This window comes from Actinacidiphila glaucinigra, from assembly GCF_035918135.1.
GTDB classification, from domain to species: domain Bacteria; phylum Actinomycetota; class Actinomycetes; order Streptomycetales; family Streptomycetaceae; genus Actinacidiphila; species Actinacidiphila glaucinigra.
This window is the reverse complement of record NZ_CP109144.1, coordinates 6006932-6062825: the sequence shown is the minus strand read 5'-3', so window position 1 is coordinate 6062825 and position 55894 is coordinate 6006932. Positions and strand designations below refer to the sequence as shown.

Annotated in this window: 55 protein-coding genes (1 of these 55 only partly in view); 28 read left to right on the top strand and 27 right to left on the bottom strand. The window is 72.9% G+C overall.

Translation table 11 applies throughout. The features are described 5' to 3' along the window. Positions 1-10 precede the first annotated feature (10 nt). Positions 11-679: a DedA family protein gene (locus OIE69_RS27235; protein ID WP_326576424.1), complete on the bottom strand. Its 669-nt coding sequence runs from the start codon at positions 677-679 to the stop codon at positions 11-13. A gap of 521 nt (positions 680-1200) precedes the next feature. Between OIE69_RS27235 and OIE69_RS27230 the strand changes: the two genes are divergently transcribed. The 3 genes from OIE69_RS27230 to OIE69_RS27220 all read left to right on the top strand — a co-directional run bounded on the left by OIE69_RS27230 (position 1201) and on the right by OIE69_RS27220 (position 4862). After that, on the top strand, positions 1201-2622 hold the full coding sequence (locus OIE69_RS27230; RefSeq protein ID WP_326576422.1) for a family 2B encapsulin nanocompartment shell protein: 1422 nt from the start codon (positions 1201-1203) through the stop codon (positions 2620-2622). A gap of 137 nt (positions 2623-2759) precedes the next feature. Then, positions 2760-3527 carry a DUF4097 family beta strand repeat-containing protein gene (locus tag OIE69_RS27225; protein ID WP_326576420.1) on the top strand — a complete coding sequence of 256 codons (768 nt, stop codon included), beginning with the start codon at positions 2760-2762 and terminating at the stop codon, positions 3525-3527. 90 nt (positions 3528-3617) lie between these two features. Next, on the top strand, positions 3618-4862 hold the full coding sequence (locus tag OIE69_RS27220; RefSeq protein WP_326576419.1) for a hypothetical protein: 1245 nt from the start codon (positions 3618-3620) through the stop codon (positions 4860-4862). Positions 4863-4913: 51 nt separating this feature from the next. Here the strand turns inward: OIE69_RS27220 and OIE69_RS27215 are convergent, their stop codons facing one another. The 3 genes from OIE69_RS27215 to OIE69_RS27205 form a co-directional block, all read right to left on the bottom strand. Next, positions 4914-5345 carry a phosphotransferase gene (locus OIE69_RS27215; RefSeq protein WP_326581428.1) on the bottom strand — a complete coding sequence of 144 codons (432 nt, stop codon included), beginning with the start codon at positions 5343-5345 and terminating at the stop codon, positions 4914-4916. A gap of 72 nt (positions 5346-5417) precedes the next feature. Next, a complete protein-coding gene (locus OIE69_RS27210; protein ID WP_018556777.1) occupies positions 5418-5642 on the bottom strand; it encodes an FmdB family zinc ribbon protein in 225 nt (74 codons plus the stop codon). A 20-nt stretch (positions 5643-5662) separates the two neighbouring features. Then, complete coding sequence (locus OIE69_RS27205) at positions 5663-6322, bottom strand: O-methyltransferase (protein WP_326576418.1); 660 nt, start codon at positions 6320-6322, stop codon at positions 5663-5665. A 22-nt stretch (positions 6323-6344) separates the two neighbouring features. Here OIE69_RS27205 and OIE69_RS27200 point away from each other — a divergent pair, with 22 nt between their 5' ends. Further along, complete coding sequence (locus OIE69_RS27200) at positions 6345-6989, top strand: nucleoside/nucleotide kinase family protein (RefSeq protein WP_326576417.1); 645 nt, start codon at positions 6345-6347, stop codon at positions 6987-6989. On the opposite strand, the gene OIE69_RS27195 is transcribed toward OIE69_RS27200, so the two are convergent. Genes OIE69_RS27195 through OIE69_RS27185 form a run of 3 tightly spaced genes read right to left on the bottom strand, consistent with a single transcriptional unit; the run spans position 6970 to position 11410 of the window. Continuing rightward, positions 6970-7797, bottom strand: a complete 828-nt coding sequence (locus OIE69_RS27195) for an HAD family hydrolase (RefSeq protein WP_326576416.1) — start codon at positions 7795-7797, stop codon at positions 6970-6972. The genes OIE69_RS27200 and OIE69_RS27195 overlap by 20 nt on opposite strands. Beyond that, positions 7794-10214 carry a phosphoribosyltransferase gene (locus OIE69_RS27190; RefSeq protein WP_326576414.1) on the bottom strand — a complete coding sequence of 807 codons (2421 nt, stop codon included), beginning with the start codon at positions 10212-10214 and terminating at the stop codon, positions 7794-7796. The genes OIE69_RS27195 and OIE69_RS27190 overlap by 4 nt, the downstream gene beginning before the upstream one ends. A 29-nt stretch (positions 10215-10243) precedes the next feature. Next, positions 10244-11410: an HpcH/HpaI aldolase/citrate lyase family protein gene (locus tag OIE69_RS27185; RefSeq protein ID WP_326576412.1), complete on the bottom strand. Its 1167-nt coding sequence runs from the start codon at positions 11408-11410 to the stop codon at positions 10244-10246. Between the two features lie 228 nt (positions 11411-11638). On the opposite strand from OIE69_RS27185, the gene OIE69_RS27180 reads away from it, so the two are divergent. Beyond that, a complete protein-coding gene (locus OIE69_RS27180; RefSeq protein ID WP_326576410.1) occupies positions 11639-12550 on the top strand; it encodes a TerD family protein in 912 nt (303 codons plus the stop codon). A 22-nt stretch (positions 12551-12572) separates the two neighbouring features. Here OIE69_RS27180 and OIE69_RS27175 read toward each other — a convergent pair whose 3' ends face one another. The 6 genes from OIE69_RS27175 to OIE69_RS27150 form a co-directional block, all read right to left on the bottom strand. Next, positions 12573-13304 (bottom strand): TerD family protein, encoded by a 732-nt coding sequence (locus OIE69_RS27175; protein WP_089221617.1) that lies wholly within the window; start codon positions 13302-13304, stop codon positions 12573-12575. Positions 13305-13391: 87 nt separating this feature from the next. Continuing rightward, complete coding sequence (locus OIE69_RS27170) at positions 13392-14534, bottom strand: DUF475 domain-containing protein (protein ID WP_326576407.1); 1143 nt, start codon at positions 14532-14534, stop codon at positions 13392-13394. Positions 14535-14550: 16 nt separating this feature from the next. Continuing rightward, on the bottom strand, positions 14551-15126 hold the full coding sequence (locus OIE69_RS27165) for a TerD family protein (RefSeq protein ID WP_018556768.1): 576 nt from the start codon (positions 15124-15126) through the stop codon (positions 14551-14553). A 63-nt stretch (positions 15127-15189) separates the two neighbouring features. Further along, the gene (locus OIE69_RS27160; protein ID WP_326576404.1) at positions 15190-15765 is read right to left on the bottom strand and encodes a TerD family protein; all 576 of its coding nucleotides are present in this window, start codon (positions 15763-15765) and stop codon (positions 15190-15192) included. 73 nt (positions 15766-15838) lie between these two features. Further along, positions 15839-16297 carry a peroxiredoxin gene (locus tag OIE69_RS27155; protein WP_326576402.1) on the bottom strand — a complete coding sequence of 153 codons (459 nt, stop codon included), beginning with the start codon at positions 16295-16297 and terminating at the stop codon, positions 15839-15841. 137 nt (positions 16298-16434) lie between these two features. Next, on the bottom strand, positions 16435-16875 hold the full coding sequence (locus tag OIE69_RS27150; RefSeq protein WP_326576400.1) for a DUF3052 domain-containing protein: 441 nt from the start codon (positions 16873-16875) through the stop codon (positions 16435-16437). A 406-nt stretch (positions 16876-17281) separates the two neighbouring features. On the opposite strand from OIE69_RS27150, the gene aceE reads away from it, so the two are divergent. After that, positions 17282-20023 (top strand): pyruvate dehydrogenase (acetyl-transferring), homodimeric type, encoded by a 2742-nt coding sequence (gene aceE / locus OIE69_RS27145; RefSeq protein ID WP_326576398.1) that lies wholly within the window; start codon positions 17282-17284, stop codon positions 20021-20023. 80 nt (positions 20024-20103) lie between these two features. On the opposite strand, the gene OIE69_RS27140 is transcribed toward aceE, so the two are convergent. Next, positions 20104-20481, bottom strand: coding sequence for a peptidase inhibitor family I36 protein (locus OIE69_RS27140; RefSeq protein ID WP_326576396.1), 378 nt, complete (start codon positions 20479-20481; stop codon positions 20104-20106). A 104-nt stretch (positions 20482-20585) separates the two neighbouring features. After that, on the bottom strand, positions 20586-22187 hold the full coding sequence (locus OIE69_RS27135) for an MFS transporter (RefSeq protein ID WP_326576394.1): 1602 nt from the start codon (positions 22185-22187) through the stop codon (positions 20586-20588). Positions 22188-22294: 107 nt separating this feature from the next. On the opposite strand from OIE69_RS27135, the gene OIE69_RS27130 reads away from it, so the two are divergent. From OIE69_RS27130 to OIE69_RS27120, 3 genes are read left to right on the top strand one after another with little or no spacing between them, the layout of a single operon-like run. Further along, positions 22295-22978 (top strand): TetR/AcrR family transcriptional regulator, encoded by a 684-nt coding sequence (locus OIE69_RS27130; protein ID WP_326576392.1) that lies wholly within the window; start codon positions 22295-22297, stop codon positions 22976-22978. Between the two features lie 53 nt (positions 22979-23031). Then, on the top strand, positions 23032-24228 hold the full coding sequence (locus OIE69_RS27125) for an alpha/beta hydrolase (RefSeq protein WP_326576390.1): 1197 nt from the start codon (positions 23032-23034) through the stop codon (positions 24226-24228). 54 nt (positions 24229-24282) lie between these two features. Then, entirely contained in the window at positions 24283-25071 is a 789-nt protein-coding gene (locus OIE69_RS27120) for a DUF4429 domain-containing protein (protein ID WP_326576388.1), read from the top strand. Here the strand turns inward: OIE69_RS27120 and OIE69_RS27115 are convergent. Then, positions 25032-26051 (bottom strand): aldo/keto reductase, encoded by a 1020-nt coding sequence (locus OIE69_RS27115; protein WP_326576386.1) that lies wholly within the window; start codon positions 26049-26051, stop codon positions 25032-25034. The genes OIE69_RS27120 and OIE69_RS27115 overlap by 40 nt on opposite strands. A 5-nt stretch (positions 26052-26056) precedes the next feature. Next, positions 26057-26518 (bottom strand): MerR family transcriptional regulator, encoded by a 462-nt coding sequence (locus OIE69_RS27110; protein ID WP_326576384.1) that lies wholly within the window; start codon positions 26516-26518, stop codon positions 26057-26059. 61 nt (positions 26519-26579) lie between these two features. On the opposite strand from OIE69_RS27110, the gene OIE69_RS27105 reads away from it, so the two are divergent. Further along, positions 26580-27398: a serine hydrolase domain-containing protein gene (locus OIE69_RS27105; RefSeq protein ID WP_326576382.1), complete on the top strand. Its 819-nt coding sequence runs from the start codon at positions 26580-26582 to the stop codon at positions 27396-27398. Here OIE69_RS27105 and OIE69_RS27100 read toward each other — a convergent pair. Then, positions 27370-28092 (bottom strand): cache domain-containing protein, encoded by a 723-nt coding sequence (locus tag OIE69_RS27100; RefSeq protein ID WP_089221604.1) that lies wholly within the window; start codon positions 28090-28092, stop codon positions 27370-27372. The two genes, OIE69_RS27105 and OIE69_RS27100, sit on opposite strands and share 29 nt — an antisense overlap. 46 nt (positions 28093-28138) lie before the next feature. After that, positions 28139-28885 carry a FadR/GntR family transcriptional regulator gene (locus tag OIE69_RS27095; RefSeq protein ID WP_326576379.1) on the bottom strand — a complete coding sequence of 249 codons (747 nt, stop codon included), beginning with the start codon at positions 28883-28885 and terminating at the stop codon, positions 28139-28141. A gap of 107 nt (positions 28886-28992) precedes the next feature. Here OIE69_RS27095 and OIE69_RS27090 point away from each other — a divergent pair, with 107 nt between their 5' ends. The 9 genes from OIE69_RS27090 to fabF all read left to right on the top strand — a co-directional run bounded on the left by OIE69_RS27090 (position 28993) and on the right by fabF (position 37988). Then, positions 28993-30081: an ABC transporter ATP-binding protein gene (locus OIE69_RS27090; RefSeq protein ID WP_326576378.1), complete on the top strand. Its 1089-nt coding sequence runs from the start codon at positions 28993-28995 to the stop codon at positions 30079-30081. Continuing rightward, positions 30072-31271: an ABC transporter substrate-binding protein gene (locus tag OIE69_RS27085; RefSeq protein WP_326576376.1), complete on the top strand. Its 1200-nt coding sequence runs from the start codon at positions 30072-30074 to the stop codon at positions 31269-31271. Before OIE69_RS27090 ends, OIE69_RS27085 begins: the two co-directional genes overlap by 10 nt. Positions 31272-31278: 7 nt before the next feature. Next, positions 31279-32169, top strand: coding sequence for an ABC transporter permease (locus tag OIE69_RS27080; RefSeq protein WP_326576374.1), 891 nt, complete (start codon positions 31279-31281; stop codon positions 32167-32169). A gap of 11 nt (positions 32170-32180) precedes the next feature. After that, the gene (locus tag OIE69_RS27075) at positions 32181-32996 is read left to right on the top strand and encodes an ABC transporter permease (protein ID WP_326576372.1); all 816 of its coding nucleotides are present in this window, start codon (positions 32181-32183) and stop codon (positions 32994-32996) included. Between the two features lie 66 nt (positions 32997-33062). After that, on the top strand, positions 33063-34262 hold the full coding sequence (locus OIE69_RS27070) for a PucR family transcriptional regulator (protein ID WP_326576370.1): 1200 nt from the start codon (positions 33063-33065) through the stop codon (positions 34260-34262). Between the two features lie 101 nt (positions 34263-34363). Then, positions 34364-35299 carry an ACP S-malonyltransferase gene (locus OIE69_RS27065; protein WP_326576368.1) on the top strand — a complete coding sequence of 312 codons (936 nt, stop codon included), beginning with the start codon at positions 34364-34366 and terminating at the stop codon, positions 35297-35299. A 14-nt stretch (positions 35300-35313) separates the two neighbouring features. Then, entirely contained in the window at positions 35314-36345 is a 1032-nt protein-coding gene (locus OIE69_RS27060) for a ketoacyl-ACP synthase III (RefSeq protein WP_326576366.1), read from the top strand. Positions 36346-36418: 73 nt separating this feature from the next. Next, positions 36419-36664, top strand: coding sequence for an acyl carrier protein (locus tag OIE69_RS27055; protein WP_326576364.1), 246 nt, complete (start codon positions 36419-36421; stop codon positions 36662-36664). 64 nt (positions 36665-36728) lie between these two features. Then, entirely contained in the window at positions 36729-37988 is a 1260-nt protein-coding gene (gene fabF, locus OIE69_RS27050; RefSeq protein ID WP_326576362.1) for a beta-ketoacyl-ACP synthase II, read from the top strand. A 67-nt stretch (positions 37989-38055) separates the two neighbouring features. On the opposite strand, the gene OIE69_RS27045 is transcribed toward fabF, so the two are convergent. Further along, positions 38056-39012, bottom strand: coding sequence for a beta-ketoacyl-ACP synthase 3 (locus OIE69_RS27045; protein ID WP_326576360.1), 957 nt, complete (start codon positions 39010-39012; stop codon positions 38056-38058). 62 nt (positions 39013-39074) lie between these two features. Between OIE69_RS27045 and OIE69_RS27040 the strand changes: the two genes are divergently transcribed. The 3 genes from OIE69_RS27040 (at position 39075) to OIE69_RS27030 (ending at position 41237) form a co-directional block, all read left to right on the top strand. After that, positions 39075-39677 (top strand): TetR/AcrR family transcriptional regulator, encoded by a 603-nt coding sequence (locus OIE69_RS27040; RefSeq protein ID WP_326576358.1) that lies wholly within the window; start codon positions 39075-39077, stop codon positions 39675-39677. A 72-nt stretch (positions 39678-39749) separates the two neighbouring features. Then, positions 39750-40472 carry a hypothetical protein gene (locus OIE69_RS27035; RefSeq protein WP_326576356.1) on the top strand — a complete coding sequence of 241 codons (723 nt, stop codon included), beginning with the start codon at positions 39750-39752 and terminating at the stop codon, positions 40470-40472. A 3-nt stretch (positions 40473-40475) separates the two neighbouring features. Next, positions 40476-41237: a bestrophin-like domain gene (locus tag OIE69_RS27030; protein WP_326576354.1), complete on the top strand. Its 762-nt coding sequence runs from the start codon at positions 40476-40478 to the stop codon at positions 41235-41237. On the opposite strand, the gene OIE69_RS27025 is transcribed toward OIE69_RS27030, so the two are convergent. Beyond that, positions 41238-42113 (bottom strand): NAD(P)-dependent oxidoreductase, encoded by an 876-nt coding sequence (locus OIE69_RS27025; RefSeq protein ID WP_326576352.1) that lies wholly within the window; start codon positions 42111-42113, stop codon positions 41238-41240. 99 nt (positions 42114-42212) lie between these two features. Here OIE69_RS27025 and OIE69_RS27020 point away from each other — a divergent pair, with 99 nt between their 5' ends. The 3 genes from OIE69_RS27020 (at position 42213) to OIE69_RS27010 (ending at position 45504) form a co-directional block, all read left to right on the top strand. Next, a complete protein-coding gene (locus OIE69_RS27020; protein WP_089222145.1) occupies positions 42213-42797 on the top strand; it encodes a sigma-70 family RNA polymerase sigma factor in 585 nt (194 codons plus the stop codon). Continuing rightward, positions 42794-43576 carry an anti-sigma factor gene (locus tag OIE69_RS27015; RefSeq protein ID WP_326576350.1) on the top strand — a complete coding sequence of 261 codons (783 nt, stop codon included), beginning with the start codon at positions 42794-42796 and terminating at the stop codon, positions 43574-43576. Before OIE69_RS27020 ends, OIE69_RS27015 begins: the two co-directional genes overlap by 4 nt. Positions 43577-44145: 569 nt before the next feature. Beyond that, positions 44146-45504, top strand: a complete 1359-nt coding sequence (locus OIE69_RS27010; RefSeq protein WP_326576348.1) for a cryptochrome/photolyase family protein — start codon at positions 44146-44148, stop codon at positions 45502-45504. Between the two features lie 268 nt (positions 45505-45772). Here OIE69_RS27010 and OIE69_RS27005 read toward each other — a convergent pair whose 3' ends face one another. Genes OIE69_RS27005 through OIE69_RS26985 form a run of 5 tightly spaced genes read right to left on the bottom strand, consistent with a single transcriptional unit; the run spans position 45773 to position 51180 of the window. After that, positions 45773-46594 (bottom strand): DUF1295 domain-containing protein, encoded by an 822-nt coding sequence (locus OIE69_RS27005; protein ID WP_326576346.1) that lies wholly within the window; start codon positions 46592-46594, stop codon positions 45773-45775. Positions 46595-46599: 5 nt separating this feature from the next. Next, the gene (locus tag OIE69_RS27000) at positions 46600-47886 is read right to left on the bottom strand and encodes a cyclopropane-fatty-acyl-phospholipid synthase family protein (RefSeq protein ID WP_326576344.1); all 1287 of its coding nucleotides are present in this window, start codon (positions 47884-47886) and stop codon (positions 46600-46602) included. After that, positions 47883-49157: a class I SAM-dependent methyltransferase gene (locus tag OIE69_RS26995; RefSeq protein ID WP_326576342.1), complete on the bottom strand. Its 1275-nt coding sequence runs from the start codon at positions 49155-49157 to the stop codon at positions 47883-47885. Before OIE69_RS26995 ends, OIE69_RS27000 begins: the two co-directional genes overlap by 4 nt. A gap of 2 nt (positions 49158-49159) precedes the next feature. Next, positions 49160-49915 carry a DUF1365 domain-containing protein gene (locus OIE69_RS26990; RefSeq protein WP_326576340.1) on the bottom strand — a complete coding sequence of 252 codons (756 nt, stop codon included), beginning with the start codon at positions 49913-49915 and terminating at the stop codon, positions 49160-49162. Further along, a complete protein-coding gene (locus OIE69_RS26985; protein WP_326576338.1) occupies positions 49909-51180 on the bottom strand; it encodes an NAD(P)/FAD-dependent oxidoreductase in 1272 nt (423 codons plus the stop codon). Before OIE69_RS26985 ends, OIE69_RS26990 begins: the two co-directional genes overlap by 7 nt. Positions 51181-51361: 181 nt before the next feature. Here OIE69_RS26985 and OIE69_RS26980 point away from each other — a divergent pair, with 181 nt between their 5' ends. Then, positions 51362-52072 carry a dienelactone hydrolase family protein gene (locus OIE69_RS26980; RefSeq protein ID WP_326576336.1) on the top strand — a complete coding sequence of 237 codons (711 nt, stop codon included), beginning with the start codon at positions 51362-51364 and terminating at the stop codon, positions 52070-52072. A 91-nt stretch (positions 52073-52163) separates the two neighbouring features. Beyond that, on the top strand, positions 52164-53648 hold the full coding sequence (locus OIE69_RS26975) for an SDR family oxidoreductase (protein ID WP_326576334.1): 1485 nt from the start codon (positions 52164-52166) through the stop codon (positions 53646-53648). A 10-nt stretch (positions 53649-53658) separates the two neighbouring features. Here OIE69_RS26975 and OIE69_RS26970 read toward each other — a convergent pair whose 3' ends face one another. Beyond that, on the bottom strand, positions 53659-54141 hold the full coding sequence (locus tag OIE69_RS26970; protein ID WP_089221580.1) for a MarR family winged helix-turn-helix transcriptional regulator: 483 nt from the start codon (positions 54139-54141) through the stop codon (positions 53659-53661). A 102-nt stretch (positions 54142-54243) separates the two neighbouring features. Between OIE69_RS26970 and OIE69_RS26965 the strand changes: the two genes are divergently transcribed. Beyond that, a protein-coding gene (locus OIE69_RS26965) for an MMPL family transporter (protein ID WP_326576331.1) crosses the window boundary here: on the top strand, positions 54244-55894 show its 5' portion. It continues 485 nt past the right edge of the window; 1651 of the gene's 2136 nt are visible here — the first part of the coding sequence; its start codon is at positions 54244-54246; its stop codon lies off the right edge, out of view.

Here is a 55894-nt window from a genome sequence, read left to right as displayed (position 1 = left end):
CCGGTACGGCTCAGAGGGCCTCGGCGACGGCGGCCCGCTCGGGCGTGGCCGAGGCCTGCGCGGGCAGCGTCACCGGGACGACCGTCTGGGCGCGGCGCTCCCGGCGGAAGACGTACGCGGCGAGGGAGCCGGAGCCGACCAGGGCGACGGCGGAGGTGGCGGTGCCGAGCCAGCCGGCGCCGAGCCACTGCCCGCCCGCGTAACCGAGTCCCACGCTGTACGCGGCCCAGGCCAGGCCGGCCAGCGCCGACCAGGGCAGGAACTCGCGGATGCGGCGGTGCGCGGCGCCCGCGCTGAGGCTGACGACGGAGCGGCCGGCCGGGGCGAAGCGGGCGAGCACGACGAGCGCGCCGCCGCCGCGGGACAGGACCGCGCCGAGGATCTCCTGGGCGGTGGAGAGTCGGCGGGAGTGCGCCACGTGCTGGTCGATCCAGTCGCCGCCGCGCCAGGCGAGGCGGTACGCGGCGAGGTCGCCGAGGGTGGAGGCGACGGCCGCGCAGATCAGCAGGGCGAGCACGTCGAGGAGGTCGTTGCCGCCGGCGGCGGTGCCGGCCGTGACGGCCGAGATCAGCAGGACGCCGCTCGGCATCACCGGCAGGAAGACGTCCAGCACGATGGATGCCGCTACCAGGGCGTAGATCCACGGTGAATCGAACAGGGAACCTGCTCCGATGAACACCGCGTCCTCCTCTCCTGGCGAGTGCGCGGCGCCTTCGGGGTGTGAGGCGGTATCGCGCAGAAGCGGTTCTTCTGCGATCCGCTCTCAGCCGTACAGCGTACGCCAGCCATGCTCCTGTGATCCCCTCGGGGCGCGTGACGTTTTCCTCATCTTCGATGGTGAGCATCGGGAATAGCACGCGATTAACCGGGAGGGAGGACAGAACGTCCCCGGAACGAGATGTTCCGCGCAGGCCCGGGTTCACATCATGGACATGCCACGCATTCGGCGTCCCGCAGACCCGGCCCGGAAGTCGCACATGAGTACGCCCGCGGGCCGGCCGGCCCACTCCGGCGGCCCGGAAATCCACGCTCACCCGAATGAGTGAGTGCAGGGCACTCCACCCGGTGGGTAGTTTCCGAGGGGAAAGCGGCCGAAGGCAGGGGGACCACCGCACAACAAACCTCGTTTCAGCGTGAATTGATTGCTCTAACCGCGCCTTTGTGGGCGTGGGCCATCAGGCCGCAAGGGAAGGACCATTCATGACGGTTGAGCCGGGTGTCGCGTCGGAGGCGGCGACGGGTAACGGCCAGTCCCAGCGGAGTCTGGGAACCGCTGCCGCGCGGAATTTGGCGACGACCACCAAATCCGCGCCGCAGATGCAGGGAATCACGTCGCGCTGGCTGCTGCGGGTGCTGCCGTGGGTCGAGGCCGCCGGCGGCGCCTACCGGGTCAACCGGAGGCTCAGCTACTCGGTGGGCGACGGGAGGGTGGACTTCGTCCAGACCGGCTCCGAGGTCCGGGTGATCCCGGCGGAGCTCGGGGAACTGCCGCTGCTGCGCGGCTTCACCGAAGAGGCGGTGCTGGCCTCGCTCGCCGGGCAGTTCGAGCAACGGGAGTACGCGGCCGGTGAGACGATCGTGGCCGCCGGGCAACCGGCCGACCACGTCTTCCTCGTCGCCCACGGCAAGATCAACAAGCTGGCCCCGGCCAAGTGGGACGGCCAGGGCGTGATCGGCAGCATCGCCGACGGCGACCACTTCGGCTCCGAGGGCCTGGCCGGCCCCGACAGCACCTGGGAGTACACCGCCAGGGCGGCCACCCCGGTCACCGCGCTCGCGCTGCCGCGCCAGGCCTTCCAGTCCGTCATGCAGCAGGCCGACGGGCTGCGGGAGCACGTCGCGGGCTTCGTCACCGGAACCCAGCAGGCGCAGAACAAGTACGGCGAGAAGGCCATCGAACTGGCCTCGGGCCACGTCGGGGAACCGGACCTGCCCGGCACCTTCGTGGACTACGACCTCTCCCCGCGCGAATACGAGCTGAGCGTCGCCCAGACCGTGCTGAAGGTCCACACCCGCGTCGCCGATTTGTACAACCAGCCCTACAACCAGGTCGAGCAGCAGGTGAAGCTGACCATCGAGGCACTGCGCGAACGGCAGGAGCACGAACTGGTCAACAACCGGGAGTTCGGGCTCCTGCACAACGCCGACTACCGGCAGCGCATCACCACGCACTCCGGCCCGCCCACCCCCGACGACCTCGACGAACTGATCAGCCGGCGCCGCAACGCCCAGTATCTGCTGGCCCATCCGCGGGCCATCGCGGCCATCGGAAGGGAATTCAACAGCCGCGGTCTGGTGCCGCACAGCATCGACTTCCACGGCCAGCACGTTCCGTCGTGGCGTGGAATCCCGATCCTCCCCTGCAACAAGATTCCGATCTCCCGTGAGAACACCACCTCGATCCTGGTGATGCGCACCGGCCAGGACAACCAGGGTGTGATCGGCCTGCACCAGACGGGAATTCCGGACGAGTACGAGCCCGGACTCTCGGTGCGTTTCATGGGGATCGACGAGAAGGCGATCATCTCCTATCTCGTCAGCACCTACTATTCCGCGGCCGTCCTCGTCCCCGACGCCCTCGGCGTCCTGGAGAACGTGGACATCGCGCGTCCCGGAGCGTAGCCCCGGCGAGCACGCGGCCGCCGCTCCCGGCGGCCGCGTGCTCGCGGAACCCCCGGACGTGGCGGGGGTTTTCCCCACCCCGCTTCCGGTGGGCGGCCTGATTCCGGGCACAACGGGCGCTCCGTAGCGTCCTGGGTATGACGAAGAGCACCCGCACGTTGAGGACATTCGCCGCCGCCGCGGGCGTCGTGGCGCTGATCGGCACGGCGTCCGCCTGCGCGAACGCCTCCGACGACACCGAGCCGGAGCGCAAGAGCTTCGCGCTCGACGGGAGCGAGCTGACCATCGACTCCTCCGACAGCAAGGTCGTGGTGAGGCCGGCCGACGTGGACGAGGTCCGGGTCACCCGGTGGTTCGACGGCTGGGCCGTGTTCGGCGACACCCCGAAGGCCACCTGGTCGATGCACGGCCACACCCTGATCTTCCGCACCAAGTGCCAGGGCGCGGTGCAGAACTGCTCGGTGCGCCACGAGGTGCTGGTGCCGCGCGGGGTCCGCCTGACGGTGGTCAACGGCGACGGCAGCGTGGAGGCGAGCGGCTTCAGCACCCCGCTGAACCTCACCACCGGCGACGGCTCGGTCGTCGTCCGGGACGTGACCGGACCGCTCCGGCTCTCCAGCGGCGACGGCCGGATCGACGCGGGCGGCATCGGCTCCCGCGAGGTCAGCGCCCACACCTCGGACGGCTCGGTGAAGCTGGCCTTCGACAAGGTGCCCGACCTCGTCGAGGCGACGAGCGGCGACGGCCGGGTCAGCGTCGCGCTGCCCCACCAGAGCTACAAGGTCTCCGCGCGCTCGGGCGACGGGCACGTCAGCGTCGACGTGCCCCGCGACGACACCAGCGGCCACGTCGTGACGGTCCGTACGGGCGACGGCTCGGTGAGCGTCACGGAAGCCGGCCGCTGACCGCAACCGCCCGGCCCGTGTATTCGTCCCAGCCAGGTGGGAGACTGGAGCGGACAACCACCGGCGGCGGACCTGCGGGAGAGGGCGACTGTGACGACGGCACGCTCGTGGTGGCGGCGTGGGGACAATCTGCGCGCCGACGCCCAGGCCGCGAAGGACGCCGCCGCCGAGGCGTTCTACGAGCTGGACACGGCCCAGCGCGACCTGGTGATCTCCATAGAGACCATCACCGCGGTCGACAGCTCCCCCGCCGCTCGGCGCGCGAGCGAGGACTTCCGGGCGCTCGGCGAACGCATCGACCAGGTCAGCGCCGCCTACATCGCGGCGGTCGACGCCTACGACCTGGACCGCGACGAGTTGGAGGCCGCCACCGCGGCCCGTGCCCGCACCGAGCTCACCAAGGCGAAGGACGACCTGGTCCGTGCCAGGAAGGACCTGGACGCCTTCGCCCGGGGGCTCGGCCCGCTGCTGGACAAGGCCGAGACCCAGCTCGCCCGTCTCGCCCCGGCCGTGGAACGGGCCCGGCAGGCGCTGCTCGCCGCGTCCAACGCGCTGGACGCCGTACGGGCCTCGGGCCTGCGCGCGGACGACCTCGCGGCCCGGCTGGCCGCCCTCGGCCCGGAGCTGACCAAGCTCAACCAGGGCGCCGGAACGCACGGCGTCCAGGAGACCATCCGGCGCGGCGACGAGGTGCTGCGCACGGCCGAGGCCATCCGCGCCGAGGCCGAGCGGCTGCCCGAGCGGGCCCGTGAGATCGACAAGCGGATCGTGTCGCTGCGCACCCGGACCCAGGCCCTGGCCACCCGCACGGAGGGCGTCGATCCGGTCCTCAGCGAGCTGCGCCGCCGCTTCAGCATGGCGTGCTGGCAGGACCTGCAGCACGTGCCGGAGCGGGCGACGGAGGCCGTGGGCCGCGCGGAGCAGAAGCTCCAGGAGGCCGCGAAGGCCCGGGACGAACAGCGCTGGCCGGACGCGACGGCCCTGCTCGGCACGGTGCGGGCGCTGCTCGACGACGCCGACGGGGCGGTGTCCGCGGCCGGCGACCGGCTGCGGCGGCTCAACGAGGTCAGCAAGGACCCGCAGGGCGAGATCGAGCGGACCCGGTTCGCCGTCCGGGACGCGCAGCGGCTGGCCATGCAGGGCCGCACGACACCGGAGCAGCGGCACGCGCGCCCCCTCGACGAGGCGGTCGCCCGCCTCGACGGCGCCGTCGAAGGCCTCCAGGGACGGCACCCCGACTGGTGGCACTTCCTCACGGAGACGGCGGCGGTGCGCGAGACGGCGGGCCGGGTCGTCGCCGCGATCCGCGAGGACCGCGCCACGGGGCGGGCCTAGCCGCCCCCTGGCGGCCCGCCACCGCCCCACCATCCCCGCCGCCCAAGGGCGTTACCGCGCGGCGCAGGCCGGCGCCGCGCGGATCTCCGCCGCCGGATCGCCCGCGTGGTGGACGCGCTCGCTCGGTTCGATGTTGTCCAGGAACTCCTGGTGGCGGACGGCGTGGAGCAGATGCGCCAGCGGTTCGCCCACGGTGAGCGCCCACCGGAGGTCGGACGCGGGCCGCAGGGCGGACCAGGTGCGGACCCAGGTCTCGGCGGCGGCGTGCCGGCCGGGTTCGTCGAGGAACTCCCGCGGGCGCAGGCCGTCGAGGACGGGATGGCCGTAGTGGCTGTCGGCGAAGTCCACCATCACGACGCGCCGCCCGTCCCAGCGCCAGTCCCCCGGGTGGAAGTCGCCGTGCACGACGGTGTGCGGCAGCCCGCAGGCGTCCAGTTCCGCGACGAGCGCGGGCAGTCGGGCGGCAGGCCCGCGGGCCCGTATCCGCTCCGGCGGGGTGAGTTCCCGCCCGGCGGCGGCGTCCCGCGAACGGTCGTCCGGTGCCGCCGCGGCCCGTCAGCCGCAGCAGCCGCCGCCGCAGCAGCCTCCGCCGCCCGCGGCCGGGCGAGGTGCCGCCGCCCCGGAGGCGGCGGCGGTGCCGCCGACCGCGACCGTCGACAGGAGCTTGACGGTGTCGTCGTGCCCGGCGGGGCACTCCGCCGGCGCGGAGGACTCGGCCATCGGCCGGCTCAGCTCGAACGTGGTGCCGCAGGAGCGGCAGCGGTACTCGTAACGGGGCATGGGCACAGATTAACCACGACTCACAGCCTGCGCGCCAGGGTCAGCCCGTCCGCCACGGTCAGCAGCAGCGCCTCGACGCGCCCGTCGGACGCGACACGGTCGTTGAACGCCCGGATCCCCGCCGTGTCACCCGTGGCGCGCGGGTCCACGACCCGCCCGTGGAAGAGCGTGTTGTCGGCGGCAATGATCCCGCCGGGCCGCATCCGCGGCACCAGCTCCTCCCAGTAGTCGACGTAGCCGCCCTTGTCGGCGTCGAGGTAGACGAGGTCGATCCACGGATCGCGCGGCAGCGCCCGCAGCGTGTCCAGCGCGGGCGCGATCCGCAGGTCCACGCGGTCGGCGACGCCGGCCTTGGCCCAGGCCTCACGGGCGACCGCGGTCCACTCCTCGGAGATGTCGCAGGCGATGAGCCGTCCGTCCGCGGGCAGCGCCTGCGCCATGGACAGCGCGGAGAATCCGGTGAAGGTGCCGACCTCGACGACCTGCCGCGCCCCGGTCAGCCGGACCAGGAAGGCCAGCAGCGGGCCCTGCTCGCGTGCCGACTGCATGGCCGCCGCGGCGCCGAAGCGGGCGCGCGTGATCTCCACCAGCTCCTCCCGGACCGGGTCCAGGGGCGGGTTGTGGTCGAGGACATACGCATACAGTTCGGGCGTGAGCTGCGGGTTCTTGGTCTCGGGCACGGCTGCTCCTTAAGGTGGCGGCATGTACGTGGATGACGTCCTCGCCCTGGTGCCCAGCATGCCAGGCAGGCGGGTGCTGCTGGGGTTGGCGGGCGCGCCCGCGGCGGGCAAGTCGACCCTGGCCCGGGCGATGGTGGAGGGGGTCGACGCGCGCCTCGGCGCGGGCACGGCGGCGTACGTGCCGATGGACGGCTTCCACCTCTCCAACGCCCAGTTGGACCGGCTCGGGCTGCGCGGCCGCAAGGGCGCGCCGGAGACCTTCGACGTGGACGGCTACGTCCATCTGCTGCGGCGGCTGCGCTCCCGGCAGGCCGGCACCGTCTACGCGCCGGACTTCGACCGGGACCTGGACGAGCCGGTCGCGGCGGGGATCGCCGTGCCGCCGCAGGCCCGGCTGGTGGTGACGGAGGGGAACTACCTGGCCGACGACGCCGCCGGCTGGCACGAGGTCAGGGACCTGCTGGACGAGCTGTGGTTCGTCGAGGCCGATCCCGCGGTCCGCGAGGAGCGGCTGCTGGCACGGCATGTGACGGGCGGTCGCACGGAGGCGGAGGCCCGGGCCTTCATCGATGCCAGCGAACGGCCGAACGCGCTGCGCGTCGAGACGACGCGCAGCGCGTGCACGCGGGTGGTGCGGCCGGACGGGGTCAGCGGCGCGCCACGCTGAGCATCCGGCGCAGGATCTCCTCCCCCGCCGCGACGCCCGGCAGGGTCAGGGCGTCGACGTGCGGCGCGCCCCAGCCGGTGTCGGCGAGTTCGCCGTGGCCGGGGCGCCAGGCGGTGTGGGCGGCGAGCAGCAGCTCCGCGTCCAGGAGGGAGTCGCCGGCGGCGAGCACGTGGTCGGCGCCGGTGCGGCGGACGACCTCGGCCAGGGCCGCGGACTTGGTGAGCGGCTTGGGCACGGCGTAGACCTTGCGGCCCTGCAGCGACACCGTCCAGCCGCGCTCGTCCGCCCATTCGGCGAGGTCCTTCACCCAGAGCTCGGGCAGCAGCGACCGCTCCACGACCAGGTAGACGAACAGGTCCTCGGCGACGCGCTCCTTGCGCAGCCAGGACTCGTCGGCGGTGCGCGCCATGTACGCGCGGACCTCGTCCAGCGGCGCGCAGCCCTCGGCGAGGCGGCGGCGCATCTCGGCGTTCCACTCGTGGTCGGTGTGGCCCTTGACCAGGATGTGCCCGCCGTTGGCGCAGATCGCGTACCGCGGGACCGGGCCCGGCAGGTTGATGCGCCGGTACTGCTTGCGGGTGCGGGTCGTGGCGGGGACGAACTCGGCGGCGGCCGCGAGCCTCTGGATCAGCGCCGCGGCGGTCTCGGTCATGAAGGACAGCGGCCGTCCCTCGTGCACCTCGACGCACAGCAGCCGCGGCGCCTCCTCGTCGGCCATGGACAGGGCCAGGGCCGACGGCGAGTAGATGAGGGTGCGGTCCAGGTCGCTGGCGACGAGTGACTTCACGATCTCCGGGCGCTGCTTCACTTGGCCTCCACCGCCTTGCCGTCCGTGCCGGTCGCGCCCCGGGTGAAGCGCGGGTGGATCAGCCCGACGCACGAGTACGGCAGGTCGTCCACCTCCTCCACCGGGACGCCGCGCTGCTCGGCGAGCAGCCGGATGTGCGCCAGGTCGCCTCCCACGCCGCGCCGGGCGAGCACCCGCCACGGCACGCGGCGCAGCAGGACCCGGGTGGTCTCGCCGACGCCCGGCTTGACCAGGTTGACGTCCCCGATCCCGTACTCCTCGCTGATCCGCTCGACCGCGGCCCAGCCCTCCCAGGTGGGCGTGCGGTCACCGGCCTGGAGTTCCTTGACGTCCTGGGCGACCTCGTCGGCCACGGCGCCGAAGCGGGCCGAGACCTCGTCCAGGAAGAGGCCGGAGACGTCGGCGCCGGCCAGCTCGCGGTAGAACTTGGCGCCGTGGAACTCGTCGGGGCCGATGAGGTCGGCGCGCAGCACGGTGCGCGAGACCAGGCCGGAGACGGTGGAGTTCAGGCATGCGGACGGGATGAGGAAGTCGTCGCGCGTGCCGAAGGTGCGGACGCACGACCCGGGGTCGGCCAGCACCGCGATCTCCGGATCGAAGCCCCCGAACGGGGCCACGGCGTCGGCCAGTTCGCGGGTGATGGCGCCCTTGCCCGTCCAGCCGTCCACGAACACCGCCCGTGCGGGGTCGTGGTGTTCGGCCAGCCAGCGCAGGGCGGTGGTGTCGATGCCCCGGCCGCGGACGATGGACACGGCGTAGTGCGGCAGGTCCAGGCCGTGCGCGTGCCGGGCCCAGCGGCGCATCAGCACACCGACCGGGGTGCCCGCGCGGGCCAGCGACACCAGGACGGCCTCCGGGCCGCGTTCGGCGAGCACCAGCTCGGTCACGGCGCCGACGGCGCGGGCGATCCGGCCGGCGGAGTCCGCCAGCGCGTTCCGGAACAGCTCCTGGTACTCCGCGCTGGGCTGGTACTCCACGGGCAGCGACTCCGCGTAGTGCGCCCCGCCGCTCTGGATGGCCTCCTCGCGCTCCTCGGTGGGCGCCTCCAGCTCGACGTCGGAGAGGTCCTTCAGCAGCCAGCCGACCTCGTCGGGCGCGTACGAGGAGAACGCGGGCCCGCGCAGCGGCTCCGGGAGCGTCGGGGCGGGCGGGCGGGGTTCGTACGAGGGCACCACGGCCAGCAGGAGCCTTTCGGTGTGGCCGGCGAGCTGCGCGAGCAGCCCTCCGGGAGCGTGCAGGGCAGGCGTGTCGCCCGCGCTGTCCACGACGGCGACGACGGCGTCGAAGCCCGCGCCCGCCACGTTGTACGCGTGGCGCTCGCCGGGCCCGTCGGCCGGGTCGTCGTGGTCGGGGAAGGTGATCCGGGTACGTATCGCGTACCCCGGGTCGTCCACGGCCAGGACCGGCGAACGGGTCGTCGTGGAGAAGCGCACCTCCACGGCGGGCAGGGCGTCCTGGAGGGACTGCGCCAGCCGCAGCGGGGCGTACATCAGCTCCTCGTTGCCGAGGACGAGGACGCGGGGCGCCGGGCCGGCACCGACGGCGCCCAGGCCCTCCGCCAGACGTGCCGCCATCGCGGGCAGCGCCGCCTCCAGCCGCGCGCGGTGCGCGGGCGTGAAGCCGTGCCGGCCGCCGTCGGGCAGCCCGGCGGGCCAGTCCAGGTGCACCCGGTGCGGCGCCGCGGCAGCGGCCGGGTGCGCGGGTGCGGCGGCGCCGTGCGCGGCGACCAGCGCCTGGCCCCGCTCCAGCACCCCGTCCGGCAGGCCGACGGTGCCCGAGGCCAGGGCGACGACGTCGACGCCCGCGCCGAGGTCCGCCGTGAACCGGGCGAGCTGTGCGCGGTCGGCCTCCGAGCGCATGTCGACCAGGGCGACCACGACGTACCGGCGTCGCGGGTGGCGGGCGTGCAGCGCCCGCACCGTGTTGAGCACCGTCCGGCCGGTCGAGAACTCGTCGTCCACCAGCACCAGCGGCCCGTCCCCGGCCAGCAGGCCGGCGTCCTCGGGCAGCAGCAGGTGCGAGGTCGCGTGGCTGTGCTCCTCCTCGAAGCCGCCGACCGCCTCCACCCCGGGCACGGGGCGCCGCGTGGAGTGCAGGTACGGGGCGATGCCGACGCCGTCGGCCACGGCGTGCCCGAGGCCGGTCGCGGTCTCGGCGTAGCCGAGCACCACGGCCCGGGCCGCCTCCTCCTCGCCCAGCAGCTCCCGCACGCGCACGCCGAGCCCGTACCCGGCGTCGTAGACGACCTGCGGGCGCTGCGGCACGTGCTTGCCCAGCACATTGGAGACCAGCAGGTGCGCCCGCTTGGGGTTGCGGCGCAGGGCGAGGCCGAGCAGACCGCTCAGGCCGTCTCCCCGCAGGGTGACACCGAGCCGGTCGGCGACCCACTGCCCGGACCAGACGCGCTCCACTGCCATGCCTTCGGCACTCTCCCTCTCGTAGCCGGTCACGACGGCACGCACGCGGAGAGCAGCTCGACGAAGCCGATCTCCTCCCGCGCCACGCCGAAGACCTCGGCGCGCCGCACGGTGCGCTCGGCCCAGGCGCGGTGCGGCTTCACCTCGTTCATCTTGTTGGTGTAGGCCGAGCGCAGCACGCCCCCGCCGCTGCGGTCCTCGTGGAGTATGTCGGCCGCGTCGCTCCACTCCTCGTGGGAGACGACGCTGAGCGCGTGCACGGGCTGGACGTGCGAGGGGTGGATGCAGGTCTTGCCCTGCAGGCCGTTCGTCCGGTCCAGTTCGATCTCGCGCAGCAGCCCGTCCATGTCCCGCTGGATCAGGGCCTCGCGCAGGTCGACGGCCGCGGGGACGAAGGGGCTCTGCCGCAGCAGTGGCTTGAACATGCGCTCGGAGTGCTTGAAGTACTCCCAGACCGGTCCGGTGATGGTGAAGCCGGTGCCGTCGGCGCGCCCGAGGACGTTGACCACGTCGGCGATGATCGAGGCGACGATGCGGACGTCGTAGGCGGTCATGTCGGGCGAGCGGCGCAGCCCGTAGGCGGAGCAGAAGTCGGTGACGCCGAGCCGCAGCGCGAGGACGCGGTCGCGGTACTTGTCGACGGTGCGGGAGATGCCGTACAGCGTCTCGGTGCGGGTCTCGAGGTGGAGCAGCTGCGGGGACTCCAGGACGGGCATGGCGAACAGCCGCCGCCCGCAGTCCGCCTCGGCGGCGGCGAGTGCCTCCAGGAAGGGGACCCCGGACTCCTCGGTGAACTTGGGGAGCACGAACCCGGAGAGCAGGGACACGTCGTCGCCGAGCCGGCGCACGAGGTCGGTGATCTGGCCGGGGGTGCGGACGCGGATGAAGAGCAGCGGGGGGTCGCCGTCGGGGATCCGGTGTGACAGTTCGCCGAACTGGCGGACCAGGTTCTCCTCCGCGGTCTCGACCTCGCGGTCGTCGATGGAGTCCTCCAGGCACAGCACCATCGAGACGACCCCGCGCGCGGCCTGCTTGAGCACGTCGTCGGCGAGCCGCGAGCGGGTGGCCGGGCAGTAGAGGGTGGCGCCGAGGGCGACGGCCAGCGTGCCGGCCGGTGAGGCCGCGGTGAACTCCGCGGGCTCCCGGTGGAAGAGCTCGTTCCGTACGTCCGGTGCGAGGTGCCCGAAGTGGCGCATGCGTTCCCCCGTGGCAGGTGGTGGTTGGAGAGGTGGGAAGCGTCCCCCGACGCCGTGTGGCCGATTATCGTACGTGCGAGCCCCCTGCGGACGTTCCCGGCGTACGTGAAAATCAGGTAACCCCCTCGGGTCCGGTACATGTCGGCCTGTCCGCATCCCTCCCCTCCGGCACACCCGTCACACGCCCCGCGTTGTGGACGCGGCCCCCGGGAGGGCAGGATTACGCGCATGACGCAGGCGATGGTGAAGGGCTCCAACATCCCGGTGACGGCCTCGGCGGTGCGGGCGGTGCTCCGCTGGAGCCCGGGGGCGGGTGTGCCGGACGTGGACGCCTCGGCGCTGCTGCTGGGCGCGGACGGCCGGGTGCGCTCGGACGAGGACTTCATCTTCTACAACCAGCCCCGGCACCCCGGGGGCGCCGCCCGGCACCTGCCCAAGCGCAGCGAGCCGGCCGGGCTGACGGACGCGGTCGAGGTGGACCTGACCGCACTCGAGGCGGGCGTGGAGCGGGTGGTCGTCGCGGCCTCCTCGGACGGCGGCCCCTTCGCCCTGGTCTCCGACCTGACGGTGCTGCTCTACGACACGGCCGCGGGCGCCGACGCCGAGCCGCTGGCGCTCTTCGACGTCGTCCCGGACACCGGCGACGAGTCGGCGCTGATCTGCGGCGAGCTGTACCGCAGGGCGGGCGGCTGGAAGTTCCGTGCGCTGGGGCAGGGCTACGCCTCGGGGCTGGAGGCGCTGGCCACCGAGTTCGGCATCACCGTGGAGGAGGGCGACCTCGACGAGGCGCCGCCGCCGCGGCCGGAGGGCGAGGCCTCGGTGCCGCAGCCCGTGCCGCCGACCGTCGCGGTGACCGGCGAGCCGGACGCGTACACCCTGCAGGCCCCGGCGCCGGTGCCCCCGCAGCCCACCGCGCCGCCCGCCTACGGCTACCCGCAGGAACCGCAGCCGACGGTGGCCGCCCCGGCGTACGGCTACCCGCAGGAACCGCAGCCCACCGTGGCCGCCCCCGGCTACGGCTACCCGCCGCAGCAGCCCGCCGCGACCGCTGCGGCCCCTGCTCCCGCGTACGGCTACCCGCAGCCGGTGCAGGGGTTCCGGCTGCCGCCGATGGGCCCGCAGTTCCAGGAACGCCGCTAGGCCGTGGCACGGGGCCGCGCGGTCAGACCTTGGTCTTGTAGCCGCGGCCCCACTGCAGGCCCCAGCCGTAGAGCCGGTCGAGTTCGGCCTGGAAGCCGTAGACGTACTTCACCTCGCGGCGCACGGTCAGGTCGCCCTTCTTGTTCTCGATGAGCACCACCGCGCAGGAGCGGGCCTGCGGCTCGCGCTCGTCGAGCAGGATCTCGATCCGCGGGCCCGAGCTGGGGAAGATCTCCACCTTGGCGTGGGTGCGGTCGAAGGCCGGCGTGCCGTCGTAGATGTACACGAAGACGAGCATGCGCTTGAACTCTTCGTGCTTGTCGAGGTTGATGTAGAGCGTCTCGCCGGACGAGCCGCCGAAGCGGTCGTCGCCGGTCATCTGGATGTACGGCGGGGCGTCGAGGTCGCCGAGGAAGTTGCCGAGCGGCTGCACGACGCCCTTGGTGCCGTCGGTCAGCTCGTACATGCACGCCAGGTCGAGGTCGACGTTGACCATCGCGGGGCCGGCGGCCTGCACGGGCTCCGGTTTGAACAGGTGCATCTGGCGGCTCAGCCAGGAGCCGCTGCGCTGGTTCCAGCCGCCGGTGTCGGAGGTGCGCATCTGCCAGGACAGGTTGATGCGCAGGTTGCCGACGGCCGCGCCCTGCTTGGACAGCGAGACGACCTGGTGCCGCCGGGTGAGTTCGATGGTGTGCGCGTTCGCCATGTCGAACTGCGTGTTGATGCCGCCGCTCGGCCGCAGGAAGTTCCACATGTCCGTCCGTCCCTCCCCAGGACGCAGGCCGCCCCCCGCCGGGTCGGCGAGGGGCGGCGTGAGCCGTTTGCCGTGACGAGACGGGGGTCAGACCCCGCTCGTCACCTCCGCTTTGTCGTCCCGCTGCTCGGAGCTTTCCCCGAGACGGCGGTTTCGCACCACCGACGACCAGTAGGAGGCGCCGATCAGGACGACGCCGATGAGGCCGGTGATGACCTCGTTGATCTCGAACCGGATGGTGACCAGGAGGATGACCGCCAGCGCGCCGATCGCGTAGTGCGCGCCGTGCTCCAGGTAGACGTAGTCGTCCAGGGTGCCCTTGCGGACCAGGAAGACGGTGAGCGACCGGATGTACATCGCACCGATGCCGAGGCCGAGGGCGATGATGAAGATGTCGTTGGAGATCGCGAACGCGCCGATGACGCCGTCGAAGGAGAACGACGCGTCGATGACCTCGAGGTAGAGGAAGAGGAAGAACGCCGCCTTGCCCGCCAGGCCCACGGCCGAGGCGCCGCTGCCGGCCGGCTTGCCGCCCGAGCTCAACTCCTCGAGCTCCTCGTCGGCCTCCTCGGCCTCGTCCTCCAGCTTGTCCTCGAAGTAGCTCGAGATGCCGCCGACGACGAGGTAGGTGATGAGGCCGCCGATGCCGGAGAGCAGCACCGTGGAGGACTTGTCACCGCCGCCGTGCGGGACGGCGGTGGCGAGGGTGGTGGCGGTGATCAGCAGTGCGACCAGGGCGACGACCACGGAGAGCGTGTCGAGCTTGCCGAGCTTGGAGAGGGGCTTCTCCAGCCAGGCGAGCCACTTGTGCTCACGCTCCTCGAAGATGAAGTCGAGGAAGATCATCAACAGGAACATCCCGCCGAACGCGGCGATCGCCGGGTGCGCGGAGGTGACGAGGTGCTCGTACTGCTCCTTGTTGTTGATCGCCAGGTCGATGGCCTCGATGGGTCCCAGCTTCGCCGTGATCGACACGATGATGATCGGGAAGACGAGGCGCATGCCGAAGACGGCGATCAGAATGCCGATGGTGAGGAAGATCTTCTGCCAGAAGGCATTCATCTTCCGCAGGATGCCGGCGTTGATCACCGCGTTGTCGAAGGAGAGCGAGATCTCCAGCACCGACAGGATGGCGACGAGGGCAAGCCCCTCCGCACCCCACAGATAACCGGCGAGGGCGAGGCCGGCGGCGGTGACACCGAACGACCAGCCGAAAGTTCGGAGGAGCACTGGATATCCAATCCCTTTACGAAACGTTGACCCCAAAGTCTAGGGCGATGCCCCGGAGGCCTGATGCATACCCCTGGCCAACGGCTCGGAACTTCCATTCGCCGCCGTACCGGTACAGCTCGCCGAAGATCATCGCCGTTTCGCTCGAGGCGTCCTCGGAGAGGTCGTACCGGGCCAGTTCGCTCTGGTCGGTCTGGTTGACCACCCGGATGAAGGCATTGCTGACCTGACCGAAGGTCTGGCCGCGGGCGTCGGCTTCGTAGATGGAGACCGGGAAGACGATCTTGTCGACCCGCTCGGGTACGGCCGACAGGTCCACCAGCAGGACCTCGTCGTCGCCGTCGCCGTCACCGGTCAGGTTGTCGCCGGTGTGCTCGACCGAGCCCTCCGGGCTCTTGAGGTTGTTGTAGAAGACGAAGTACTCGTCGCCGAGCACCCGGCCCGAGGCGCACAGCAGGGCGCTGGCGTCCAGGTCGAAGGGCGCCCCGGTGGTGGAGCGCGCGTCCCAGCCGAGCCCGATCAGCACGCTGGTCAGGTTGGGTGCGGCCTTGGTGAGGGAGACATTGCCCCCCTTGGCGAGCGTCACGCCCATGCTGTTCTCCTCCCCCGCGGGGGCTCGCGGCCCGCCGGACGCGGACCGCGCGACCCCGGCGAATCAGACGTTGACGCCGAAGTCCTGCGCGATGCCGCGCAGGCCGGACGCGTAACCCTGGCCGATGGCCCGGAACTTCCATTCCGCACCGTGCCGGTACAGCTCTCCGAAGACCATCGCCGTCTCGGTCGAGGCGTCCTCGGTGAGGTCGTAGCGGGCCAGTTCCCTGTCGTCGGCCTGGTTGACGACGCGGATGAACGCGTTGCGCACCTGGCCGAAGGACTGCTGACGGGTCTCGGCGTCGTAGATCGACACCGGGAAGACGATCTTGGCGACCTCGGCCGGCACGCCGGCCAGGTTCACCTTGATCTGCTCGTCGTCCCCCTCGCCCTCACCGGTGATGTTGTCACCGGTGTGCTCCACGGAGCCGTCGGGGCTCCTGAGGTTGTTGAAGAAGACGAAGTGCTCGTCGGAGAGGACCTTGCCCTCGGTGCCCGTGAGCAGGGCGCTGGCGTCGAGGTCGAAGTCCGAGCCCGTGGTGGTGCGGGCGTCCCATCCGAGGCCGACGATGACGGCCGTGAGGTTGGGGGCCTCCTTCGTCAGCGATACGTTGCCACCCTTGCTGAGGCTGACTCCCACGGGTCCTCCCATGTCATCGCGTGCTGCTCGTATCAGGATCAACGCCCTGAGGTTAGTACCCGGTTCCCCAGGACTACAGGGCTTCGAGCGCCTTGACATAGTCGTTCAGGTCACGGGCGTCCGGCAGGCCGTTGACGACGGTCCAGCGGACCACGCCCTCCTTGTCGATGACGAAGGTGCCGCGCACCGCGCAGCCCTTGTCCTCGGCGAAGACGCCGTAGGCCCGGGAGACCTCGCCGTGCGGCCAGAAGTCGGACAGCAGCGGGTACTCCAGGCCCTCCTGGTCGGAGAAGACGCGCTGGGTGTGCATCGAGTCGTTGGAGACCGCGAGCAGCTGGACCTCGTCGTTCTGGAAGGCGGGCAGCTCGTCGCGGAGCGCGCACAGCTCGCCCGTGCAGACCCCGGTGAAGGCGAAGGGGAAGAAGAGCAGCACGACGTTCTTGGCGCCCTTGAAGTCGGACAGCCGCACGGTCCGGCCGTGCTGGTCCCGCAGCGCGAAGTCTGGGGCCTGGTCGCCTACGGCGAGCGCCATGGTGGACACACCTCTCCGGTGGACGGTGACGGGACCCGCGGCCGGGACCCGCCGTCAGTCTCGCACCGCCACGGGCCCGCAATGCAAGGCGCCCCCGCGACGCTCGGTCACGGGGGCGCGGTGCCGGTCGGCAGGGTTCAGCGCTTGCCGGCCTTCGCCGTCTTGGGAGTCACCAGACGACTGGCGGTCCAGTCCTTGGAGACGTTGACACTGCTGGTCTGAGCCAGGCCGGCGGTCTGCGCGGCCTCTCCGATGTCACTCGGCTCGACGTGCCCGTCACGGCCGGTCTTCGGGGTCATGAGCCAGATCTGGGCGCCCTCGTCGATGGCGGACGTGGCGTCGACCAGGGCGTCGGTCAGATCGCCGTCATCATCACGGAACCAGAGGATGACGCCGTCGGCGACGTCGTCGTACTCCTCGTCCGCGAGTTCTTCGCCCGTGATCCCCTCAATACCCTCACGGAGCTCGTGATCGACGTCGTCGTCGTAGCCGAGCTCCTGGACCACCTGTCCGGGCTCAAAACCAAGCCGGCCAGCCGGGTTGGTCTGCTCCTCCGCGTGGCCCGCGGTCGCGCTCACGCTCTGCCTCCTGTCATGGGGGTTGTCTTCCCGCTCCTGTGCGGGGTTATGGGCGGTAGTCCACACGGGCGCGGCGGTTCGCGCAAGTACCCAGCCGCCCATCCCGCCCAAACGTTGACGTGTCACCGCAACCCGAACCGTGAGGGGTGACGTGGCTCACTCCACTATGCCAGGATTTCTCCCGAATCGGGGTTGCGGTCGGTCGTACGTCCGAGTGGGCGTAGAGTTGCGGTTTGGTCGAACGGCCACCGGACAGCCATGCGAGAGCCTCAAGAGGGTCTGGAAGAGGGGTCTGTCTCACTTAGTGGTGGTTACCACTCAGTAGAGATGACGTATCCCGAACGCGCGGTACACGATGGAGGCGGCGCGACCCAGCAGAGCAAGACCCTAGAAGCGAAGGAATAGCGTGGCTTCCGGATCAGATCGCAACCCGATCATCATTGGCGGCCTTCCCAGCCAGGTCCCGGATTTCGATCCCGAGGAGACGGCGGAATGGCTCGACTCGCTTGACGCCGCCGTCGACGAGCGCGGACGCGAGCGCGCCCGCTACCTCATGCTCCGCCTGATCGAGCGAGCCCGCGAGCGGCGGGTTGCCGTGCCCGAGATGCGCAGCACGGATTACGTCAACACCATCGCCACCAAGGACGAGCCGTTCTTCCCCGGCAACGAGGACATCGAGCGGCGCATCCTCAACGCGACCCGCTGGAACGCGGCGGTCATGGTGTCCCGGGCGCAGCGGCCGGGTATCGGCGTCGGCGGGCACATCGCCACCTTCGCTTCCTCTGCCTCCCTGTACGACGTGGGCTTCAACCACTTCTTCCGGGGCAAGGACGACGGCAAGGGAGGGGACCAGATCTTCTTCCAGGGCCACGCCTCCCCCGGCGTGTACGCCCGCGCCTTCCTGCTGGACCGGCTCTCCGAGACCCAGCTCGACGCGTTCCGCCAGGAGAAGTCCAAGGCGCCGTACGGCCTGTCGAGCTACCCGCACCCGCGGCTCATGCCCGACTTCTGGGAGTTCCCGACCGTCTCCATGGGCCTCGGCCCGCTGGGCGCGATCTACCAGGCCCGGATGAACCGCTACCTGCAGGCGCGCGGCATCGCCGACACCGAGCAGTCGCACGTGTGGGCGTTCCTCGGCGACGGCGAGATGGACGAGCCCGAGTCGCTCGGCCAGCTGTCCCTGGCCGCCCGCGAGGGCCTGGACAACCTCACCTTCGTCGTCAACTGCAACCTGCAGCGGCTCGACGGCCCGGTGCGCGGCAACGGCAAGATCATCCAGGAGCTGGAGTCGCAGTTCCGCGGCGCCGGCTGGAACGTCATCAAGCTGATCTGGGACCGCACCTGGGACCCGCTGCTCGCGCAGGACCGCGACGGCGTGCTGGTGAACAAGCTCAACACCACGCCCGACGGCCAGTTCCAGACCTACGCCACCGAGACCGGCGAGTACATCCGCGGCCACTTCTTCGGTGAGGACCACCGGCTGCGGAAGATGGTCGAGGGCCTCACCGACGACCAGATCCTGCACCTGGGCCGCGGCGGCCACGACCACCGCAAGATCTACGCGGCGTACAAGGCGGCCCGTGAGCACAAGGGCCAGCCGACCGTGATCCTGGCCCAGACCGTCAAGGGCTGGACGCTCGGCCCGAACTTCGAGGGCCGCAACGCGACCCACCAGATGAAGAAGCTGACGGTCGACGACCTCAAGCGCTTCCGCGACCGGCTGCACCTGCCGATCTCCGACAAGGAGCTGGAGTCCGGCGCCCCGCCGTACTACCACCCGGGCCGGAACTCGGAGGAGATCCAGTACATGCACGACCGGCGCAAGGGCCTGGGCGGCTACGTCCCGACCCGCGTCGTGCGCGCGAAGCCGCTGGCGCTGCCGGACGACAAGGCCTACGCGGGCACCCGCAAGGGCTCCGGCAACCAGACGATCGCCACCACGATGGCCTTCGTCCGGCTGCTGAAGGACCTCATGCGGGACAAGGAGATCGGCAAGCGCTTCGTGCCGATCGCGCCGGACGAGTACCGCACCTTCGGCATGGACTCGCTCTTCCCGTCGGCCAAGATCTACAACCCGCTGGGCCAGACGTACGAGTCCGTCGACCGCGAGCTGCTGCTGGCGTACAAGGAGTCCCCGACCGGACAGATGCTGCACGACGGCATCTCCGAGGCGGGCTGCACCGCCTCGCTGATCGCCGCCGGGTCGTCCTACGCGACCCACGGCGAGCCGCTGATCCCGGTCTACGTCTTCTACTCGATGTTCGGCTTCCAGCGGACCGGCGACCAGTTCTGGCAGATGGCCGACCAGCTGGCGCGCGGCTTCGTGCTGGGCGCCACGGCGGGCCGCACCACCCTCACCGGTGAGGGCCTGCAGCACGCCGACGGCCACTCGCACCTGCTGGCCTCGACCAACCCGGCCGTCGTCGCGTACGACCCCGCGTTCGGCTTCGAGATCGCGCACATCGTCAAGGACGGCCTGCGCCGCATGTACGGCGGGACCCCCGAGGCGAACGAGGACGTCTTCTACTACCTCACCGTCTACAACGAGCCGATCGTCCAGCCGGCCGAGCCGCAGGGCGTGGACGTCGAGGGCATCCTCAAGGGCCTGTACCGGTACCGGACGGCCGAGGCGGGCGCGATCCCGGCGCAGATCCTGGCGTCCGGCGTGGCCGTGCCGTGGGCCCTGGAGGCCCAGCGGATCCTCGCCGAGGAGTGGAACGTCCGGGCCGACGTGTGGTCCGCGACCTCCTGGAACGAGCTGCGGCGCGACGCCGTGGAGGCGGAGGCGCACAACCTGCTCCACCCGGAGGAGGAGCAGCGCGTCCCGTACGTGACGCAGAAGCTCAACGGCGCCGAGGGCCCGTTCGTGGCCGTCTCGGACTGGATGCGGGCCGTCCCGGACCAGATCTCCCGCTGGGTGCCGGGCACCTGGCAGTCGCTCGGTGCCGACGGCTTCGGCTTCGCCGACACCCGTGGCGCGGCGCGCCGGTTCTTCCACATCGACGCCCAGTCGGTGGTCCTCGGCGTGCTCACCGAGCTCGCCAAGGAGGGGAAGATCGACCGCTCCGTGCTGAAGCAGGCGATCGACCGCTACCAGCTGCTCGACGTCGCCGCCGCCGACCCCGGCGCCGCGGGCGGCGACGCGTAGCACCGTCGTCCCGACCGGGCCCCCGTCGCGCATCCGCGCGGCGGGGGCCCCGGCCTTTCCCGGCTCCCCGCGGGCTCGTGTCACTGGTCGACGATCTGGAAGGCGCGGACGGTGTGCCGGGACTCCGGCACCCAGGTACCGGAGGGGAACGTCACGAAGTCGCCCTCGGTGGAGCACTCGGCGCTCTGGTAGGTCGTCACGAGCTTGCGGGTCCGGTTGACGAACGACTTCGCGGACGTCCCCGGCGGCAGCGGCACGCAGGAGTTGACGTCGGTGTCGGCGAGCTCGTGCACCAGGCGTGCCCCGCGGTAGCCCGGCTTGTCCCAAAGGCACAGCTCCCCGGGGTCGCAGCGCCCTGCGGGGCGGGCCGCCGCGGGGGCGGCCGCGACGGGCGGGGCCGGGGCGGCCAGGGCCGCGGCTGCCGCGGCCAGGGCAAGGGTCAGGACGGCACTGCGCATGTGGATCACTCCCCCGTGGTGGTCGGAGCTCCACGGTGAACGGCGAGGCCCGGGGCCGCCAAGGGCCCCGGGCCTCGTTCACCCGGATAGGGAATCGTCCGGTGTCAGATGTGCACCCCGCCGCCGGCGGCGTCCGCGTTGACGCCGCGCTTGGTCAGGAACGCGATGCCCGCCGCGAAGGCGGCCACCACGCCGGCGACGGTGAAGGCCAGGCCCATCCCCGAGAGGAAGGTCTCGTTGGTGACCTTCGTGATCAGCGCGACGACCTCGGCCGGGGTGTCCTTGGCGACGGGCGGCACACCGACCACGACCGCGTCGGCGGCCTGCGCGGCCTGCTCGCCCTTCAGCGGGGGCAGGCCGGCACCGGCCCACTTCTCGGGCAGCACGCTGTCGACCCGCGAGGCCATGATCGTGCCCAGCACGGCGGTGCCGAGGCTGCCGCCGACCTGCATCGCGGAGCCCTGGAGGCCACCAGCCACGCCGGACAGCTCCAGCGGGGCGTTGCCGACGATGACGTCGGTGGCGCCGACCATCACGGGGGCCAGGCCGAGGCCCAGCAGGGCGAACCAGAGGGACATGACGGCGGTGCCGGAGTCGGCCTCCAGACCGGTCATGCCGAACATCGCGACCGCCGTGCACACCATGCCGCCGACCAGCGGCACCCGGGGGCCGAATTTGGTGATGAGCGCGCCGGCGACGGGCGAGCTGACGATCATCATCGCGGTGAGCGGCAGCAGGTGGACGCCGCACTCCACCGCCGACATGCCGTGGACGTTCTGCAGGTAGAAGGTGACGAAGAACAGGCCGCCCAGGAAGGCGAAGGCCATGAGCACCATCAGCGCCGTGCCCGCGGACAGCGGCACCGAACGGAACATGCGCAGCGGGATCAGCGGCTCGGAGGCCTTGCTCTCCCAGAACGCGAACAGGACGAACAGCAGCACCGAGCCGGCCAGGAAGCCCAGGGTCAGCGGGTCGCCCCAGCCCCACTCCGGAGCCTTGATCAGGCCCCACACCAGGCCGAACATCGCGCTGGATAGCAGCAGGATGCCCGGGACGTCGAAGGACCGCGGCGCGTTCTCGGCGCGCACGTCCTTGAGGATGACCAGGCCCAGGACCAGCGCGACCAGACCCACGGGCACGTTGATGAAGAAGACCGACTCCCAGTTGACGTGCTCGACCAGCAGACCGCCCGCGATCGGCCCGGCGGCGGTGGAGGCACCGATGACCATGCCCCAGATGCCGATGGCCATGTTGAGCTTCTCGGCCGGGAAGGTGGCGCGCAGCAGGCCGAGCGCGGCGGGCTGCAGCAGCGCGCCGAAGACGCCCTGCAGCACTCGGAGCGCGATCACCATGCCGACGCCGCTGGACACGCCGATCAGGCCGGAGGTGACGGCGAATCCGGCGAGGCCGACGAGGAAGGTCTGGCGGTGGCCGAAGCGGTCGCCGAGCTTGCCCGCGGTGATCAGCGACACCGCCAGGGCCAGCATGTAGCCGGTGGTGATCCACTGGATCTGCTCGCGGGAAGCACCCAGGTCGGCCTGGATGGCCGGGTTGGCGACGGCGACGATCGTGCCGTCCAGCGCCACCACCATGACGCCGATGGCGACCGAGAACAGGGTCAGCCAGGGGTGGCCGCGGAGGGGTTTCTTGGAAGGCGCCGGTATCGAGTCCGGGGCCTTGTCGGTGACGACGGAGCCTTGGGTCATGGGCAAGAGATTATGTCAGTGCCTGACATTTGACCAAAGCAGTCATCCGTCGGTAACTGTCAGGAAGGCACGGAAGTATCGTGGGGCCCTTTGGAGGTGGACGGCAGATGAAGCACGCGATGCGCGCGACGCCCGTGTGCGGCCTGCGCGAACGCAAGAAGCAGCGCACGCGCGACGCGCTCATACGGGCCGCGATCGAGCTGTTCGTCGTCAAGGGCTACGAGCGCACGACCGTCGACGAGATCGCCGCCGAGGTCGAGGTCTCGCAGCGCACCTTCTTCCGCTACTTCGCGGGCAAGGAGGAGGTCGCGCTCGCGCTGGAGGACAGCGTCGAGGAGGCCTTCGTCACCGCGGTGGCCGAGCGCCCGGCCGGCGAACCGCCCTTCGAGGCGCTGCGCGCCGCGCTGGACGAGTCCTGGCACAGCATCAGCGCCGTCATCGCCGCCGTCGTACCGCTGTCCACGTACATGGCGATGTACCGGGTGATCGAGTCCACGCCGACGCTGCTGTCCGCCCAGATGCGCCATTCGGCGCTCGTCGAGGCACGGCTCGCCTCGGTCATCGCCGCCCGCGAGGGCCTGGACCCGGCCGACCCGCGGCCGCGGGTGCTCGTGGCGGCCGTCGGCGGGGTCATCCGGGTGGCCCAGCGCCTGTGGGGCGACGGCGACGAGACCAGCGTGGAGTCCATCCGCCGGATCACCGAGGAACACCTGAACCTGCTGGTCCCGGTCCTCGCACAACCGTGGGACGAACACCAGGCTGTGTCCGGAATCTCCTTGTTCCAAACGTGACTTGGGTCACGGCGCGCCCGGGGGGTCTCCGGCGTCTCCTAGGGTGTCCCCCAGTGAACCTCGTCGACGAGCGCTTCAGCTCCCCCTCCCTGCGCGCCCTTCTGGCCCTGGCCGTGGTCTTCGTGATGCTGGCGACCACCGGCTGGACCGCGCTGCGCCACCACAAGGGCGGCGGGGACGCGCTGGCGGTGGCCACGGCCGCGTGGCGGCACGGCTCGGTGGGCGGACGTCCGCTCCCCGACCCCCAGGCGGCCCCCGGCGTCATCGCGCGCTTCTTCGCCTCGGTCGGACCGGACGGGGCCAGGCTCCTCGCCCACCGCTACCCGCTCGTCGTCGGCAACCTCAACGGCGCCCCGGTCGCCCTGCGTTACCAGGCCAACCGGCGCTCGCTCGTCAAGGCCCGCGCCCAGGAGACCGCCCGCTCGCGCAGCTCCCTGCTGACCACCGAGGGCCGCCAGGACGCCGCGCAACGCGCCGACCGCTACGCCTCCCTGCTCGACGGCGGACGGCAGATCCTCGCCTTCGACCCCACCGGCCGCGGCCGCGCCGCCGAGGTCTTCGGCGACCTCGGCACCGCCGAACGGGTCTCGCTCGTCGTGCCCGGGGTCGACACCGACGTGCTCTCCTTCGAACGCGAGGACGATCCGGCCCGCGCCCCCGTCGGCATGGCCCGCTCGCTGTACGCGGCCGAGCACGCCGCCGCCCCGCGCACGCGCACGGCCGTCATCGCCTGGGCCGACTACACGACCCCGCAGGGCGTCGGCCTGGACGCCTCCACCGGGGAACTGGCCGAGCAGGGCGCCGTCCGGCTGGCCGCACTGGTGCGGTCCCTGCCGGCACACGGCGGCGTCTCGCTGTTCTGCCACTCCTACGGCTCGGTGCTGTGCGGCGTCGCCGCCCCCGAACTGCCCTCCGGGCGGGTCTCCGACATCGCCGTCTTCGGCAGCCCCGGCATGCGGGTGGACAAGGCGGCCGACCTGGGCACGGCCGCCCGGGTGTGGGCCACGCGGGACAGCACCGACTGGATCGGCGACGTGCCGCACATGGAGTTCGCCGGGCTCGGCCACGGCGCCGACCCGGTCTCCCGGTCCTTCGGCGCCCGCGTGGTGACCTCCGAGGCGGCCGAGGGGCACGCGGGCTACTTCCGCCCCGGCACCGACAGCCTCGCCAACTTCACCAGCATCGCCCTCGGCCGCTACCCGGACGTCCGGTGCGCCGACGGCAGCGACTGCACGGCGGGCGTGGCCTAGTCCGGCCGTGCCCGGCCGGTTCCCGAAACGGCGACGCGGCCTACGATGACCCGTATGGGTGACGTATTGGCCGGATCCAACGCCGTATGGGAGTTCGATGCCGATGCGGTGCTCATCCGTTACGAGCGGGGGATGCGCAACTCGAAGCTGCTGCAGTCCCTGGGGCGGCGGCGTGTCCCTTACGAGGCCCTGGCGGGCGTCGAGCTGGCCCCCGGGCGGCGCGGCACGATCGTGCTGCGCGGGCTCCCGCGGCGGGGCGCCGATCCCCTGATGGAGGCCGCGCAGGGCCAGCTCAAGGAGGCCGCCGACCCCTACCGGCTGGTGCTGCCCGCCGAGCGGGAGCTGCTCGCCGAGTACTACGCCGAGGAGCTGCTGTCCGCGATCGGCGCTGCCGGGGGCGGCTCGGACGCCGAACCCGCCCCGCGCCACCTCGTGGAGGTGCCGTCCGCACCCCAGTCCTTCAAGGCGTACGACGGCAAGGCGTCCTTCGACGGCGAGACGGTGTCCTTCCGCTGGTTCTGGACGGGCGCCTCGACGGCCAAGTGGAAGGCAGGTGACCAGCACTTCCCGGTCGCCGAGCTGTCCGGGGTCGACTGGCGCTCCCCCGAGATGCTCGGCGGTCACCTGCGGCTGCTGCCGCGCGAGGCCGACGGCCACCGCGCCGGCAACCCCGACGACGACCCGGCGACCGTGGTGTTCGGCCTGGGCTACGGCCTCGTCCACGAGTCGCTGCCGCTGGCGGCGGCGGTCGTCGCGGCGGTCCAGCGGGCCGCGCGGGCGCGGCCCGCCCTGGACCGGGACGGCTACTCGCGCGCCGCCGACGTGGACGACATGTCCGGGTAGCGGTCACCCGCGACCTGCCCGGCGAGCGGTTCCAGCCACCCCAGTTCGGCCTCGCCGAGGACGATCCGGGTGGCGGCGGTGTTCTCCCGCAGACGCTCGGCCTTGCGCGTGCCCGGGATCGGCACCACGGTCAGCCCGTGCGCCCGCGCCCGCTGCTGCACCCAGGCCAGGGCGATCTGGGCGGGTGTGGCGCCGTGCGCCTCGGCGACCCGGCGCAGCGGCTCCAGCAGGTCGAGGTTGCGCTTGGCGTTCTCCCCGGAGAAGCGGGGCTGGTACTGGCGGAAGTCGTCCGCCGACAGCTGGGAGGCGTCCTGGAAGGAGCCGGTCAGGAAGCCGCGGCCCAGCGGGGAGTACGGCACGAGGGCCACTCCCAGCTCCGCGGCGGCACCGGTCAGCGAGATCTCGACGTCCCGGCTGAACAGCGACCACTCCGACTGCACGGCCGCGATCGGGTGCACGGCGTGCGCCTCGCGCAGTTCGGCCCCGGTCACCTCCGACAGGCCCAGGTGCCTCACCTTGCCGGCCCGCACCAGCTCGGCCATCGCGCCGACGGACTCGGCGAGCGGCACGGCGGGGTCGCGGCGGTGCATGTAGTACAGGTCGATGACGTCCACGCCGAGGCGGCGCAGGCTGCCGTCGACGGCCCGGCGGATGTACTCCGGGTCGTTGCGCACGCCCCGGTACCGCGCGTCGTCGGCCTTCCGCTCTATGCCGAACTTGGTGGCGAGGGTGATCTCGTCCCGGTGCTCGCGCACGAAGGGGGCGATGAACTCCTCGTTGGCGCCCAGGCCGTACACGTCGGCGGTGTCGAAGAGCGTGACCCCGAGGTCCAGCGCCGCGTCGAGGGTGGCGCGGGCGGCGGCCTCGTCGGTGGGGCCGTAGAACTCGCTCATGCCCATGCAGCCCAGGCCCTGCACGCCGACCAGGGGGCCGCCCGTGCCGAGGGTGACCTTGGCGATCGTCTCGTTGTTGTCGCTCATGCGCCTCATGCCCTCTCCGACGCCCGGCGGGCGTCAGCGTAGGTGTCGATCTTGTGGTCGAGGACCGCGAGGGTGTCCCGCAGCTCGGCGATCCGCCGCAGCACGTCGCGCCGGGTCGACTCCAGCAGCTCCTGGCGGTCGGAGAAGGTGTGCTCCCCCAGCCGCACCAGCTCGGCGTAGCGGACCATGTCCGCGACCGGCATCCCGGTCAGCCGCAGCTTGCCGACGAAGGCCAGCCAGTCGAGGTCGCGGTCGGTGAAGCGGCGCTGCCCGGTGTGCGAGCGGTCGACGTGCGGCATCAGCCCGATCCGCTCGTACCAGCGCAGCGTGTGCGCGCTCAGGCCGGTGAAGGCCGCCACCTCGCTGATCGTGTAGCGGTCCCGGCCGTCCGGGAGGGGTCGCCGCGCCTCGTCGGAGCAGTCGGGCACGCTTCCGGGCTTGCTCTTGGCCACCTGCGTCACGGTCATGGGTTCCACGCTAAAACCTTGGAGTGCACTCCAGGCAAGGCCATTCGTTAGGCTCACGGTCATGCGGAGCCTGAGCAGCCTGAGCGCGATCGAGAACTGGCCTGTCCCGACGGCCGCGGCGGCGGTCGTCCGCCGTGACGGCACGGTCCTGGGAACGTACGGCGAGACCGGGCGGCGCTTCCGGCTGGCCTCGGTGACCAAGCCGCTGTCCGCCTACGCGGCGCTGGTCGCGGTCGAGGAGGGCGCGGTGGAACTCGACGAACCGGCCGGCCCCGAGGGCTCGACCGTACGGCACCTGCTCGCCCACACCTCCGGCCTCGCCTTCGACGAGCACCGGGTGATGGCGGCTCCCGGCACGCGGCGGATCTACTCCAACGCCGGCTTCGACGCGCTGGCCGACCACATCGCCAAGGCCACCGGGATCCCCTTCGCCGAGTACCTGCGGCAGGGGGTGCTGGAGCCGCTCGGCATGCACGCCACCGACTGCCCTGGCTCGGCCGGCGCCGGTGCCGTCTCCACCGTCGACGACCTGGCCCGCTTCGCCGCCGAACTGCAGGCGCCGCGGCTGCTGGCCCCCGAGACCGTCGCGGCGGCGACCTCCGTCGCCTTCCCCGGCCTCAAGGGCGTGCTGCCCGGCTACGGCGGCCAGAACCCCAACGACTGGGGCCTGGGCTTCGAGATCCGGGACCACAAGTCCCCGCACTGGACGGGCGCCTCGTCCTCCCCGCGCACCTTCGGCCACTTCGGCCAGTCCGGCACCTTCCTGTGGGTCGACCCCGACGCCGGGGCGGCCTGCGTCGTCCTGACGGACCGTGACTTCGGCGAATGGGCCCTGCCGTTGTGGCCGGCGCTCACGGACGCGGTGCTGGCAGCGCTGTGACCAGCGTCAGCGGGATCGGTCCGCAGGACCGGCCGCTGACACTGCGCAGGAGGGAACCGGCCAGGTGCCGGGGGTCGGTGGAGGCCGCGACCCGGCCGCGGGCGTTGACCAGGGCGGCCGGGGCGGGCAGACGGCGCAGCAGGGGCAGCACGGCGGCCTCGAAGTGGCGCAGGTACACGTCGGCGGCGGCGACGCCGAGGAAGCGCCCGCCGTGCTGGACCGGCACCGACAGGGTGAGGCTGTACTCGTCGGAGCACAGGTAGTCCACGTACGGTCCGGCCACGGCGCGCTCGCCGGTGGCGCGGGGCAGGGCGAACCAGTCCCAGTGGGTGTAGTCGGAGTAGGCCGAGGTGCCCGGGTCGAGGTCGGGCAGGAGCGGCCGCAGCCCGTCCTCCCCGTGGTTCTGCCACCACTCCAGCCAGGCCGGTACGTCGCCGAGCAGCCCGGGTTCCGCGATGAAGCCGATGCCGGAGATCAGGTCGTGCCGGCGCCGCAGCCGCTCGTGCAGCAGCGGGCGCAGGGCGGCGAGGTCGGCGGTGGTGGGGGCCCGGCCGGCGGCGCGGACGGCGGCGATGGCGGTGGTGCGCTCGGCGACCTGGGCGACGGCGGCGAAGACGTCCTCCAGGGTGCCGCGGACCCGGTCCACGACGTCGGCGACGACCTCGTCGACGAGGGCGGTTGAGCTGACGGCCACGGCGGCTGCCTCCGGTGCGGGAGGACGGGAGGTGCGGACGCCCGGGTCAGCCGGCGACGGTCAGGCGCAGTCCGATCAGGCGCTCCATCGCGTCCTGCACCCGCCGTTCGGCCAGGGACCGGGCCAGCTCCGCGTCGCCGTCGCGCACGGCGCGGAGCAGCGCGCGGTGCAGCTCGACGACCGCCGCGCGGGCGTCGTCCTCCCCGAGTGCGAGACAGATTAGCGCTCCGATCTCCGCCTGGATACGGATCTCCTCCTTGGTGAGACGGGCCGACTGGGCGGCGGCGGCGAGTTCCACATGCAGCCTGCCGTAGACGCGGCCGCGGGCGGCGGGTTCGCCGGCGGCCTCGAACTCCTCCAGGGAGCGCTGCAGCGGGGAGAGGTCCTCCGGCTCGGTGCGCTCCGCGGCGAGCCGGGCGGCGGTGCCGGCGACGGCGGCCCAGTGGTCGGCGAGGTCGCGCAGTTCCTCGGTGCTCCAGTCGGCCAGCCGGTGGCCGAGCCGGGCGGTGCGCGGCTGGTCGGGGGCGGTGACGAAGCTGCCGCCGCCGCGGCCGCGGCGGGTGGTGACCAGCCCCTGCTGGCGCAGGGCCATGAGGGCCTCGCGCAGGGTCACGGTGGAGACTCCGAGGCGGGTGGCGAGCTCGCTCTCGCCCGGGAGCTGCTCGCCGTCGGCGAGCAGGCCCAGTTCGATGGCGTCCGCGAGGCGCCGTACGACCGCGTCGACCCGGGCGAGGTTGCCGACCGGTGCGAAGACGGCGTGCAGCGCGCCATTCGAAAGTTTGCTCACCCGCACACCTTCTCACTTGGCGAAAGTTTTACCCCGGCCAGGCCTTGTCCTCTGAAATATAACTTCATAGGTTTCCGGTCAACGCTCCAGCCGAAGAGAAGGGTTCCCCGCCGATGGAGGGAACGGCCAAGGAAACGGACACCGGCACACCCGCCATACGCCTGCGGGACCTGCGCAAGTCCTTCGGCCAGGTGCACGCGGTCGCCGGGGTGGACCTGGAGATCGCCGACGGCGAGTTCTTCTCGATGCTGGGCCCCTCCGGTTCCGGCAAGACCACGGTGCTGCGGATGATCGCGGGCTTCGAGGCCCCCACCGCCGGCACCGTGGAGCTGGCCGGCCGGGACGTCACCCGGCTCGCCCCCTTCGAGCGGGACGTCAACACCGTCTTCCAGGACTACGCGCTCTTCCCGCACATGACGGTGGAGCAGAACGTCGCCTACGGGCTGAAGGTCCGCAGGGTGCCGAAGGCGGAGCGGATCGAGCGCGCCCGCGCGGCGCTGGCCTCGGTCCGGCTCGAGGGGTTCGGCGCGCGCCGCCCGGCGCAGCTCTCCGGCGGCCAGCGGCAGCGGGTCGCGCTGGCCCGCGCCCTGGTGGGCCGTCCCCGGGTGCTGCTGCTCGACGAGCCGCTGGGGGCGCTCGACCTCAAGCTGCGCGAGCAGATGCAGGTCGAACTGAAGGCGATCCAGCGGGAGGTGGGCATCACCTTCGTCTTCGTCACCCACGACCAGGAGGAGGCGCTGACCCTCAGCGACCGGATCGCGGTCTACCACCAGGGCCGGATCGAGCAGGTCGGCACCCCCGCAGAGGTGTACGAGCGGCCGGCGACGCCCTTCGTCGCGGGCTTCGTCGGCACGTCCAACCTGCTCACCGACGGCGCCGGGACCTACAGCATCCGTCCGGAGAAGATCCGTCTACTGGGTCCCGGCGACCCCTCGGACGCCTCGGACGCGTCGGACGCCTCGGACGACGGGCTGCGCACCGTCTCCGGCACCGTCGCCGAGGTCATCTACCTCGGCGACACCACGCGCTTCCTGGTCGACCTCGACGAGGGCGGCCGGCTGACCGCCCTCCAGCAGAACCAGGAGACCTCCTCGGCCGACGTCGCCGCCTACCGGGGAACCCACGTCCGCCTCCAGTGGCACCGCAGGCACAACGTCACCGTCCAGTCCCCCCACCCGGAAACGGAGCCCACGTGCGTCTGACCCGTACCCTCGCAGCCTGTACCGTCCTCGCCCTGGCCACCGCCTGCGGCGGCTCGTCCTCGCCAGGCAAGGGCTCCGGCTCCTCCGGCGGCGCCTTCACCCCGCCCAAGCTCAGCGCGCCGAAGGCCCTGGGGGAGACCGAGGGCGCGGTCAACCTGATCGCCTGGGCCGGCTACGCCGAGGACGGCTCGAACGACAAGTCCGTCGACTGGGTCACCCCGTTCGAGAAGGAGACCGGCTGCCAGGTCGACACCAAGGTGGCCGGCACCTCCGACGAGATGGTCAGCCTGATGAAGACCGGCCAGTACGACGCCGTCTCGGCCTCCGGCGACGCCTCGCTGCGCCTCATCGCCTCGGGCGACGCGGCACCGGTCAACACCGGCCTCGTCCCCAACTACAAGGACGTCTTCGCCAGCCTGAAGATGCAGAAGTGGAACTCGGTGAACGGGGTCGCCTACGGCGTCCCGCACGGCCGCGGCGCCAACCTGCTGATGTACCGCACGGACAAGGTCTCCCCCGCCCCCACCTCCTGGTCGGCGGTCTTCGACAAGGCCTCGCCCTACAAGGGCCACGTCACCGCGTACGACTCCGCCATCTACCTCGCGGACGCCGCGCTCTACCTGATGAAGACCAGGCCGGAGCTCGGCATCAAGGACCCGTACGCGCTGGACCAGAAGCAGTTCGACGCCTCCGTCGCCCTGCTGAAGGAGCAGAACGCGAACGTCGGCGAGTACTGGAGCGACTACCTGAAGGAGATCTCCTCCTTCAAGAGCGGCGACTCCGTCATCGGCACCAGCTGGCAGGTCATCGCCAACCTCGCCAAGGCCGAGAAGACACCGGTCGAGGCGGTCCTGCCGAGCGAGGGCTCCACCGGCTGGTCCGACACCTGGATGGTCTCGGCCAAGGCCCAGCACCCCAACTGCGCCTACAAGTGGCTGGACTGGATCGTCTCGCCGAAGGTGAACGCCCAGGTCGCCGAGTGGTTCGGCGAGGCCCCCGCGAACGAGAAGTCCTGCGCCCTGACCTCGGACAAGAACCACTGCACCGTCTTCCACGCGGCCGACGAGCCCTACTGGAAGCAGGTCCACTTCTGGAACACCCCGATCCCGCAGTGCCTGGACGGCCGCACCGACGTCCGTTGCGTGCCCTACGCCAAGTGGGTCCAGGCCTGGACCGAGATCAAGGGCTGAGCCGTCCGTGACCACCACGCCGACCACGACGGGCGGCACCCTCGGGCGGCGGCTGGCAGGTTCCCTGCACCGCCGCCCGCGGCTGCGGCTGTCGCTGCTGCTGTCCGCCCCGCTGCTCTGGCTGGTCCTGGCCTATCTGGGCTCGCTGGCCGCGCTCTTCCTCTCCGCGTTCTGGACGACCGACCCCTTCACCTCCGACCTGGTCAAGGTCTGGAGCACCGACACCTTCCGCACCGTCCTCACCACGGACGTCTACCGGGACGTCGCCCTGCGCAGCATCGGCGTCGCCGTCGCGGTGACCGTGATCGACGTCGTCATCGCCTTCCCGATCGCCTTCTACACCGCCCGGGTGGCCGCCCCGAGGTACCGGCACCTGCTGGTCGTCGCCGTGCTCACCCCGCTCTGGGCGAGCTACCTGGTCAAGGCGTACGCCTGGCGGATCATGCTCTCCGAGGACGGGCCGCTGGACTGGGCGCTGAGGCCGCTGGGCCTCAGCGGCCCCGGCTACGGCCTGCCCGCCGCGATCATGGTGCTGGCCTACCTGTGGCTGCCGTACATGATCCTGCCGATCCACGCCGCGCTGGAGCAGCTGCCGGCCGGCCTGCTGGACGCCTCCGCCGACCTCGGGGCCCGGACCTGGCGCACCTTCCGGTCCGTGGTGCTGCCGATGGTGCTGCCCTCGGTCGCGGCCGGCTCGGTCTTCACCTTCTCGCTCAGCCTCGGCGACTACATCGCCGTGCAGATCGTCGGCGGCAAAACCCAGCTGATCGGCAACGTCGTCTACTCCAACATCACCCTCGACCTGCCGCTCGCCGCGGCGCTGGGCACCGTGCCGGTCGCGGTCATCGTCGTCTACCTGCTGGCCGTGCGGCGCACCGGCGCGCTCCGGAGTCTGTGAGGCCCCTGACCATGCGACTCTCCCGTCCCGCCCGCATCGCCCTGCGCGTCGCGGCCGCGCTGGGCTTCACCGTCATCTACGTGCCGCTGCTGCTCGTCCTGCTCAACTCCTTCAACGCCGCCCGCGGCTTCGGCTGGCCCCCCTCGGGCCTGACCCTGCACTGGTGGGCCGACGCCTGGCACAGCTCCGGCGCCCGCGCCGCGCTGTGGACCTCGGTGAAGGCGGGCCTGGGCGCGACGGCGGTCTCCCTGGTCCTGGGCACCCTGATCGCCTTCGCCGTCGCCCGGTACCGCTTCTTCGGGCGGGAGGCGCTCTCCTTCGTCGTCGTGCTGCCGATCGCGCTGCCCGGCATCGTCACGGGCATCGCCCTCAACACCGCGTTCCGCACGGTCCTGGAGCCGCTCGGCGTCGGGCTGGGCCTGTTCACGGTCGTCGTCGGGCACGCCACCTTCTGCGTCGTGGTCGTCTTCAACAACGTCGTGGCCCGGCTGCGGCGCACCTCCGGCTCGTACGAGGAGGCGGCGATGGACCTGGGGGCGAACACCTTCCAGGTCTTCCGCGACATCACCTTCCCTCTGGTGCGCACGGCGCTGCTGGCGGGCGGGCTGCTCGCCTTCGCCCTCTCCTTCGACGAGATCGTCGTCACCACCTTCACCGCGGGTCCCGGTGTCCAGACCCTCCCCGTGTGGATCTTCAGCAACATGGCCAGGCCGCAGCAGGCCCCCGTCGTCAACGTGGTGGCCGCGGTGCTGATCGTCGCGTCGGTGATCCCGGTCTACCTCGCGCAGCGGCTGTCCGCCGACTCCGCCTCGGGAGGCCGCCTCTGAGCCACGGGTGCACGGAGGTGAGGGGTCCGTGCCATGCATCCGCCCGGATAAGGCAGGCTTGTACCCGTGCCAGAACCCGCGCTGAACGCATTCGACCCCGCCCGCGACCACTCCCACACCGCCACGCTGAAGAGGCTGGAGAAGTCCTCGGGGCGCCTGGCGGCGGCCGCGATCGCGCGGATGGACGCGCAGCTGCCCTGGTACCGGGCCATGCCGCCGGAGAACCGCTCGTGGATCGGACTGGTGGCCCAGGCGGGCATCGCGGCCTTCACGGAGTGGTTCCGCCACCCGGAGACCCCGCAGGCCATCAGCACCGACGTCTTCGGCACCGCCCCGCGGGAACTGACCAGGGCGATCTCGCTGCGCCAGACGGTGGAGATGGTGCGCACCACCATCGAGGTCATGGAGTCGGCGATCGACGAGGTCGCGGCCCCCGGCGACGAGTCGGTGCTGCGCGAGGCGCTGCTGGTGTACGCGCGGGAGATCGCCTTCGCGACGGCCCAGGTCTACGCCCAGGCCGCCGAGGCGCGCGGCGCCTGGGACGCCCGGCTGGAGTCCCTGGTGGTCAACGCGGTGCTGTCCGGTGAGGCGGACGAGGGCGTGCTGTCGCGGGCGGCGGCGCTCGGCTGGAGCTCCCCCGACAAGATCGCGGTGGTCCTGGGCACGGCGCCCAACGGCGACAGCGAGCTCACCGTCGAGGCGATCCGGCGGGCGGCGCGGCACGCCAAGCTGCAGGTGCTCACCGGAGTGCTGGGCGACCGGCTGATCGTGGTCGCGGGCGGCGACGGGGACCCGCTGCGGGTGGCCAAGGCGCTGATCGGGCCGTTCGCGGCCGGGCCGGTGGTGGCCGGGCCCCTGGTGGGGGACCTGCTGGCGGCGTCGAAGTCCGCGCAGGCCGCCGCCGCGGGCCTGCGGGCCTGCGCGGCCTGGCCCGACGCGCCGCGCCCGGTGCTCGCCGACGACCTGCTCCCGGAGCGCGCGATGGCGGGCGACCGACACGCCCGCGATCAGCTGGTGGAGGAGATCTACAGGCCGTTGGAGGAAGCTGGTTCGGCACTGCTTGAGACTCTGTCCGTCTACCTCGAACAGGCCTCGTCACTGGAAGGGGCCGCCAGGATGTTGTTCGTTCACCCCAACACCGTTCGCTACCGGCTGCGACGTGTGACGGACGTCACCGGCTGGTCACCCTCGGACGTGCGCTCCGCATTCACCCTACGTATCGCGCTCATCCTGGGCCGACTCTCCGAGTCGGGGCAGACACCGTAGATGCGCTGAGGGCTTTTGTGGGACACCAACAAATCGCCCGTCGGTTCTTGGTCCCTGTCCCCACGGGCGGGGATCACCTCGCTCAAGAGAGAGTTGAAAGCGTGCTCGTACTCGTCGCTCCCGGCCAGGGCGCCCAGGCCCCCGGCTTCCTGAACCCTTGGCTCGAACTACCCGGTGTCGCCGACCGTCTCGCCGGTCTGTCCTCGACCGCCGGGCTCGACCTCGCCCACTTCGGCACCAAGGCCGAGGCCGAGGAGATCCGTGACACCGCCGTCGCCCAGCCCCTGCTGGTCGCGGCCGGTCTGCTCGCGGCGGAGCAGCTGTTCGGCGACCCGGCCGCCGCGCGTTCCGCGCTGGGCGCCGTGGCCGGTCACAGCGTCGGCGAGATCACGGCGGCGGCCGTCGGCGGCGTACTCAGCGCCGAAGCGGCGATGACCTTCGTCCGCACCCGCAGCACCGCGATGGCCCAGGCCGCGGCCGTCACCGAGACCGGCATGTCGGCCGTGCTCGGCGGCGACCCGGACGCCGTCGTCGCCCACCTGGAGAACCTCGGCCTCACCCCGGCGAACATCAACGGCGCCGGCCAGATCGTGGCGGCCGGCACGATGAAGCAGCTCGCGGAGCTGACCTCGGACAAGCCCGAGAAGGCGCGGGTCATCCCGCTGAAGGTGGCGGGCGCGTTCCACACCCACCACATGACCCCGGCCATGGCCGTCCTCGACGAGCTGGCCCAGACGCTGGCGGTCTCCGACCCCGCGCTGCCGTACGTGTCCAACACCGACGGCACGGTCGTCGCCTCCGGCGCCGAGATCGTCTCCCGCCTGGTGTCGCAGGTCTCCAACCCGGTCCGCTGGGACCTGTGCATGGAGACCTTCAAGGAGCTCGGCGTCACCGCGATCATCGAGCTGGTGCCGGGTGGCACCCTGGTGGGCCTGGCCAAGCGCGCGCTGCCCGGCGTCGCGACCCTGGCGCTGAAGACCCCGGACGACCTCGAGGCCGCCCGCGCGATCGTGGCCGAGCACGGCACCCAGGAATAGGAGTCCCCGCAGACATGGCGAAGATCAGGCCCAGCAAGGGGTCCCCGTACGCGCGCATCATGGGCGTCGGCGGCTACCGGCCGACCCGTGTGGTGCCCAACGAGGTGATCCTGGAGAACATCGACTCCAGCGACGAGTGGATCCGCTCCCGCTCCGGCATCGCCACCCGGCACTGGGCCGGCCCGGACGAGACGGTCGCCGAGATGTCGGTCATCGCGGCGGGCAAGGCCATCGCCGACGCGGGGATCTCGGCCGAGGACATCGGGGGCGTCATCGTCGCCACCGTCTCCCACTTCAAGCAGACCCCGGCCGTCGCGACCGAGATCGCGCACCGGATCGGCGCCGGCAAGCCGGCCGCATTCGACATCTCGGCGGGCTGCGCGGGCTTCACGTACGCGGTGACCCTCGCCAAGGGCATGGTCACCGAGGGCAGCGCGAAGCACGTCCTGGTGATCGGCGTCGAGCGGCTGAGCGACCTGACGGACAAGACGGACCGTGCCACGGCCTTCCTCTTCGGCGACGGCGCCGGCGCGGTCATCATCGGCCCGGCCGACGAGCCCGAGATCGGCCCCACCGTCTGGGGCTCCGAGGGCGACAAGTCCAACACCATCACCCAGACCGTGGCGTGGGACCGCTTCCGCGTGGGCGACGTCTCGCAGCTGCCGGTGGGCGAGGACGGGGAGCTGAAGTTCCCCGCGATCACCCAGGAGGGCCAGACCGTCTTCCGCTGGGCCGTGTTCGAGATGGCCAAGGTGGCCCAGGAGGCCCTGGACGCCGCCGGGATCACCGCGGACGACCTGGACGTCTTCATCCCGCACCAGGCCAACATGCGCATCATCGACTCGATGATCAAGGCGCTCAAGCTGCCGGAGCACGTCGCGGTCGCCCGCGACATCGAGACCACCGGCAACACCTCCGCCGCGTCGATCCCGCTCGCGATGGAGCGTCTGCTCGCCACCGGACAGGCCAAGAGCGGCGACACGGCACTGATCATCGGTTTCGGGGCAGGGCTCGTCTACGCCGCCACTGTCGTTACCCTCCCCTAGGCAACACCTACGCGGCGCGCACTCCCGCCCGCCGCAGCCCGTAGTAACCAGCACGAAGAAGGAGAGCGCCGCCATGGCCACCCAGGAAGAGATCGTCGAGGGTCTCGCGGAGATCGTGAACGAGATCGCCGGCATCCCGACCGAGGACGTCCAGCTGGACAAGTCCTTCACCGACGACCTGGACGTCGACTCGCTGTCCATGGTCGAGGTCGTCGTCGCCGCCGAGGAGCGCTTCGAGGTCAAGATCCCGGACGACGACGTCAAGCAGCTGAAGACCGTCGGCGACGCCGTCGACTACATCCTCAAGGCTCAGGGCTGAGCCTGAACCACCCCTGGACGACGTGTCTGTCGCCCGCCCTTCTAGACGTGGAGAGACAATCCCTGTGAGCCCGACCAATCACACCGTGGTCGTCACCGGTATCGGCGCAACCACTCCGCTGGGCGGGGACAGCGCGTCGACCTGGGAAGGGCTGATCGCCGGGCGTTCCGGCGTCACCCCCCTGAAGCAGGACTGGGCCGCCGAGCTGACGGTGCGCATCGCCGCGCAGATCGCCGTCGAGCCGCTGGAGGTCCTGCCCCGACCGCTCGCCCGCAAGCTGGACCGCTCGGCGCAGTTCGCGCTGATCGCCACCCGTGAGGCCTGGGCCGACGCGGGCTTCACCGCCAAGGCCGGCGAGGACAGCTCGGTCGACCCCGACCGCCTGGGCACGGTCATCGCCTCCGGTATCGGCGGCGTCACCACCCTGCTCGACCAGTACGACAACCTCAAGACTTCCGGCCCGCGCAAGGTGTCCCCGCACACCGTGCCGATGCTGATGCCCAACAGCCCCTCCGCCAACGTCAGCCTCGAGGTCAACGCCCGCGCCGGTGTGCACACCCCGGTCAGCGCCTGCGCCTCCGGCGCCGAGGCCGTCGGCTACGCGTACGAGATGATCCGCTCCGGCCGCGCCGACGTCGTCGTGGCCGGTGGCACCGAGGCGGCGGTGCACCCGCTGCCGATCGCCGCGTTCGCCAACATGATGGCGATGTCCAAGAACAACGACGACCCGCAGGGCGCCTCCCGCCCCTACGACAAGGGCCGTGACGGCTTCGTCCTCGGCGAGGGCGCCGGTGTCGTCGTCCTGGAGTCGGCCGAGCACGCCGCCAGGCGCGGTGCCCGGGTGTACGCCGAGGTGCTGGGCCAGGGTCTGTCGTCCGACGCCCACCACATCGCGCAGCCGGAGCCCACCGGCCGCGGCATCGCCGCCGCGCTGGAGCAGCTGATCGCCGCGACCGGTCTGGACCTGGCGCAGATCGCGCACCTGAACGCGCACGCGACGTCCACCCCGCAGGGTGACGTCGCCGAGGTCAAGGCGCTCCGCAAGGTGCTCGGCGACCACCTCGACCACGTGGCCATCTCGGCCACCAAGTCGATGACCGGTCACCTGCTGGGCGGCGCCGGCGGCATCGAGACGGTCGCCACCGTCCTCGCCCTGCACCACCGGATCGCCCCGCCGACGATCAACATCGTCGAGCTGGACGACGAGATCGACCCGGGTCTGGTCTCCACCGAGGCGCGGAAGCTGCCCGAGGGCCCGATCGTGGCCGTCAACAACTCCTTCGGCTTCGGCGGCCACAACGTGGTCATGGCCTTCAAGGCCTGAGCCGTACGGCACCCCTGAGGGCCGGTCAGCCGCTCGCGCGGCCGACCGGCCCTCCGCCGTTCCCGGATCAGGGGCAGCCGACGACCTGCCCGGCCCAGGACAGCCCGCCGCCGAAGCCGAGCAGCAGTACGGGAGCGCCCGGGGTGAGCTCGCCGCGCTCCACGAGCTTGGAGAAGGCCAGCGGCACGGAGGCCGCGGAGGTGTTGCCGGAGTCGACGACGTCATGGGCCACCACCGCCTGCGGGGCGCCCAGCCGACGTACGACGGCCTCGATGATCCGCAGGTTGGCCTGGTGCGTCACGATGCCGCCTAGGTCGCCGACGGCGACACCGGCGCGCCGGCAGGCCTCCTCCGCGATCGGGGCGAGGGTCGTGGTGGCCCAGCGGAAGACCGCCTGGCCGTCCTGGGCGAAGCGGGGCTGCCAGGCGCCGGCCAGCCGGACGGCGTCGGCGCGGGTGGGGTCCGAGCCCCACACGACCGGTCCGATGCCGGGGAGCGTCCCCGGGGCGGCATCGGCGGCGCTGACGACGGCGGCGCCGGCCCCGTCGCCCAGCAGGACGCAGGTGCTGCGGTCGCTCCAGTCGGTGAGGTCGGACATCTTCTCGGCGCCGATGACCAGGGCGTGCCGGGCGGCACCGGCCCGTACCGAGTGGTCGGCGGCGGCGAGCGCGGTGGTGAAGCCCGCGCAGGCGTTGTTGAGGTCGTAGGAGGCGGGCGCCGTCATGCCGAGCCGGGCCGCGACCTGGGCGGCGGTGCTGGGGCAGCGGTCGACGGCGCTGGAGGTGGCCACGACGACCAGGTCGACGTCCGAGGGGTCCAGGCCCGCCGCGGCGAGCGCCTTGCCGGCGGCGGCGCTCGCCATGTCGGCGACCGTCTCGTCCTCGGCGGCGATGTGCCGGGTCGCGATGCCGGTGCGCTGCCGGATCCAGGCGTCGCTGGTGTCGACCATGGCGGCCAGATCGTCGTTGGTGAGGACACGTTGCGGCTGGTGGTGACCCAGGGCGGCGATGCGGGATGCAGTCATGGCGGCACTATAGCGACCGATCGGTCGGACTCTAAAGGGAGAGAGGTGGCTACGATGGCCGCATGAGCCCACGCAAGTCCGCCGCCGAGGCGCGCCACACCCGTGAGCGGATCATCGAACGCAGCGTCGCGGTCGCCTCCGTGGAGGGCCTGGAGGGCCTCACGATCGGCCGGCTCGCGGCCGACCTCGGGATCAGCAAGTCCGGGCTGCTGGGGCACTTCGGTACCAAGGAGGCCCTGCAGATCGCCGCCCTGCGGCGGGCCTCGGAGATCTTCACGCGCGCCGTGTGGGTGCCCGCCGCGGGGGCCGCTCCCGGCCTCGCCCGGCTGACCGCGATCTGCGAGGCATGGGTGACCTACCTGGACCGGGAACGCGAGGCCTTCCCCGGCGGCTGCCTGTTCACCGCTTCCGCCGTGGAGTTCGACGGCCGCGAGGGGCCGGTACGGGAGGCGGTCGCCCGGCTCTACACCGTCTGGCGGCGCCGGCTGACCCGCGACATCCGGGCCGCGGTCGAGCACGGCGAACTGCCCACCGGCACCGACCCGGAACAGCTCGTCTTCGAGCTGAACGGGATCTACTTCTCCCTCAACCACGCCGTGCAGCTCTTCGGTGACGCATCCGCCCCCGATCGCGCCCGGCGTGCGCTGCGGCGCGTCCTGAGCTGACGAATCAGCCCTTCGGGGGGATTGGCCCGGTCCTCCGGATGGCCGCGCGCGGCACCGCGCAGGATCTTGTCCATGAGCATCTGGCTGAGGGGGGCCGGCCTCACGGCGGCCGCGGCGCTGACGGTGCTGGGGCCGTGGGTGGCCGGGGGGACGGCGTACGCGCACGATCCACCGGGGCCACCGGGCCCGCCCATGGTCCGCTTCCTGCCCGACGGCACCGTACGTGTCGAGACCGGCGGCGGCGCCGTCCGGGTGGAGACCCGCGACGGGGAGACGCGGGCCCGGGTCACCCACGGCGGGGACACCGTGGACGCGCGCACCGGCAAGGGCGGCTCGTCCGCGACCGTCCGGCGGCGGCACTGCCCCGCGTACGAGTCGACGGTGAACGCCCGCACGGACAGCGGTGGTTCCCGGGGCTCGGTGTCCTGGCGGCACCCCTGCGGACCGGCGCCGCGCCCCACCCCCGCCCGCCCCGTGCGCCGCGCACCGGCTCCAGCGCCGACGCCCACGCCGACCCCGACGCCGACCCCCACCCCGACTCCGACGCCCACGCCGACCCCGACGCCGACCCCCACCCCGACTCCGACGCCCACTCCGACGCCCACACCGACGCCGACGCCGACCCCCACCCCGACGCACCGCGCGGAACTCCCGCCGGTCGCCTACCGCAAGGCGAGCGCGCCGCCCCCGCCCGAGGGGCCGAGCATCGTCCACCTCATGCTGCTCGTCACCGCCCCGGCGGTCCTGTCCGCCGCCGCGCTCAAGCCCCGCTCCCAAGCCCGCTCACGGAGGTGATCGATGTCGGACTGGCTCGTCCTGGGCATCGCGATGGCCGCGGCCTGCGCCGTGGTGCTGACCATCGTGCTCATCAACCAACGCCGCGTCGGCGATGACGACGACCCCTCGGAGACCCCCGACGTCATCGAGTACATGACGATGATGATCGGCGTGGTGTACGCCATCGTCCTCGGCCTCGCCATCGCCGGCGTGTGGGAGGCCCGCGGCGGCGCCGAGGACACCGTCCACCGCGAGACCCAGGCCCTGCACGAGGTGCGGCAGCGCGTCCAGGTCTACCCGGCGGCCGTCCGCGACCAGGTGCGCGCCGATGTGGACTCGTACGTCTCGTACGTCGCGCACACGGAGATCCCCTACATGCTCAAGCACGGGGAGAACACGCAGCGCGGCTCGGAACTCCTCGACAAGGTGCGCCGCGATGTCACCGACTTCGAACCGCGCACCCCGCTGGCCAACCAGGCGTACCAGCCGATCGTCGACCAGGTCGCGGCCGCCGACGACGCGCGCACCGGACGCGGCGAGAACGCCGGACCGACCATGCCGGGGGTGGTGTGGTTCGGTCTGATCGCCGGCGCCCTCGTCGCGGTGGGACTGATCTTCAGCCTGCAGATCCGGCGCTCCCGGCGCGAACTGGTCCTCGCCGGGCTCTACAGCGCCCTGATCGCCTTCCTGCTCTTCCTCATCTGGGACCTGGACGCCCCGTTCGGCCGGGACGCCGCCGAGGCGGCGGCGTCCTTCACCAGCCTCTTCCCGCACATCGGATGATCACTTCTCGAAGCTCGCGAAGTACGAGGCCGCCATGTCCTCCTCCCCGTGGCCGAGTTCGGCCGCACGGCGGAAGCGCTCGGCACCGGCCGCGGCCACGTCGAGCCGCACCCCGACGGACTCCCCCGCCTCCACGATCAGCCGGGCGTCCTTCTCCGCGGTGTGCACGGCGAAGCTGGGAGTGAAGTCGCCGGCCAGGATCGACGCCGCCTTCGCCTGCAGGTAGCCCATGTCGAGTGCGCCGCCGGAGACGGCCTGGAGGAAGTCCGCGGCGTCCACGCCGAGGCCCTTCGCGAGCGCGAGGGCCTCGGCGGTGCCATGGGTGACGGTGAGCACCCAGCTGTTGATCACCAGCTTCAGGCGGCTGGCCGCGCCTTCGGCCGCGTCCTCCCCCGTCCACACGGTGCGGCTGCCGATCGCGTCGAAGACCGGTGCCACCGCCTGCCGCGCCTCCTGCGGCCCGGCGGCCAGCACCAGGAGCTGCCCGTTCTCGGCGGGCTGCCGGGTGCCCAGCACGGGCGAGTCCAGGAAGACGACGCCGTGCTCGCGCGCGAACTGCGCGAACGCCCCGAGGGCGCCCACGCCCGCGGTGGTGCACTGCGCCCACACCGCGCCCTTCCGCAGCGCCGGCGCCGCCTGCCGCATGGCCTGTAGGGCGGAGTCCGCGTCGTGCAGGATGGTCAGCACCACGTCGGCGCCGTCCACCGCCTCCGCGGGTGTGTCGCAGACGCGTGCGCCGTCCTTGCCGAGCGGCTCGGCCTTCTCCTTCGTACGGTTCCACACACGGACGTCGAGGCCGGCCTTGACGAGGTTGCGGGCCATCGCGGCACCCATGATGCCGGTGCCGAGAACTGCTGCTGAGGTGGTGTCGGACATGACTGCCACGGTACGACGGACCAATCCGAAACGCTCGCGGCGCCGAATGCCGGACGGGACACTTGTCCGCGACCCACGGAATCGAACGCTGGAGGTGTGGTGAGGGAACCGCTGCGGTTCGGCAGGCCCGCACGGCAGGGCCCGGACCTCTCGGAGCTGCTGCTCGCCGTCGCGCGCGGCGACCAGGAGGCCTTCGCCCGGCTGTACGACGCCGTGAGCGGACCGGTGCTCGGGCTGGTGCGCGGAGTGCTCAGGGACCCCGCCCAGTCGGAGGAGGTGACGCAGGAGGTGCTGGTGGAGGTGTGGCGCACCGCCGCCCGCTTCCGGCCGGAGAAGGGCAGCGCGATGACCTGGGTGATGACCCTGGCCCACCGAAGGGCCGTGGACCGCGTGCGGTCCGCCAGCGCGGCGGCGGACCGCGAGCAGAAGGCGGCGCTGCTGGAGCGCACCCCCGCCTACGACGAGGTCACCGAACAGGTCGAGGCCCGGCTGGAGGCCGAACAGGTGCGGCGCTGCATGCGCACCCTCACCGAGGTGCAGCACCAGTCGGTGACGCTCGCCTACTACCGGGGGCTGACCTACCGGGAGGTCGCCGAACTGCTGTCGCTGCCGCTGGGCACCGTCAAGACCCGCCTCCGGGACGGCCTGATCCGGCTGCGCGACTGCCTGGGGGTGACCGCGTGAGCACCGAGGCCGAACTGCACACCCTCACCGGCGCCTACGCCGTCGACGCGCTGGCCCGGCACGAGCGCGCGGAGTTCGAACGTCACCTCGCGGAGTGCGAGGCCTGCGCGCTGGAAGTCCGCGAGCTGGGCGCGACCGCCGCCCGCCTCGGGCTCGCGGCGGCCGAGCCCGTCCCGCCCCGCATGAAGGACGACGTCATGCGGCTCATCGTCAACGTGCGGCAGGAGCCGCCGTCGGTGCCCGAGCCGCCGCGCGCCGCCGCCCGCGCGACGCGCCGCCGCGCCCCGCAGCCCGCACGGCGCCGCGTCCGCTTCGCCCTCGCGGCCTGCCTCGCCGCGGCCGCGGCACTGGGCGGGGTGGCGGTCTGGCAGCAGCAACAGCTCGGCGACCTGCGCCAGGAGAACCGGCAGACCCAGGCCCAGGCGGAGCAGATCTCCCGGGTCCTGGCCGCCCCCGACGCCGTCACGACCTCCGCGAAGCTCGCGGGCGGCGCCAGCGGCACCGTCGTCGTCTCCCGCAGCCAGGACCGCGCGGTCTTCTTCGCCCACGGCATGCCCGCGCTGAGCGGGAACCGGGTCTACCAGCTCTGGTACGCCGACGGCGGCACGATGCGCTCCGCCGGCCTCATGCCGAAGCCCTCCGGCCGCGACACCACCCAGGCTGTGCTCCTCCAGGGCGCCGTCGACGGCGCCTCCGGCATGGGCATCACCGTCGAACCCCCCGGCGGCTCCGCCAGGCCCACCTCCGACCCCCTGGCCCTGATGGACTTCCCGGCGTGACGCCGCCGCGCCGCGCACCGCGCCGCACCCCGTCCGGTGCGGTGCGCGGGGGCGGGCCGCCCGGCCGGAGGCACGGCTTCGCCCGCGACACGGCACCCCGGCCGGACCCCGGGCAGCGCCTCCCCCGAGGACACCGCCACGCGAGCACCCGTACAACCACTCCGTGACGGTAGGGCTCCGCCTACCGAAGCCCGGGGAGCCCCCGTCCCCGAGGGCAGCCGGGCGAGCCCCGCCCACGGGGCACAGCCGTGCCCGAGCGCCCGGGGACGCCCCATACCGGCCACCCGGCACGACGCAGGGTCACGCGGCCTCGCCTGCCGCTGCCCTGCGGCGCGGACCACCGCCCGAGGACCAGGAAGGCCTGGAGCCCCAGGAGAGCCCGGCCCCCATGGGGCGAGGGCCCCGCGCGGGGGACCGGACCCAACGCCGCCGTGGGGGCGCTCGCGAGGACGTGGCTCCCCGGGTAACGCCCAGGCTCGCGGGGCGCGGCGGGGCGCCTCACGCCGCGGCGGAGGGCGGCGCCATAGGCTCGCCGGGCGCGCATACCGGCCAGGAGGAGTGCAACGGACGTGACGACGACGTCGATCTGCCTGTTCACCGCCGATCTGCGGCTGCACGACAACCCCGTCCTGCGGGCCGCCCTCGACTCCGCGGAACGGGTCGTCCCCCTGTTCGTGCTCGACGAGGCCATCGAGGCCGTGGGCTTCGCCGCTCCGAATCGCGTCGCGTTCCTCGCGGACTGCCTCGCCGACCTGGACGAGGGGCTGCGCGAGCGCGGCGGGCGGCTGGTGCTGCGCCGCGGGGACGTGGCGCGCGAGACATGCCGGGTCGCGGAGGAGACCGGTGCCGGGCAGGTGCACGTCGCCGCCGGGGTGAGCCGGTACGCCGCGCGGCGCGAGGAGCGGCTGCGGGAGGCGCTGGCCGGGGCGGGGCGCGAACTGCGGGTGCACGACGCCGTGCTGACCGCGGTGCCGCCCGGTGCGGTGACCCCGGCCGGCAAGGACAGCTTCGGGGTGTTCACCCCGTACTTCCGGCGCTGGGAGAGCGCGGACCTGCGCGACCCGCTGGGCGCGCCCCGCGTGGTCCGCGTCCCGGACGGCGTGGCGTCCCGGCCGCTCCCGACGGCGCCGAAGGGCACGTCGCCCGGGCTGCCCGCGGGCGGGGAGACCGAGGCCCGCGAACGCTGGCGCGCCTGGCGGGCGTCGGGGCTCGCCGCGTACGAGGACCGCCACGACGACCTGGCGGGCGACGCCACCTCGCGCCTCTCGCCCCACCTGCACTTCGGGTGTCTGTCGGCCACCGAGCTGGTACGGCGCGCCCGCGACGCCGGCGGGCCCGGCGCTGACGCGTTCGTACGGCAGTTGGCGTGGCGCGAGTTCCACCACCAGGTACTCGCCGCCCGCCCCGACGCCGCCTCCCGGGACCTGCGGCCGCGCGGCGACCGCTGGCGCGGCGACGGCCCCGAGGCGGACGCGTGGCGCGAGGGCCGTACCGGATACCCGGTGATCGACGCGGCGATGCGGCAGTTGCGGCACGAGGGCTGGATGCACAACCGTGCGCGGCTGCTGGCCGCGAGCTTCCTGACGAAGACGCTGTACGTGGACTGGCGGATCGGCGCGGCGCACTTCCTGGAGCTGCTGGTGGACGGCGACGTCGCCAACAACCAGCTGAACTGGCAGTGGGTGGCCGGCACCGGCACCGACACCCGCCCGAACCGGGTGCTCAACCCCCTGGTGCAGGCCCGCCGTTTCGACCCGGACGGCGTCTACGTACGCCGCTGGGTGCCCGAGCTGGCCGAGGTGCGGGGCGGCGCAGTGCACCGTCCCTGGCGCCTTCCCGAGGCCGAACGGGAGGCCCTGGACTACCCAGCCCCGCTCGTCGACCTCGACGAGGCCCTCGCCCGCTTCCGCGGTGCCCGCGGCACATAGCACCCCACGGGTCGAGAGCCGCGGCGCCGGCCCGGGGCGTCGGGCCCCGGGCCGCCCGCCCCGAGACGGACACGGCTCCCGGCACGCGGGCAGTGCCGCCCGCCGGGAGCCACCCCCCATCGCCCGCCTCGATGCAGGCACTCGACCCATCTGAGCGAACCCACGTCGCGAAGCGCGGCGGCGGTGAAGCCCCGCCAGCCCGCGGACGTCGGCACCCGGACCGCCCGCCCCGAGGCGCCACCGGCCGCACCGTGACGCCCCCGCCCCCTCACCCCGGCGGAACGCCGCCCCGCTTCCGTGGGGGCCGGGGGAAGAAGCCGCTGGTGCGCAAGGCGTAGTCGGGCCAGCCGGGGCGGTCCGCCATGTGCCGTTCCAGCAGGGCCTTCCCGCTGCCCCGGGTCAGCAGGTACGACATCAGCAGCGGGGACACGGCGGACACCGCCGCGGCCTGCCAGGCGTCGCAGGCCACCGCGAACAGGCCCCACCACACGCAGAAGTCGCCGAAGTAGTTGGGATGCCGGGTCCAGCTCCACAGGCCGCGGTCCATGATGCGGCCCCGGTTCGCCGGGTCGGCCTTGAAGCGGGCCAGCTGGTGGTCGCCGACGGTTTCGAAGAGCAGGCCGGTGAGCCAGAGCAGCACACCGACCGCGACGGCCGGGCCGACCGGGCCGGGGATGTACGAGGCGGCCTGGACGGGCAGCGAGACGACCAGGACGAGCGCACCCTGCAGCAGGTACACCGCGCGCAGGGCGTAGGCGGCCCGGCCGCCGCGGGCCTTGGCCAGGAAGGCCTCGTAGCGGGGGTCCTCGCCGTGCCCGCGTCCGCGGCGGGCGATGTGGACGGCGAGCCGCAGGCCCCACACGGCGGTCAGCGCCAGCACCAGGGCGCGGCGGGCCGGGTCGCCGTGCCCGGCGGACATGCCGTACGCGGAGCCGGCGACCGCGGTGAAGGCCACGCCCCAGGCGACGTCGACGTAGCGGTGCCTGCCGCGGGACAGCGCGAAGGCGAAGGTGACGAGCATGACGGCGAGCGCGGCCCCGGCCGCCACCGCCACGCCCGTCCCGAACGCGCCCCAGGGGAAGCCGTCCATCGCGCTCACCACCCCGCGTACCAGGCGGCGGGCGTGCCGGCCGTGCCGCCGGTGCCGTCGGCGGTGGGCCGTACGGCGAGGATCTGGTCGACGCCCATGCGCCGTTCGGCGAAGGCCAGCGCGCCGCCGGCCAGGTACAGCCGCCAGACGCGCGCGGTCTCCTCGCCGGCCAGGAGGACGACGTCGGACCAGCGCCGCTCCAGGGTGGCCAGCCAGGCCCGCACGGTGCGCACGTAGTGCTCGCGCAGCGACTCCACGGCCCGGACCTCCAGACCCGCGTCCTCCAGCAGCGCCACGGTCCGGCCGAGCGGCCGCATGTGCATGTCGGGGGCGATGTAGGTCTCGATGAAGGCGCCGCCACCGGGGGCGGCACGGCCGCGGGACATCTGCTGCACCAGTGCCCTGCCCCGGGGCCGCAGCATGCGGTGGATCGCCCCGGCGAACTGCGGGTAGTGCGCGTCGCCGACGTGCTCGCCCGTCTCGATCGCGGTGACCGCCTCGTAGCCGCCGCTGCCCTCCAGGTCGCGGTAGTCGCGCAGTTCGACGGTGACGTACTCCTCCAGGCCGCGTTCGCGGATCCGGTCCCGTACGAAGTCCCGCTGGGCGGCGGAGAGGGTGACCGCGTGGACCTGCGCGCGATGGGTCTGCGCGGCGTACAGGGCGAGCGCGCCCCAGCCGCAGCCGATGTCGAGCAGCCGCGTGCCGGGGCGCAGGTCCAGCTTGCGGCAGACGAGTTCGAGCTTGTCGCGCTGGGCGTCGGCGAGGCCGTACGCGGGGTCGCCGTCGCGCGTCCAGTAGCCGCAGGAGTAGGCCATGGAGGGGTCGAGGAGGAGTTCGTGGAAGTCGTTGGACAGGTCGTAGTGGTGGCTGACGGCGGCCCGGTCGCGGCTCCTGGTGTGCGGGGTGCCGTTGAGCCTGGCGCGGCCGCGCGGGGCGGGCGGCCGGGGCCCGACCGCGCCGAGCCGTACGGCGGCGCCGGCGGCGCGCAGCCGGTCGGCCGCGGTGAGCCGGGGAGGGCGCAGCCCGTCGTCGCGCACCGCGTGCCACAGGGCGCGCAGTCCTTCGGTGAGGTCGCCGCGCACGTCGATGTCCCCGGTGATGTACGCCTCCGCGAGGCCGAGTTCGCCGGGCTGCCACAGGAGTCTTCGCAGCGCGCGCCGGGAGCGCAGGACGACCACGGGGGCGTCGCGCGGCCCGGCGGTGCTGCCGTCCCAGGCCCGCAGCCGTACGGGCAGCGGGCCGCCCGTGAACTGCTCCAGCAGCGGGGCGAGGGTGTCCGCGGCGCCCTTCACCCGGCGGCCTCCCCACGGGCCAGCCGCAGTTGGCACACGTCGAGGTAGCCGGAGCGGAAGCCGGCCTCGGAGTAGGCGAGGTAGAGGGTCCACATGCGGCGGAAGGTCTCGTCGAAGCCGAGGGCTGCGACGTCGGCGGCGCGTTCGGTGAAGCGCTCGCGCCACAGCCGCAGCGTCTCGGCGTAGTGCGGGCCGAAGCCGTCGCAGGAGGTGACACGCAGCGCGGTGTGCTCGTCGAGGGTCCGCTCGATCGCCTCCAGGGAGGGGATGAGCCCGCCGGGGAAGACGTACTTCTGCATCCAGGTGTGGGTGTGGCGGGTGGCGAGCATGCGCTCGTCGGCCATGGTGATCGCCTGGAGGGCGACCGTGCCGCCGGGGGCGAGCAGCCGGTCCAGGGCGGTGAAGTACACCGGCCAGTACTCGGCGCCGACGGCCTCGATCATCTCGACGCTGACGACGGCGTCGTAGCTCCCGGTCACCTGGCGGTAGTCGCGCAGCTGCACGGTGGCCCGGTCCTGCTGCCCCGCGGCGGCGATCCGGGCCGTGGCGAGCCGGCGTTGTTCCTCGGAGAGGGTGACGGAGACGACCCGGGCGCCGCGGCGGGCGGCCCGGACGGCGAGTTCGCCCCAGCCGGTGCCGATCTCCAGCAGCCGGGTGCCCTCGCCGACGCCCGCCAGGTCGAGCAGCCGGTCGATCTTGCGGTGCTGTGCGGCGGGCAGTTGGGCGCGCCGGGCGGGGAAGCCGCGGAAGACGGCGGAGGAGTAGGTCAGGGTCTCGTCGAGGAAGAGGGCGAAGAGGTCGTTGGACAGGTCGTAGTGGTCGTGGATGTTGCCGCGGGCGCCGTCGAGGGTGTTGCGCCGCTCGGTGGGCTGCCGGTGCGCCCACAGGGAGCGCAGCCGCTGCAGCGGCCGCGGGACGAGTTCGGTGACGTGCGAGGCGAGCACGGTGAGGACGGCCGGCAGGTCGGGCGCGTCCCATTCACCGGCCATGTAGGACTCGCCGAAGCCGATGAGGCCGTCGGTGCCGACGCGGCGGTTGAAGGCCTCGGGGTCGGCGATCAGCACCGCGGGGCCGCCGGTGCCGAGGACCGGTCCGCCTTCGCCGAGGCGGCAGCGCAGCGGGAGCCCGCTCAGGGCACGTCGCAGGACGGCACCGGCGACGGCGGCGCGCAGGCGTGAGCAGCGTGGCCGTGCCGCGACGTCGGGCCAGCGGCGCGGGTCCACGCCGGCGGCGGGCGCGGAGGCGGAGAGGGGGACGGATGTGGTGGACATGGTCACTCGAAACCCTCCTGGGGCGCGTGGACGGGACGGTGCTGCACGGGCAGTCCGCGCAGCAGCAGCCGGATGCCGTGCCGGCGGATGCCGGCCGACACCGCGGCCGTGGACCAGGGGTGCCGGGCGGCGGCCCGCAGCAGGCCCGGCGCGGTGGCGGGGCGCCGCTCGCCGCGCACGGTGGCGGTGAACGGGGTGGCGCCGCCGGGGCGTTCCAGGTGGACGGTGAGGTGGAGCCGGTCGTGCGGCTCGGGCAGCCGCATGCGGTAGCCGCCGTCGACAGGGAAGAACGGGGACACGTAGAAGTCCTTGGCGACGCGGGCGGTGTCGCGTTCGTCGGTGTGCAGCAGGTAGGCGTGCCGCTCGCCGTAGGTGTTGTGGACCTCGGCGACGACGCAGACGAGGGTGCCGGCCGGGTCGTGGCACCAGTACAGGGTCAGCGGGTTGAAGACGTGGCCGAGGACGCGGGCGTGGCAGAGCATGCGGACCGGGCCGCCGTGCAGGTCGACGCCCTGCGCGGCGAGGTAGGCGTCGAGGGCGGCCCGTACGGTGGCGTGCCGGCCGCCGAAGTGGTCGCGGGGGTCGAAGCGGGCGAGCGGGCGCAGCGCGGCGGGGAACCGGGGCGGCCGGGCGGGGTCGGTCAGCCACATGTAGGTGCGGTGGGTGAAGGCGTGCCGCCGCGGGCGGGTGCGGACGTGGGTGATCGTGCATTCGTACAGGGCGGGCACCTGCGGCGGCAGGCCTGCGGGGGTCACCATCGGACCCCCAGCCGGCGGGCGGCCTCGGCTCCGGAGCGGCAGCCGTCCTCGTGGAATCCCCAGCCGTGGTAGGCCCCGGCGTAGGCGGTGACGGGGGTGGAGAGGGCGGGCAGCCGCCGTCGCGCGGCCAGCGACGCGGGGGTGTAGACGGGGTGCTCGTACACCATGCGGGCGAGCACCCGGGCCGGGTCGACGCGGTCGTCGTCGCCGAGGGTGACGAGGTAGTGCTCGGGGATGTCCAGCCGCTGGAGGCGGTTCATGTCGTAGCTGACGCGCACCCCGCCGGGGTCGGGTGCGCAGGTGGGCATGAGGTAGTTCCAGGAGGCGCGGGCGGCACGGCCGCGGGGCAGCACCGAGGTGTCGGTGTGCAGCAGCGTCGGGTTGCGGGAGTACGTGAGGGCGCCGAGCGTCCGGCGCTCGTCCGCGGTGGGGTCGGCGAGCAGCCCCAGCGCCTGGTCGGGGTGGGTGGCGACGACCACCGCGTCGTACGTCTCGGTCTCCCCGTCACCGGTGACGACGTCGGCACCGTCGGCGTGCCGGCGCAGGGCGCGTACGGGGGTGGCGGTGCGGATCGCGGTGAGCCGTTTGACGATGCGCTCGACGTAGACGCGTGATCCGCCGGTGACGGTCCGCCAGGTGGGGGCGCCGCCCACCGAGAGCATCCCGTGGTGGTCCAGGAACCGGAAGAGGTAGACCGCCGGGTAGTGGGCCGCGGTCCGCGGCGAGCAGGACCAGACGCAGGCGACCAGGGGGGTCATGAAATGGGCCGTGAAGTACGCCGAGAACTCCCCCGCGCCGAGGAACTCCCCCAGCGTGGTGGTGTCGTCGGAACCGCCCTCCGCGAGCAGCCGCCGGGCGAGGCGGTGGAATCGGGGCACTTCGGCCAGCATACGCAGATAGGCGGGGCGCAGCGCGTTGCGCGGCTGCGCGAAGATCCCCGACGGGCCGCGGGCGCCCGCGTACTCCAGTCCGCAGCCCTCGCAGCGGACGGACATGCTCATCTCGGATTCCTGCGTGGGGACGCCGAGTTCGGCGAAGATCCGCAGCAGGGTGGGGTAGGTGCGCTCGTTGTGGACGATGAAGCCGCTGTCGACGGCGGTGACCCGGCCGTCGGAGGAGGGTACGTCGTGCGTGTGGGCGTGCCCGCCGAGCCGGTCGTCGGCCTCGAACAGCGATACGTCGCAGTGCCGTTGCAGCAGGTAGGCGGCGGTGAGCCCGGCGACGCCGCTGCCCACGACGGCCACCCTTCGCCTTCCGTCGGTCACATCCCGTCCCTTCGTCGTGTTCCTCTCCCTGCCGGTGGTTCGGAGCCGGCCGCCGGGCGGATTGGTCCGTACGGCAATCCGCCGGGCACGCGGCGGCGAATCCATGGGTGGAGGTATGTGACGGGCGTGGCCGCGGGGGGCGGCCGATAATGACGGAGAGCACACGAGAGAGGCGAATTCCATGACGTACGGTGACGAAGCGGGCGGCGGGCGGCCGTGCCCGGCGCTGGTGCCGTACGTGCTGCCCCAGCGGCCGCACGCCGCCGTCCTGGTGCTGCACGGCGGCCGCGCGGAGGGCCTGGAACCGCCACCGGCGCTGAACCTTCCGGGGGCCCGGATGCGTCCGTTCGTCCGGGCGATCGGCCGGGCCACCACCGGGCACGGGGTGGTGCTGGCCGGGGTCCGCTACCGGCACCGCGGCTGGAACGGCGAGCGGGAGGACGCGGCGCGGGACGCCCTGCGGGCGCTGGAGGCGCTGCGGCAACGGGCCGGGGAGGTGCCCGTGGTGCTGGTGGGGCACTCGATGGGCGGACGGGCGGCGCTGCGCGCGGCCGGGCATCCGCTGGTGGGCGCGGTGGTGGGGCTGGCGCCGTGGTGCCCCGAGGGCGAGCCGGTGGGGCATCTGGCCGGACGGCGCCTGGTGCTGCTGCACGGCGACCGGGACCGGGTCACCGATCCGGCCGGCTCGCTGACCCTGGCGGACCGGGCGCGGGCCGCGGGCGCCCAGGCCTGCCACCTGGTGGTACCGGGCGGCGACCACGCGATGCTGCGCGGTGCCGGGACCTGGCACGCCCTGACGGCACGCCTGCTCGCCGGCCTGCTGCGGCTGGGCCCGCTGCCGCCGGAGGTGGCGGGAGCGCTGACCGCCCCGGGAACGGAGGGAGCGCGATGAACCCGCGTCCGCGCACGGGTGCCCGCCCGCTCCCGCGGCCACCGGGGACCGCGCCGGCCGGTCCCTTCGCCCGCGACGCGGGGAGTCCGCGATGAGCCTCACCTGCCTGGTGACGGGCGCCACCGGCTACATCGGCGGCCGGCTCGTCCCCGAGCTGCTGGAGGCGGGGCACCAGGTGCGCTGCATGGCCCGTACCCCCGGCAAGCTGCGCGACCACCCGTGGGCGGGCGAGGTGGACGTCGTCAGGGGCGACGTCACCGACCCGGACTCGGTGGCGGCGGCGATGGAGGGCGTGGACGTCGCGTACTACCTCGTCCACGCCCTGGGCAGCGGGCGGGACTTCGAACGGACGGACCGGGAGGCCGCGGAGGTCTTCGGGTCCCGCGCGAGGGCCGCGGGCGTACGGCGGATCGTGTACCTGGGCGGGCTGACCCCCGCCGGGGTGCCCGAGCGTGAGCTGTCGCCGCATCTGCGCTCGCGCGCCGAGGTGGGCCGGGTGCTGCTCGCCTCCGGCGTGCCGACGGCGGCGCTGCGGGCGGCGGTGATCATCGGCTCGGGCTCGGCCTCCTTCGAGATGCTGCGCTACCTCACCGAACGGCTGCCGGTGATGGTCACCCCGCGCTGGGTGAGCACCCGGATCCAGCCGATCGCCGTACGGGACGTGCTGCGCTACCTCGTGGGCTGCGCCACGCTGCCGCCCGAGGTGAGCCGCGCCTTCGACATCGGCGGCCCCGACGTGCTCACGTACCGCGCCATGATGCTGTTGTACGCCGAGGTGGCGGGGCTGCCGCAGCGGCTGATCGTGCCGGTGCCGGTGCTGACGCCGCGGCTGTCGAGCCACTGGGTGGGGCTGGTGACCCCGGTGCCCGCGGGCATCGCGCGGCCCCTGACGGAGTCGCTGCGCTACGAGGTGGTCTGCCACGACCACGACATCGCACGCTGGGTGCCGGACCCGGCCGGGGGCATGATCGGCGTCGAGCCGGCGCTGCGGCTGGCGCTGCAGCGCATCCGGGAGGCGAACGTGGTCACCCGCTGGTCCTCGGCCTCCGTGCCCGGCGCGCCGAGCGACCCGCTGCCGACGGACCCGGACTGGGCGGGCGGCTCCCTCTACTGCGACCACCGGACGCGGATCGTGGACGCCTCGCCCGAGGCGCTGTGGCGGGTCATCGAGGGCATCGGCGGCGACAACGGCTGGTACTCCTTCCCGCCGGCCTGGGCCGTGCGCGGCTGGCTCGACCGCTTCGTGGGCGGGGTGGGGCTGCGCCGGGGGCGGCGGGACGCGGCGCACCTGCGGGCGGGCGACTCGCTGGACTTCTGGCGGGTGGAGGAGATCGAGCCCGGCCGGCTGCTGCGGCTGCGCGCCGAGATGCGGCTGCCGGGCCTGGCCTGGCTGGAGCTGTCGGCCGGACGGGACGGCGCCGGGCGCACCGTCTACGGGCAGCGGGCGCTGTTCCATCCGCGCGGGCTGGCGGGGCACGCGTACTGGTGGAGCGTGTCGCCGTTCCACTCGGTGGTCTTCGGCGGCATGGCGCGCAACATAGCCGCGGCGGCCCGGGAGGGCGCGGCGGGGCCGTGACGGCAGCGGCTCACTCCGGGGCGGGGGCGCGCAGGGCGGTCAGTTCGTCGTTCATCGCGCCCAGGAAGCGCATCACGACGGCGAGTTCGTCCTCGGTGAAGCGGGCGCGCGCCGCGTCGGTGCTCCGGGCGAGCGGACGGAAGAACTCCCGCGCCACCGCCACCCCCCGCGGGGCGTAGTGCAGATGGACCACGCGGCGGTCGGCGGCGTCGCGGGTACGGCGGATGTGGCCGGCGCGTTCCAGCCGGTCCAGGCAGGCGGTGACGGCACCGGAGGTCAGGTTGAGGCGTTCGCGCAGCAGACCGGGGGTCATGGCCCCGCCCTGGTCGTCGCCGTCCAGGATCGCGACCAGCGCCTGCACGTCGGTGTGGTGCAGCTTCTGGCTCTGCGCGAAGTCCTGCGCGATGCGGTTGAACTCGCTGTTCATCCGGCGCAGCTGCACGGCGAAGGCGTGCAGCCCGGTCGGGGACTCGTCCTGGAGGTTGTCGGGCACCCCCCCATCGTAAATAATCTCGATTATTAAGATACTCAATCGCTGAGATATATCCTTCCTCACGGGGAGATCCCCCGGTTCCGCACCCCACGGGAGAGAGCGATGACATCCCTGCCGCGCGCCGTCCGATGGCTGCTGCCGGTGGTGCTGCTGGTCGCCTGGCTGGGCATCGGGGGCACCCTCGGCCCGTACGCCGGCAGGCTCGGCGAGGTCTCCACCAACGACCAGGCGGCCTTCCTGCCGCGCAGCGCCGAGTCCACGAGGGCCGTCACCGAACGGACGGCATTCAGCAGGAACGGGACCGTGCCCGCGATCGTCGTCTGGACCGCCGGCGGCGGCCGGGTGACCGACGCCCAGCAGCGGGCCGCCACGGCCGCGCTGGCCTCGCTCGCCGGCACCGAGGGGGTGAGCGGGCGCCCCTCCCCCGCGCTGCGCTCCGACGACGGCCTGGCCCTGCAGGGCGTCGTACAGCTCCGCCCCGACCTCGGCCGCGACGTCGGGGACGCCGTCGGCCGGATCCGGGACACCGCGTCCCGCGTCGGCGGGACCACCGCCCACATCGCCGGACCCGCGGCCTCGCAGACCGACCTGGGCGAGGCCTTCGCGGGCATCGACGGACTGCTGCTGTTCACCGCGCTCGGCGTGGTGCTCGCGATCCTGCTGCTGGTCTACCGCGCCCTGCTGCTGCCCCTGGTCATCATCGTCGGCTCGGTCTTCTCGCTCGGCCTGGCCTGCGGGGTGGTCTACGTGCTGGCCGACCACGGCGTCGTCCGGGTCGACGGCCAGGTCCAGGGCATCCTGTCGATCCTCGTCATCGGCGCGGCCACCGACTACGCCCTGCTGCTCGCCGCCCGCTTCCGGGAGGAACTCGCCACCCGCGGCGACCGGTTCGCGGCGATGCGCGCCGCGCTGCGCCGCTCCGCCGGGGCGATCGTGGCGAGCGCGGCGACCGTGGCCCTCGGCCTGCTCGCCCTGCTGGCCAGCGACCTCACCAACAACCGCGCCCTCGGCCCGGTCGGCGCCGTCGGGATCGTCTGTGCCGTGGCGAGCAGCCTGACCTTCCTGCCCGCGGCGCTGCTGCTGCTCGGCCGGGCCGCCTTCTGGCCCGCCAGGCCGCGGAAGAGGCGTCCGGAGGGGGAGGGCGTCTGGCGGCGGATCGCGGCCCTCGTGGACCGCGCGCCGCGCCGGGTCTGGGCCGGGAGCCTGGCGCTGCTGCTGGGCTGTGCGGCCTTCTCCCCCGCGCTGACCGCCCGGGGCGTGCCGCTGGACGAGATCTTCGTCCACCAGGCCCCCTCGGTGACCGCCCAGCGCGTCCTCGGCGAGCACTTCCCCGGTGGTTCGGGCAACCCCGCCGTGGTCATCGCGCAGGCGGACCGGCTCGACCCCGTCACCCGGGCCGCGTCCGGCACCGACGGCGTCGACTCCGTCGCCCCGCTCACCGCCTCGGGAAGGCCCGGCGGGGGCGAGCCGCTCGTCACCGGCGGCCGGGTCCTGCTGGAGGTGACGCTGCAGGACGCCGCCGACAGCGACGCCGCCAAGGCCACGGTGCAGCGGCTGCGCACGGCCGTGCACGCGGTGCCCGGCGCCGACGCGGTGGTCGGCGGGTACACGGCCCAGCAGCTCGACACCCAGCGGACCGCGGAGCGCGACCGCACGCTCGTCGTCCCGGTCGTCCTCGCGATCATCCTGGTGATCCTGGCGGCGCTGCTGCGCAGCCTGCTGCTGCCGCTGCTCATGGTCGCCACGGTGGGCC

What these genes read in the sequence shown, in the direction of transcription:
- OIE69_RS27210 (WP_018556777.1), bottom strand. Translation starts at nt 5,642, where the DNA reads ATGCCCCGTTACGAGTACCGCTGCCGCTCCTGCGGCACCACGTTCGAG.
- OIE69_RS27175 (WP_089221617.1), bottom strand. Translation starts at nt 13,304, where the DNA reads ATGTGGAACTTCCTGCGGCCGAGCGGCGGCATCAACACGCAGTTCGAC.
- OIE69_RS27030 (WP_326576354.1), top strand. Translation starts at nt 40,476, where the DNA reads ATGTCGGACTGGCTCGTCCTGGGCATCGCGATGGCCGCGGCCTGCGCC.
- OIE69_RS27105 (WP_326576382.1), top strand. Translation starts at nt 26,580, where the DNA reads ATGCGGAGCCTGAGCAGCCTGAGCGCGATCGAGAACTGGCCTGTCCCG.
- OIE69_RS27055 (WP_326576364.1), top strand. Translation starts at nt 36,419, where the DNA reads ATGGCCACCCAGGAAGAGATCGTCGAGGGTCTCGCGGAGATCGTGAAC.
- OIE69_RS27115 (WP_326576386.1), bottom strand. Translation starts at nt 26,051, where the DNA reads ATGAGCGACAACAACGAGACGATCGCCAAGGTCACCCTCGGCACGGGC.
- OIE69_RS27135 (WP_326576394.1), bottom strand. Translation starts at nt 22,187, where the DNA reads ATGACCCAAGGCTCCGTCGTCACCGACAAGGCCCCGGACTCGATACCG.
- OIE69_RS27230 (WP_326576422.1), top strand. Translation starts at nt 1,201, where the DNA reads ATGACGGTTGAGCCGGGTGTCGCGTCGGAGGCGGCGACGGGTAACGGC.
- OIE69_RS27185 (WP_326576412.1), bottom strand. Translation starts at nt 11,410, where the DNA reads ATGCGCCACTTCGGGCACCTCGCACCGGACGTACGGAACGAGCTCTTC.
- OIE69_RS27090 (WP_326576378.1), top strand. Translation starts at nt 28,993, where the DNA reads ATGGAGGGAACGGCCAAGGAAACGGACACCGGCACACCCGCCATACGC.
- OIE69_RS26980 (WP_326576336.1), top strand. Translation starts at nt 51,362, where the DNA reads ATGACGTACGGTGACGAAGCGGGCGGCGGGCGGCCGTGCCCGGCGCTG.
- OIE69_RS26990 (WP_326576340.1), bottom strand. Translation starts at nt 49,915, where the DNA reads ATGGTGACCCCCGCAGGCCTGCCGCCGCAGGTGCCCGCCCTGTACGAA.
- OIE69_RS27180 (WP_326576410.1), top strand. Translation starts at nt 11,639, where the DNA reads ATGACGCAGGCGATGGTGAAGGGCTCCAACATCCCGGTGACGGCCTCG.
- OIE69_RS27225 (WP_326576420.1), top strand. Translation starts at nt 2,760, where the DNA reads ATGACGAAGAGCACCCGCACGTTGAGGACATTCGCCGCCGCCGCGGGC.
- OIE69_RS26975 (WP_326576334.1), top strand. Translation starts at nt 52,164, where the DNA reads ATGAGCCTCACCTGCCTGGTGACGGGCGCCACCGGCTACATCGGCGGC.
- OIE69_RS27155 (WP_326576402.1), bottom strand. Translation starts at nt 16,297, where the DNA reads ATGGCGCTCGCCGTAGGCGACCAGGCCCCAGACTTCGCGCTGCGGGAC.
- OIE69_RS27165 (WP_018556768.1), bottom strand. Translation starts at nt 15,126, where the DNA reads ATGGGCGTGACGCTCGCCAAGGGGGGCAATGTCTCCCTCACCAAGGCC.
- OIE69_RS27140 (WP_326576396.1), bottom strand. Translation starts at nt 20,481, where the DNA reads ATGCGCAGTGCCGTCCTGACCCTTGCCCTGGCCGCGGCAGCCGCGGCC.
- OIE69_RS27060 (WP_326576366.1), top strand. Translation starts at nt 35,314, where the DNA reads ATGGCGAAGATCAGGCCCAGCAAGGGGTCCCCGTACGCGCGCATCATG.
- OIE69_RS27005 (WP_326576346.1), bottom strand. Translation starts at nt 46,594, where the DNA reads ATGGACGGCTTCCCCTGGGGCGCGTTCGGGACGGGCGTGGCGGTGGCG.
- OIE69_RS27120 (WP_326576388.1), top strand. Translation starts at nt 24,283, where the DNA reads ATGGGTGACGTATTGGCCGGATCCAACGCCGTATGGGAGTTCGATGCC.
- OIE69_RS27035 (WP_326576356.1), top strand. Translation starts at nt 39,750, where the DNA reads ATGAGCATCTGGCTGAGGGGGGCCGGCCTCACGGCGGCCGCGGCGCTG.
- OIE69_RS27130 (WP_326576392.1), top strand. Translation starts at nt 22,295, where the DNA reads ATGAAGCACGCGATGCGCGCGACGCCCGTGTGCGGCCTGCGCGAACGC.
- OIE69_RS27110 (WP_326576384.1), bottom strand. Translation starts at nt 26,518, where the DNA reads ATGACCGTGACGCAGGTGGCCAAGAGCAAGCCCGGAAGCGTGCCCGAC.
- OIE69_RS27040 (WP_326576358.1), top strand. Translation starts at nt 39,075, where the DNA reads ATGAGCCCACGCAAGTCCGCCGCCGAGGCGCGCCACACCCGTGAGCGG.
- OIE69_RS27025 (WP_326576352.1), bottom strand. Translation starts at nt 42,113, where the DNA reads ATGTCCGACACCACCTCAGCAGCAGTTCTCGGCACCGGCATCATGGGT.
- OIE69_RS26995 (WP_326576342.1), bottom strand. Translation starts at nt 49,157, where the DNA reads ATGTCCACCACATCCGTCCCCCTCTCCGCCTCCGCGCCCGCCGCCGGC.
- OIE69_RS27200 (WP_326576417.1), top strand. Translation starts at nt 6,345, where the DNA reads ATGTACGTGGATGACGTCCTCGCCCTGGTGCCCAGCATGCCAGGCAGG.
- OIE69_RS27075 (WP_326576372.1), top strand. Translation starts at nt 32,181, where the DNA reads ATGCGACTCTCCCGTCCCGCCCGCATCGCCCTGCGCGTCGCGGCCGCG.
- OIE69_RS27190 (WP_326576414.1), bottom strand. Translation starts at nt 10,214, where the DNA reads ATGGCAGTGGAGCGCGTCTGGTCCGGGCAGTGGGTCGCCGACCGGCTC.
- OIE69_RS27045 (WP_326576360.1), bottom strand. Translation starts at nt 39,012, where the DNA reads ATGACTGCATCCCGCATCGCCGCCCTGGGTCACCACCAGCCGCAACGT.